Annotated in this window: 55 protein-coding genes, 3 tRNA genes and 1 riboswitch (1 of these 59 cut by a window edge); of the genes, 17 read left to right on the top strand and 41 right to left on the bottom strand. The window is 71.5% G+C overall.

Annotation, left to right across the window (positions count from 1 at the left end; translation table 11 throughout):
• The 3 genes from leuS to ASH01_RS12110 form a co-directional block, all read right to left on the bottom strand.
• On the bottom strand, positions 1–2,856 hold the 5' portion of the coding sequence (gene leuS / locus ASH01_RS12120; RefSeq protein ID WP_056776023.1) for a leucine--tRNA ligase. Its footprint begins 84 nt before the window's first position; 2,856 of the gene's 2,940 nt are visible here — the first part of the coding sequence; it begins with the start codon at positions 2,854–2,856; its stop codon lies off the left edge, out of view.
• A 285-nt stretch (positions 2,857–3,141) separates the two neighbouring features.
• On the bottom strand, positions 3,142–3,831 hold the full coding sequence (locus tag ASH01_RS12115; RefSeq protein WP_235509603.1) for a hypothetical protein: 690 nt from the start codon (positions 3,829–3,831) through the stop codon (positions 3,142–3,144).
• A gap of 383 nt (positions 3,832–4,214) precedes the next feature.
• Positions 4,215–4,862 carry a lysoplasmalogenase gene (locus tag ASH01_RS12110; protein WP_156415553.1) on the bottom strand — a complete coding sequence of 216 codons (648 nt, stop codon included), beginning with the start codon at positions 4,860–4,862 and terminating at the stop codon, positions 4,215–4,217.
• A gap of 110 nt (positions 4,863–4,972) precedes the next feature.
• Between ASH01_RS12110 and ASH01_RS12105 the strand changes: the two genes are divergently transcribed.
• Both ASH01_RS12105 and ASH01_RS12100 read left to right on the top strand, forming a co-directional pair.
• Entirely contained in the window at positions 4,973–5,347 is a 375-nt protein-coding gene (locus ASH01_RS12105) for a thioesterase family protein (protein ID WP_056776019.1), read from the top strand.
• A 40-nt stretch (positions 5,348–5,387) separates the two neighbouring features.
• Complete coding sequence (locus tag ASH01_RS12100; RefSeq protein WP_200961791.1) at positions 5,388–6,284, top strand: hypothetical protein; 897 nt, start codon at positions 5,388–5,390, stop codon at positions 6,282–6,284.
• Between the two features lie 7 nt (positions 6,285–6,291).
• Here the strand turns inward: ASH01_RS12100 and ASH01_RS12095 are convergent, their stop codons facing one another.
• The 5 genes from ASH01_RS12095 to ASH01_RS12075 all read right to left on the bottom strand — a co-directional run bounded on the left by ASH01_RS12095 (position 6,292) and on the right by ASH01_RS12075 (position 9,495).
• Positions 6,292–6,621, bottom strand: a complete 330-nt coding sequence (locus ASH01_RS12095) for a 2TM domain-containing protein (RefSeq protein WP_235509602.1) — start codon at positions 6,619–6,621, stop codon at positions 6,292–6,294.
• A gap of 140 nt (positions 6,622–6,761) precedes the next feature.
• Positions 6,762–7,373, bottom strand: a complete 612-nt coding sequence (locus ASH01_RS12090) for a YgjV family protein (RefSeq protein ID WP_056776015.1) — start codon at positions 7,371–7,373, stop codon at positions 6,762–6,764.
• Between the two features lie 90 nt (positions 7,374–7,463).
• On the bottom strand, positions 7,464–8,702 hold the full coding sequence (locus ASH01_RS12085) for a hypothetical protein (RefSeq protein ID WP_056776014.1): 1,239 nt from the start codon (positions 8,700–8,702) through the stop codon (positions 7,464–7,466).
• Positions 8,703–8,821: 119 nt separating this feature from the next.
• Positions 8,822–9,181 carry a DMT family transporter gene (locus ASH01_RS12080; protein ID WP_056776011.1) on the bottom strand — a complete coding sequence of 120 codons (360 nt, stop codon included), beginning with the start codon at positions 9,179–9,181 and terminating at the stop codon, positions 8,822–8,824.
• The gene (locus tag ASH01_RS12075) at positions 9,181–9,495 is read right to left on the bottom strand and encodes a DMT family transporter (protein WP_056776010.1); all 315 of its coding nucleotides are present in this window, start codon (positions 9,493–9,495) and stop codon (positions 9,181–9,183) included. Before ASH01_RS12075 ends, ASH01_RS12080 begins: the two co-directional genes overlap by 1 nt.
• Positions 9,496–9,504: 9 nt before the next feature.
• Positions 9,505–9,568: riboswitch (guanidine-III (ykkC-III) riboswitch) on the bottom strand.
• A 104-nt stretch (positions 9,569–9,672) separates the two neighbouring features.
• Here ASH01_RS12075 and ASH01_RS12070 point away from each other — a divergent pair.
• Both ASH01_RS12070 and ASH01_RS12065 read left to right on the top strand, forming a co-directional pair.
• Complete coding sequence (locus tag ASH01_RS12070; protein ID WP_056776009.1) at positions 9,673–12,033, top strand: CHAT domain-containing protein; 2,361 nt, start codon at positions 9,673–9,675, stop codon at positions 12,031–12,033.
• A 14-nt stretch (positions 12,034–12,047) separates the two neighbouring features.
• On the top strand, positions 12,048–13,991 hold the full coding sequence (locus ASH01_RS12065; protein ID WP_056776007.1) for a caspase family protein: 1,944 nt from the start codon (positions 12,048–12,050) through the stop codon (positions 13,989–13,991).
• Positions 13,992–14,051: 60 nt separating this feature from the next.
• Here the strand turns inward: ASH01_RS12065 and ASH01_RS12060 are convergent.
• From ASH01_RS12060 to ASH01_RS12040, 6 genes are all read right to left on the bottom strand, one after another.
• A tRNA-Ala gene (locus tag ASH01_RS12060) sits at positions 14,052–14,124 on the bottom strand.
• Positions 14,125–14,207: 83 nt separating this feature from the next.
• A complete protein-coding gene (locus ASH01_RS12055) occupies positions 14,208–14,873 on the bottom strand; it encodes a histidine phosphatase family protein (protein ID WP_056776005.1) in 666 nt (221 codons plus the stop codon).
• Entirely contained in the window at positions 14,870–15,301 is a 432-nt protein-coding gene (gene rsfS, locus ASH01_RS12050; RefSeq protein WP_056776003.1) for a ribosome silencing factor, read from the bottom strand. Before rsfS ends, ASH01_RS12055 begins: the two co-directional genes overlap by 4 nt.
• The gene (nadD, locus tag ASH01_RS12045; protein WP_056776002.1) at positions 15,298–15,939 is read right to left on the bottom strand and encodes a nicotinate-nucleotide adenylyltransferase; all 642 of its coding nucleotides are present in this window, start codon (positions 15,937–15,939) and stop codon (positions 15,298–15,300) included. The genes rsfS and nadD overlap by 4 nt, the downstream gene beginning before the upstream one ends.
• A gap of 2 nt (positions 15,940–15,941) precedes the next feature.
• Positions 15,942–16,160, bottom strand: a complete 219-nt coding sequence (locus ASH01_RS23005) for a hypothetical protein (protein ID WP_156415552.1) — start codon at positions 16,158–16,160, stop codon at positions 15,942–15,944.
• A gap of 74 nt (positions 16,161–16,234) precedes the next feature.
• Positions 16,235–16,864 (bottom strand): DUF402 domain-containing protein, encoded by a 630-nt coding sequence (locus ASH01_RS12040; protein WP_156415551.1) that lies wholly within the window; start codon positions 16,862–16,864, stop codon positions 16,235–16,237.
• Positions 16,865–16,993: 129 nt separating this feature from the next.
• Here ASH01_RS12040 and ASH01_RS12035 point away from each other — a divergent pair, with 129 nt between their 5' ends.
• Positions 16,994–18,133, top strand: a complete 1,140-nt coding sequence (locus ASH01_RS12035; RefSeq protein WP_056775998.1) for a glycosyltransferase family 2 protein — start codon at positions 16,994–16,996, stop codon at positions 18,131–18,133.
• On the opposite strand, the gene ASH01_RS12030 is transcribed toward ASH01_RS12035, so the two are convergent.
• Both ASH01_RS12030 and ASH01_RS12025 read right to left on the bottom strand, forming a co-directional pair.
• Positions 18,118–18,813, bottom strand: coding sequence for a class I SAM-dependent methyltransferase (locus ASH01_RS12030; RefSeq protein WP_056775997.1), 696 nt, complete (start codon positions 18,811–18,813; stop codon positions 18,118–18,120). The genes ASH01_RS12035 and ASH01_RS12030 overlap by 16 nt on opposite strands.
• Positions 18,814–18,859: 46 nt before the next feature.
• Positions 18,860–20,143: a glutamate-5-semialdehyde dehydrogenase gene (locus ASH01_RS12025; RefSeq protein ID WP_056775996.1), complete on the bottom strand. Its 1,284-nt coding sequence runs from the start codon at positions 20,141–20,143 to the stop codon at positions 18,860–18,862.
• A gap of 115 nt (positions 20,144–20,258) precedes the next feature.
• Between ASH01_RS12025 and proB the strand changes: the two genes are divergently transcribed.
• Positions 20,259–21,371 carry a glutamate 5-kinase gene (proB, locus tag ASH01_RS12020; protein WP_056775994.1) on the top strand — a complete coding sequence of 371 codons (1,113 nt, stop codon included), beginning with the start codon at positions 20,259–20,261 and terminating at the stop codon, positions 21,369–21,371.
• Between the two features lie 250 nt (positions 21,372–21,621).
• Here the strand turns inward: proB and ASH01_RS12015 are convergent, their stop codons facing one another.
• From ASH01_RS12015 to ASH01_RS11960, 12 genes are all read right to left on the bottom strand, one after another.
• Complete coding sequence (locus ASH01_RS12015; RefSeq protein WP_056775991.1) at positions 21,622–23,268, bottom strand: solute symporter family protein; 1,647 nt, start codon at positions 23,266–23,268, stop codon at positions 21,622–21,624.
• Positions 23,265–23,552: a DUF485 domain-containing protein gene (locus ASH01_RS12010; RefSeq protein ID WP_200959197.1), complete on the bottom strand. Its 288-nt coding sequence runs from the start codon at positions 23,550–23,552 to the stop codon at positions 23,265–23,267. Before ASH01_RS12010 ends, ASH01_RS12015 begins: the two co-directional genes overlap by 4 nt.
• A gap of 273 nt (positions 23,553–23,825) precedes the next feature.
• Complete coding sequence (locus ASH01_RS12005; RefSeq protein ID WP_056775987.1) at positions 23,826–25,457, bottom strand: sodium/solute symporter; 1,632 nt, start codon at positions 25,455–25,457, stop codon at positions 23,826–23,828.
• A gap of 16 nt (positions 25,458–25,473) precedes the next feature.
• A complete protein-coding gene (locus tag ASH01_RS12000) occupies positions 25,474–25,851 on the bottom strand; it encodes a hypothetical protein (protein ID WP_056775985.1) in 378 nt (125 codons plus the stop codon).
• The gene (locus ASH01_RS11995) at positions 25,848–26,621 is read right to left on the bottom strand and encodes a LytR/AlgR family response regulator transcription factor (RefSeq protein WP_056775983.1); all 774 of its coding nucleotides are present in this window, start codon (positions 26,619–26,621) and stop codon (positions 25,848–25,850) included. Before ASH01_RS11995 ends, ASH01_RS12000 begins: the two co-directional genes overlap by 4 nt.
• Positions 26,618–27,742, bottom strand: coding sequence for a sensor histidine kinase (locus ASH01_RS11990; protein ID WP_056777628.1), 1,125 nt, complete (start codon positions 27,740–27,742; stop codon positions 26,618–26,620). The genes ASH01_RS11995 and ASH01_RS11990 overlap by 4 nt, the downstream gene beginning before the upstream one ends.
• A gap of 108 nt (positions 27,743–27,850) precedes the next feature.
• Positions 27,851–29,383, bottom strand: a complete 1,533-nt coding sequence (gene obgE / locus ASH01_RS11985) for a GTPase ObgE (protein ID WP_056775981.1) — start codon at positions 29,381–29,383, stop codon at positions 27,851–27,853.
• 131 nt (positions 29,384–29,514) lie between these two features.
• A complete protein-coding gene (gene rpmA / locus ASH01_RS11980; protein WP_056775979.1) occupies positions 29,515–29,784 on the bottom strand; it encodes a 50S ribosomal protein L27 in 270 nt (89 codons plus the stop codon).
• A 39-nt stretch (positions 29,785–29,823) separates the two neighbouring features.
• Positions 29,824–30,132, bottom strand: coding sequence for a 50S ribosomal protein L21 (gene rplU / locus ASH01_RS11975; RefSeq protein WP_028785644.1), 309 nt, complete (start codon positions 30,130–30,132; stop codon positions 29,824–29,826).
• Positions 30,133–30,257: 125 nt separating this feature from the next.
• Positions 30,258–33,548 carry an Rne/Rng family ribonuclease gene (locus ASH01_RS11970; protein WP_056777625.1) on the bottom strand — a complete coding sequence of 1,097 codons (3,291 nt, stop codon included), beginning with the start codon at positions 33,546–33,548 and terminating at the stop codon, positions 30,258–30,260.
• 209 nt (positions 33,549–33,757) lie between these two features.
• Complete coding sequence (locus ASH01_RS11965; protein ID WP_056775975.1) at positions 33,758–34,531, bottom strand: TIGR03936 family radical SAM-associated protein; 774 nt, start codon at positions 34,529–34,531, stop codon at positions 33,758–33,760.
• A gap of 56 nt (positions 34,532–34,587) precedes the next feature.
• Positions 34,588–35,361, bottom strand: coding sequence for a lysophospholipid acyltransferase family protein (locus ASH01_RS11960; protein ID WP_056775973.1), 774 nt, complete (start codon positions 35,359–35,361; stop codon positions 34,588–34,590).
• A 251-nt stretch (positions 35,362–35,612) separates the two neighbouring features.
• Between ASH01_RS11960 and valS the strand changes: the two genes are divergently transcribed.
• From valS to ASH01_RS11920, 8 genes are all read left to right on the top strand, one after another.
• Positions 35,613–38,279: a valine--tRNA ligase gene (gene valS / locus ASH01_RS11955; RefSeq protein ID WP_056775971.1), complete on the top strand. Its 2,667-nt coding sequence runs from the start codon at positions 35,613–35,615 to the stop codon at positions 38,277–38,279.
• Positions 38,280–38,384: 105 nt separating this feature from the next.
• Positions 38,385–39,119: a DUF4129 domain-containing protein gene (locus ASH01_RS11950; RefSeq protein ID WP_056775966.1), complete on the top strand. Its 735-nt coding sequence runs from the start codon at positions 38,385–38,387 to the stop codon at positions 39,117–39,119.
• Positions 39,116–39,769 (top strand): hypothetical protein, encoded by a 654-nt coding sequence (locus ASH01_RS11945; protein ID WP_056775960.1) that lies wholly within the window; start codon positions 39,116–39,118, stop codon positions 39,767–39,769. The genes ASH01_RS11950 and ASH01_RS11945 overlap by 4 nt, the downstream gene beginning before the upstream one ends.
• 3 nt (positions 39,770–39,772) lie before the next feature.
• Complete coding sequence (locus ASH01_RS11940; RefSeq protein ID WP_056775958.1) at positions 39,773–40,789, top strand: AAA family ATPase; 1,017 nt, start codon at positions 39,773–39,775, stop codon at positions 40,787–40,789.
• 5 nt (positions 40,790–40,794) lie between these two features.
• On the top strand, positions 40,795–42,108 hold the full coding sequence (locus ASH01_RS11935; protein ID WP_056775951.1) for a DUF58 domain-containing protein: 1,314 nt from the start codon (positions 40,795–40,797) through the stop codon (positions 42,106–42,108).
• Positions 42,109–42,110: 2 nt separating this feature from the next.
• The gene (locus ASH01_RS11930) at positions 42,111–42,731 is read left to right on the top strand and encodes a hypothetical protein (protein ID WP_235509601.1); all 621 of its coding nucleotides are present in this window, start codon (positions 42,111–42,113) and stop codon (positions 42,729–42,731) included.
• A 142-nt stretch (positions 42,732–42,873) separates the two neighbouring features.
• Positions 42,874–43,512 (top strand): TetR/AcrR family transcriptional regulator, encoded by a 639-nt coding sequence (locus ASH01_RS11925; RefSeq protein WP_235508768.1) that lies wholly within the window; start codon positions 42,874–42,876, stop codon positions 43,510–43,512.
• A 58-nt stretch (positions 43,513–43,570) separates the two neighbouring features.
• Positions 43,571–45,118: a DHA2 family efflux MFS transporter permease subunit gene (locus tag ASH01_RS11920; RefSeq protein ID WP_056775947.1), complete on the top strand. Its 1,548-nt coding sequence runs from the start codon at positions 43,571–43,573 to the stop codon at positions 45,116–45,118.
• A 99-nt stretch (positions 45,119–45,217) separates the two neighbouring features.
• Here ASH01_RS11920 and ASH01_RS11915 read toward each other — a convergent pair whose 3' ends face one another.
• The 9 genes from ASH01_RS11915 to tig all read right to left on the bottom strand — a co-directional run bounded on the left by ASH01_RS11915 (position 45,218) and on the right by tig (position 52,869).
• Positions 45,218–45,856 (bottom strand): hypothetical protein, encoded by a 639-nt coding sequence (locus ASH01_RS11915; protein WP_056775942.1) that lies wholly within the window; start codon positions 45,854–45,856, stop codon positions 45,218–45,220.
• A 46-nt stretch (positions 45,857–45,902) separates the two neighbouring features.
• Positions 45,903–47,180 (bottom strand): ATP-dependent Clp protease ATP-binding subunit ClpX, encoded by a 1,278-nt coding sequence (clpX, locus tag ASH01_RS11910; protein ID WP_020144518.1) that lies wholly within the window; start codon positions 47,178–47,180, stop codon positions 45,903–45,905.
• A 148-nt stretch (positions 47,181–47,328) separates the two neighbouring features.
• Positions 47,329–47,979: a hypothetical protein gene (locus ASH01_RS11905; protein WP_156415550.1), complete on the bottom strand. Its 651-nt coding sequence runs from the start codon at positions 47,977–47,979 to the stop codon at positions 47,329–47,331.
• A 119-nt stretch (positions 47,980–48,098) separates the two neighbouring features.
• A complete protein-coding gene (locus ASH01_RS11900) occupies positions 48,099–49,007 on the bottom strand; it encodes an endonuclease domain-containing protein (protein ID WP_235509600.1) in 909 nt (302 codons plus the stop codon).
• Positions 49,008–49,142: 135 nt separating this feature from the next.
• Positions 49,143–49,397: an acyl-CoA-binding protein gene (locus tag ASH01_RS11895; RefSeq protein WP_056775935.1), complete on the bottom strand. Its 255-nt coding sequence runs from the start codon at positions 49,395–49,397 to the stop codon at positions 49,143–49,145.
• Between the two features lie 114 nt (positions 49,398–49,511).
• Complete coding sequence (locus ASH01_RS11890; RefSeq protein WP_056759361.1) at positions 49,512–50,165, bottom strand: ATP-dependent Clp protease proteolytic subunit; 654 nt, start codon at positions 50,163–50,165, stop codon at positions 49,512–49,514.
• Positions 50,166–50,195: 30 nt separating this feature from the next.
• Entirely contained in the window at positions 50,196–50,798 is a 603-nt protein-coding gene (locus ASH01_RS11885) for an ATP-dependent Clp protease proteolytic subunit (protein ID WP_056777619.1), read from the bottom strand.
• A gap of 246 nt (positions 50,799–51,044) precedes the next feature.
• Positions 51,045–51,347, bottom strand: coding sequence for a hypothetical protein (locus tag ASH01_RS11880; protein WP_056775934.1), 303 nt, complete (start codon positions 51,345–51,347; stop codon positions 51,045–51,047).
• Positions 51,348–51,525: 178 nt separating this feature from the next.
• Complete coding sequence (gene tig / locus ASH01_RS11875) at positions 51,526–52,869, bottom strand: trigger factor (RefSeq protein ID WP_056775932.1); 1,344 nt, start codon at positions 52,867–52,869, stop codon at positions 51,526–51,528.
• A gap of 141 nt (positions 52,870–53,010) precedes the next feature.
• On the opposite strand from tig, the gene ASH01_RS11870 reads away from it, so the two are divergent.
• Complete coding sequence (locus ASH01_RS11870) at positions 53,011–53,526, top strand: hypothetical protein (RefSeq protein ID WP_056775930.1); 516 nt, start codon at positions 53,011–53,013, stop codon at positions 53,524–53,526.
• Between the two features lie 48 nt (positions 53,527–53,574).
• Here the strand turns inward: ASH01_RS11870 and ASH01_RS11865 are convergent, their stop codons facing one another.
• Both ASH01_RS11865 and ASH01_RS11860 read right to left on the bottom strand, forming a co-directional pair.
• Positions 53,575–53,871: a DUF2087 domain-containing protein gene (locus ASH01_RS11865; protein WP_056775929.1), complete on the bottom strand. Its 297-nt coding sequence runs from the start codon at positions 53,869–53,871 to the stop codon at positions 53,575–53,577.
• Positions 53,872–53,916: 45 nt separating this feature from the next.
• Positions 53,917–53,990, bottom strand: a tRNA-Gly gene (locus tag ASH01_RS11860).
• A 133-nt stretch (positions 53,991–54,123) separates the two neighbouring features.
• On the opposite strand from ASH01_RS11860, the gene ASH01_RS11855 reads away from it, so the two are divergent.
• A tRNA-Pro gene (locus ASH01_RS11855) sits at positions 54,124–54,197 on the top strand.
• Positions 54,198–54,433: 236 nt separating this feature from the next.
• Here the strand turns inward: ASH01_RS11855 and trmB are convergent.
• The gene (gene trmB, locus ASH01_RS11850) at positions 54,434–55,180 is read right to left on the bottom strand and encodes a tRNA (guanosine(46)-N7)-methyltransferase TrmB (protein ID WP_082619779.1); all 747 of its coding nucleotides are present in this window, start codon (positions 55,178–55,180) and stop codon (positions 54,434–54,436) included.
• 132 nt (positions 55,181–55,312) lie between these two features.
• Between trmB and ASH01_RS11845 the strand changes: the two genes are divergently transcribed.
• Positions 55,313–55,516: an antitoxin gene (locus tag ASH01_RS11845; protein WP_056775927.1), complete on the top strand. Its 204-nt coding sequence runs from the start codon at positions 55,313–55,315 to the stop codon at positions 55,514–55,516.
• Positions 55,517–55,614: 98 nt separating this feature from the next.
• Here the strand turns inward: ASH01_RS11845 and ASH01_RS11840 are convergent, their stop codons facing one another.
• Complete coding sequence (locus ASH01_RS11840) at positions 55,615–56,676, bottom strand: PP2C family protein-serine/threonine phosphatase (RefSeq protein WP_235508766.1); 1,062 nt, start codon at positions 56,674–56,676, stop codon at positions 55,615–55,617.
• Positions 56,677–56,708 lie beyond the last annotated feature (32 nt).

Genomic DNA, 56,708 nt, shown 5'->3' with positions numbered 1-56,708 from the left:
ACGACCGAGCGCCAGCTCGCGCAGGTCGTCCTCGGAGATGTCGGGGCTCACCTCGACACGGTCGCGCACCTTGCCCTTGATCTGGATGACGCAGGTGACCTGCTCCTCGACGATCTTCGCGGGGTCGCTGACGGGGAACGCGGCATACGCCACCCCACCGTCGTGACCGAGGCGCTGCCACATCTCCTCCGCGATGTGCGGGGCCACGGGAGCGAGCATGAGCACCATCGTCTCGACCACCTCGCGCGGCGGGGCGTCGAGCTTCGTCACGGCGTTGTTGAGCTCGATGAGCTTGGCGATGGCCGTGTTGAAGCGCAGCCCCTCGAAGTCCTCGCGGACCCCGGCGATCGTCTGGTGCAGCTGCGTCGTCATGGCCTGGTCGAGCGGCGCGTCGACGACCCGGACCTCGCCCGTCGACTCGTCGACGACGTTGCGCCACAGGCGCTGCAGGAACCGCTGGCTGCCGACGACGGCGCGGATCTCCCACGGCTTGCTCAGCTCGAGCGGGCCCATCGACATCTCGTAGACGCGGAAGGTGTCGGCGCCGTACGCGTCGTACATCTCGTCGGGGCTGACGGAGTTCTTCAGCGACTTGCCGATCTTGCCGTACTCGCGGAAGACCGGCTGCCCCTGCCACGTGAACGTCGGCTCGGCGCCGTGGCTGCCCGGGTGCTCCTCGACCTCGGACGCGGTGACGTACTGGCCGCGGCTGTCGGTGTAGGCGTACGCCTGGATGTAGCCCTGCGAGAAGTACTTCCGGAAGGGCTCCTCGCTGTGCACGTGGCCGAGGTCGAAGAGGACCTTGTGCCAGAAGCGGGCGTAGAGCAGGTGCAGCACGGCGTGCTCGACGCCGCCGACGTAGAGGTCCACGCCGCCGGGGTCGCGGGTGCCGGCCGGGGCGCCCTCCACCGGGGTGGCGTGGCGGCCCATCCAGTACGCCTCGTTGGCCGGGTCGACGAACGCGTCGTGGTTGGCCGGGTCGAGGTAGCGCAGGTAGTACCAGCACGAGCCGGCCCAGTTGGGCATGGTGTTCGTCTCGCGGCGGAACGTGCGCAGACCACGGCCGTCGCCGAGGTCCTGCTCGACCTCGACCCACTCGGGCACGCGGGACAGCGGCGGCTCGGGGCTGCTCTGCGAGTCGTCGGGGTCGAACGTCTTGGGGCTGTAGTCCGGCACGTCCGGGAGGGTCAGCGGCAGCTCGTCGTCGGGGACGGCATACGCCACCCCGTCCTCGTCGAACATGATGGGGAACGGCTCACCCCAGTAGCGCTGGCGGCTGAAGAGCCAGTCGCGGATGCGGTAGCTGATCGTGCCCTCGCCGATGCCCTCGTCCTCGAGGAACGCGATGATGCGAGCCTTGGCCTCGGCGACGTGCAGGCCGTCGAGCGAGATGCGGTCGTTGGCGGAGTTGATCGCGACGCCGTCGCCGAGGAACGGCTCGTCGGCGGGGTGGCCCTCGGTGGGCTGGACGGTGCGGATGATCGGGATGTCGAACTTCTCGGCGAACTCCCAGTCGCGGGTGTCCTGCCCCGGCACGGCCATGATGGCGCCGGTGCCGTAGCCCATCAGCACGTAGTCGGCGACGAAGACCGGGATGCTCTCTCCCGTCAGGGGATTCGTGGCCCACGACCCGGTGAAGACACCGGTCTTGTCCTTGCCCTCGGTCTGACGCTCGACGTCACCCTTGCGAGACGCCGCGAGCTGGTATGCCGTCACGGCCTCCTTCGGGGTCGTGGTCGCGTCGGCGTCCACCCCCTTCCAGACGTCCTTGGTGCCCTCGGGCCACGCGCCGTCCGGGACGAGCGCGTCGACGAGCGGGTGCTCGGGCGCGATGACCATGAAGGTCGCGCCGAAGATCGTGTCGGGCCGCGTCGTGAAGACGTCGATGCCGTCCGTCTCGCCCGTGCCGGTGACGACGGGGAAGGTGACGCGGGCGCCCTTGGACCGGCCGATCCAGTTGCGCTGCATGAGCTTGACCTTCTCGGGCCAGTCGACCCCGTCGAGGTCGTCGGCCAGGCGGTCGGCGTACGCGGTGATGCGCATCTTCCACTGGCTGAGGTTGCGACGGAAGACGGGGTAGTTGCCGCGCTCGGAGCGCCCCTCGTTCGTGACCTCCTCGTTGGAGAGCACCGTGCCGAGACCGGGGCACCAGTTGACCGGCGCCTCGTCGGTGTAGGCCAGTCTGTGACCCTCGAGGACTCTGGCGCGCTCGGTCGCGGACAGGTCGGCCCAGCCGCGACCGCCGGCGTCGACGACCGCGCGACGGCCGGCCTCGAACTCCTCGACGAGCTCGCTGATGGGGCGCGCCTTGCCGCGGCCGCCGTCCTCGCGCACGGCGTCGGCGTCGTACCACGCGTCCCAGATCTGCAGGAAGATCCACTGCGTCCAGCGGTAGTAGTCGTCGTCGATCGTCGCGAAGGTGCGGCGGTTGTCGAAGCCCAGCCCGAGGCGGCGCAGCTGGCGCTTCATGTTCGTCATGTTCTCCTCGGTGGTCTTCCGAGGGTGCTGCCCGGTCTGGACGGCGTACTGCTCAGCGGGCAGGCCGAACGCGTCGTAGCCGAGGGCGTGCAGGACGTTCTTTCCGAGCATCCGGTGGAAGCGGCTGTAGACGTCGGTCGCGATGTAGCCGAGCGGGTGGCCGACGTGCAGGCCGACGCCCGAGGGGTAGGGGAACATGTCGAGGACGACGAGCTTCTCGCCGCGCGCCGCGACCTTCTCGGGCTCGGCCCAGGGACCGGCGGGGTTGGGGGCGTTGAAGGTGCCCTCCTCCTCCCAGCGGTCCTGCCAGGAGGTCTCGATCTGCTGCGCCATCGCCGCGGTGTACCGGAACGGGTTCTCGGATGTCTGCTCGCTCATGTCTTCTCTTTCGTCGCTGCTCGGTCTGGGCAAAAGAAAACCCCTCGCGCAGGAGGGGAAGCCGCGTTGATGTCGGGAGTCCCGACCTTCGTCAACGCGGCTGCGGAAGGAGCAGCAGGCCAGCCATGCGCCCAAGGTTAGCGCAGCCCCACTCCCCCATCCCGCGGGCGCTCACCCGAGTGCGCCCCCACCACGTCGAGTGGCCCCGCGCCCCCACCCATCACACCCTGGGTGATCCCACGGCAACTCGAGTGAGCGCCCAGCCACAGTCGAGTGAGCGCCCCGTCACCATCGCGGGCTCCCGCCGTTCCGCATCCCTCGCTGGATCGCCACGTCGATCGCGTGCTGTGAGAAGAAGCGCGGGCTGACCTCGCTGAGCCGGAGCTCGTCGGCAGGAACCCTCAAGCTCCAGGCCATCCGCTCCACGAGGGCTCGCCGTGCTTGATCATCACTGACGTCGGACTTCCAGATCTCCTGCACGGTCCAGCCATCCCGTTCGAACCCGCGGCGGCGATGCTTGTCGTGCTCACGTTGTTCGTCGGATGCGTGGAACTCCTCTCCTTGGTACTCACCGATGACCTTGACGGGCTTCTTGCCGGGTCGATGGATCTTCCAGACAAGGTCACCGAACCCCAGCAGACGACCGGAGCCGTCGGACGCGTGGACCGGCTCGTTCAACAGCGGCTCCGGCAGGCCGGCGCGCACAAACATGACCCGGACAACCGACTCCATCGGTGATGCCGAACCGAACCGGATGAGTCCCAGAGCCTCTTGGAGCGTGCGCTTGCCACGCGGACGTGTTCTCCGCCCGAGTGCAACGCGTAGGGGTTCGACAGCGCCGAGTCTCGTCGCGCATGCATCCCCGAGGACGATGAGGTCATCGAGTCCGACAGGTCTCCCCCGCCCGACCAGCTCACCCATGTCGACCCAGGTGTCCGCAGGACAGACGACCTGCATGCCGTCGACCGTCACCATCTCGCGGGGGTGATGGAAGCGATGTCCGACGATCCCATCGATTCGCGTCTGCGCGTGAGCGATCGGCCTCATGGCGTGCAAGCGCACGTCTTCCGCTATGGCATACGACAAGGGAAGACCGAGCAGCCGCGCCGAGTCACGTGTGAGAACGCGCTGGAAGCTGGCAGCACGGGAAAGGCCGCCCTGCACTGAGCGAGGAGCGCGTCGTCGATGACGGGTTCTGGCACCTGAAGTCTGCGCACCCGTTCACTGTCGGCACCGAGCACCGACAGCGGACGTGCGAGGACACGTCTGTGGAAGCCGAGCTCTGAAGGCAAAGAGGTGTGGACGAGCGCTCACTCGACTGGGACTGCGCGCTCACTCGAGTGGGGTGGTGGCGGGGTTCAGCGGTAGAGGGCTACGACGATGAGGGTCTGGGCCACGTGGTAGGTCACGATGACCGTGAGCGGCGCCCAGCGGCGCTCGTGGACGAAGCGGTCGTGCCCGAGCACGGTGTCGGAGACGACGAAGACCAGACACCCCAGGAGCAGCAGCCAGTCGCCCGTCCCCGCCGCGACGAGCACGAGCACGAAGAGGACGAGCTGGTAGACGAACACCGGCCCCTTCTGCGGCCCGGACTGGCGCACGATGTCCCGCCCGGCCTTCGCGTGGAGGACCGCCAGGAAGGGCACGGCCACGAGGACCGGCCACGGGAAGCCCTCCGCCCGCACCGTCTCGAGGATCGCCCAGACGTAGGCCAGGTGGGCCACGAGGAAGGCCCCCAGGCCGACGAGGAAGCGGGTCTCCGTCGCGTGGAGCAGCGCGACGTCGCCGATGAGGCAGAACGCGAGCGCCACGATGACGGTCAGCAGCGGCGGTGAGCCCGGCACCCGTCCTTCCCAGTAGAGCGACCACGCCAGCCCCATGAGGAGCAGCACGACGAGCGGCTTGGTGATGCGCTCGACGAGGTGGTCGCCGCGCAGGACGGAGCCCCAGTTGATGAGCGCCGTCACCCCGAGCGCCACGCTGGTAACCCACAGATGGGTGGTCACGGACCCACATTCCCAGCCGCGGCTCAGGTTCGCCGCGCAGACACGCTGCGGACGTCCACCACCTGTCGAGACGAATCGGCGTACGTCCAGTTCTCTGCCAGACTCGTCCAATGCCCATGCGCAAGTTCCAGCACACGGTGACCGCCGACGACACGTCCGCCCAGGTCGGCAGCGGTGACCTCGACGTCCTCGCGACCCCGCGCCTGATCACGTGGTGCGAGAACGCCGCGTTCCAGGTCTGCAAGCAGAACATCGACGCCGACCACACGACCGTTGGCACCATGGTGAAGCTCGAGCACGTGAAGGGCAGCGCGGTCGGCTCCGAGATCACCGTGCTGTGCGCCGAGCCGATCAACGACGGACGCCGCCTCGTCTGCCACGTGACCGTCAAGGACTCCGACGGCGAGGAGATCGCCAAGGGCGAGTTCCACCGTGCCGTCGTCGACCCGGACCGCTTCATGAGCAAGTGCCAGCGGGTCCACTGACCCGCAGCCACCTCCCAGCCGCGGTTGCCACGATGACCGCGTGACGTCCGGACTGCTCGGTGCGCTCCTCGCAGCGCTCGCGTACGGCGCGGCCACCGTGCTCCAGGCCGTGGGCGTACGCCGGGTCTCCGCGCTGCCTCCCGGCACCTCCCTGCGCGAGCGGGTGCGGGCCGGCCGGCCGTATGCCGTGGGCCTCGCCCTTGACGGCGTCGGCTTCCTCGCGTCCGTGGCCGCCTTGCGCACGCTGCCGCTCTTCCTCGTCGAGTCCGCGGTCGCCTCGTCGGTCGCCGTCACCGCGGTGCTCTCGGTCGTCGTGCTCGGCGTGCGTCTCGGGAGGGCCGAGGTCGTCGCGCTGCTCGTCGTCGTCGCCGGGCTCACCGGGCTCGCCCTGACCGCGGAAGCCGGACCGGCCGTGCGCCCCGGGCCCGGCGCGACCTGGTGGCTCCTCGCAGCAGCCGCGGTCGTCGCCCTGCTGTTGGTCGTCGGGACCGTCGACCACGACCGACGACGGGGGGCCGTCGTCCTCAGCGTCGGCGCGGGCCTCGGCTTCGGAGGCGTCGGCGTGGCGGCCCGACTGCTCGAGGTCCCCCCGTCGGCCTGGCAGCTCGCCACGGACGGAGTCGCCTGGGCCCTCGTCGGCCACGCCGTGCTGGCGACCGTCGCCTACGGGCTGGCCCTGGCCCGCGGCCGGGTCACGACCGTCGCGGCCCTGACGTTCGCCACCGAGACGGTCGTCCCCGCCCTCCTCGGGGTGCTCCTCCTCGGCGACCGCGTCGCGCCCGGGCAGGGTCCCGTCGCCGCGCTCGCCTTCGTCGCCACGCTCGGCGGCTGCACCGCCCTGGCCGGTCGCGCCGAGCCCCCGGGCCCCGCCCGCCGGGACCCGGGCGACGACGCGAGCGGCCCGGCCGCCGTGCCCGATGTGTCCCGGCAGCGCTGACCTGCGGTCACCGTCGCCGCAGGCGCTCCATCTCTGTCTCGATCTGTTCCTCGGTCGGCGCATCGACGACGTAGGCGTCCACGGCGTTCGCCACGACGCCGATGCCCCAGCCGGCGATCGGGAAGACCGGCCAGAAGAAGCCTGCCCCGGTCATGGCCCAGATCAGGACGAGCATCCCGTTGACGAGCACGTAGATGAGCAGATGGACGCGGAAGTCGGCCTTCTTCTTGAGCCTGCCGAGCGCTCTGCCGCGCAGATCGACCTCCGTCACAGCGCGGTCGATCGTCGGGTCGGGCTCATCGTGGTGGGGTTCGACCGGAAGCTGGTTCGCGGTCATGGTCGTCACCGCTCCTTCGCGGGCCGCCGCGCAGGAACTCTGCGCAGCTCCCTGCTTCCAGCGTAGGCCGGACCCGAGCAGCCGGCCGGCGAGCGTGCGGGACGTCACCGTCGCACACGGCCTGCGGGGCTCACGAGCGGTCAGAGCACGTAGGCGTCGCCGTCGCGGTGGAAGCCCAGGCTCTCGTAGTACGGCTCGACCATGTCAGGCGGTGTCAGCACCCGCCGGAACCCGCGCCGTCGGAACGGCCCCTCGGGACCGAAGACGAACTCCCCCGGCGTGACGTCGCGGTGGCGCGGCGTCACCCAGTCGAGCAGCAGCTGCGCCGTGTGCTGGCCGGCGTCGCGCATGAGGACGACCCCGACCGTCTCGTCGCCGCGGAGCACGAGGTAGGACGGGTCCCCCGCGAACGGGTCGTGCACGAACGCCGGGTTGTAGCGCCGGATGTCACCCTCGTGCACCCGCAGCACGTGCCGCAGGTAGGTGTCGTCTCCGGCGACCTCGAGCACCTCGTAGACGCCGGAGTCGTGCTTCTCACGCGACATGCGCGCGAGGTAGTAGACGTTGATGCCGGCGAGCACGACGTTGAGCCCGACCATCGGCCAGACGTGGTTGACCGCGTTGTAGGCGATGAGGACGACGCACCCGACGAGGTTGATGATCCTGAGCCGGCGCAGCTGCGTCTGCAGCAGCGACCAGACGAGGATCGCCGACCCGATCCAGCCGACGGCCTCGAGCCACCAGGTACCCATGGGCGCGACCCTAGCGCCCGGGGCGACCCGGCCGGCCGGGATTCAGGGTGGTCCGCGTCGTCCGGACGCGGACCACCCCGAAGCCGCGGCTCAGGCGTCGGGCGCGACGAACTGCGGCAGCAGCGCCTCGAACCGGGAGTCGAGGGTGAGCGACGGGAGGACCTGCCCCTGCTTCTGCGCGTCGGCCGCGACCGACGCGCCCCACGACGAGGCGCGCAGCCGCTGGTCGGGCGTGCCGTGGTGGCCGGCGCTCGTGAACGCGCAGTCACCCACCTGGTAGAAGGACTGCTCGGCCTCGAGGACGCGCCTGGTGTTGAGGGCGAGGCCCCGCTTGTGGGTGACGAAGTACGTCCCGAAGGCGTCGGCCATCAACTCGGTGCGACGGGTCGCCTCCGGGCCGGTCAGCGGCGAGGCGAAGAGGTTCTTGTCGTACTGCACGTGGTGGCCGTACTCGTGGCCGAGGACGGCGCGTGGCCCGACGTCGCCGACACCGATGGCGCCGAGCGCGTCGAGCATCCCGTCACCGAAGACGAGCTTGTCCGGCAGCGAGGAGATGACCGGGTCGGGGTCGCCCACCCCGCTGAACGCGAAGGCGTTGAGGGTGAAGATCGGGCTGGCCCCGCCGTCGAGGCCGGGGTCGGACGTGACGACGTCGACGACGATCGCCGCGAGCTCGGCCGCATGGGCGTCGGAGACGCCGTAGAGCACACCGATCAGACGGGCGAGCCGGGCGGGGTCACGCATGACGTCGCCGTGCATCGCCATGAGCTGGATGTCCGTGCCGTCGGTGTCCCAGAACTTCTGGGCCGCCCGGAACGAGCTCGTCAGCTCGTTGCGCGAGTCCTTCGTCAGGGCGTAGGCCGGGTCGCCCGTCGACCCGAAGAGCAGGGCGTCGTAGGTCGGGAAGTCGAAGCCGCCGAGCATTGAGAGCACGAACAGGCTCGACGGGTCGATGCGGGCCACGACCCCGTCGACGTACGCGTCGAGCCGGGTCGGCGCGCACTGGTAGTGCGTCGGGTCGATGGCGCGCCCCAGTGCGTCCTGGGCCGCGGACGGCTCCACACCGAACCTCTCGAGGGCGCTCACCTCCCGGGCCCGCCAGTCGGCGGGCAGGTGCGCCCGTGCCGCGGCGAGCAGCGCGGACGCCCTCGGGTCGGTCGTCGTGCCCGAGACGTAGTCGTAGGTCTGGCCGTCGGCGGCGACGGACGCCGAGACGCTCCGGCTCTGGGCCTGGGCAGCGGGAGCCGCCGTGGCGACCGCCGCCCCGGTGGCCCCCGAGATGGCCAGCGACGTGACGAGAGCGATCGTCCTGGTCGTGGTCCTGCGCACGTGAGAGCTCCTTCGTGTCGTGCCCCGGCCCGGTGCCGGGGCGACGCGCCCATCATCACCGCCGGGGCCGACACCGGCCACCGAAACACCGCATATCCGGGTGAACGGCGCGATGCGTCTCACCCCGCGGGAGCGTCGTCCCCGCCCGGGGTCTCGGCCGCCTCGTGCCCGACGAGCTTGAGTCCGACGACCGCGGCGACGATCCCGACGAGCAGGACCACCTTGACGGCGGAGAACGCCTCCCCGCCCGTCGTCATCGCCCACGTCACGGTGAGCGCGGCCCCGAGACCCGTCCACACGGCATACGCCGTCCCGATGGGGATGGTGCGCACGGCGTGCGCGAGCCCGACCATGCTGAGCGCGCCCGCGACGAGGAAGACGACCGCCGGGACGGGGCGCGAGAGCCCCTCGGACGCGGCGAGCGCCGAGGCCCACACCGCCTCGAGGACGGCGCTGACGAGCAGGACGACCCACGGCATCACGCCACCGCCTTGAGGCCGGCGACGCACGCGACGAGCACGACCAGGAGGGCGACCCGGGCACCACCGAGGCGCTCCTCGCCGCGGGCGACCGCGAGCAGGACGGTGCCGACGGCGCCGATCCCGACCCACACGGCATACGCCGTGCCGGTGGGCAGGGCGGTCATGGCCCACGCGAGGCCGACCATGCTGAGCACGAGGGAGACGGCGAAGAGGACGGTCGGCCGCGGACGGCGGAAACCGCCGGACGCGGCGAGCGCGGTGGCCCAGACGGCCTCCAGCGCGCCGGACAGGATGAGGACGAGCCAGTGCACGGCGTTCCGATCTGGCCGTCTTGTCGCTGTGCGGGTACGGCTCCCTCGTCCGCGAGCGCGGCTCGCGCTCACCGACGATTCTACCGAAGGGGCGCGTCCGGGTCGAAACGACGTATCAGGAGCACCCGCCCGGCGTACTGTCGAGTGCAGGCGCGCTCCTGCGAACAGAGGATCGCCATGAGCCGTGACTATCTCGACTTCGACGTCGCCGTCACCCGTGAGGGCCAGGGGTATGCCGCTCACGTCCTCGCCTCGCCCGCGGGCGAGGCGTCGGCCCCCTTCACGCTCCCGTTCGCCGCCACGGACCTCGCCCAGTTCATGATCGCGGTGGGACCGCCGCGGGTGTCCTCGAGGCGACTCGTGCCCGCCGAGGCGCGCGTCGTCGACGTCAAGGAGTACGGCCGCCGGCTCGGCGACGCACTGCTGTCGGGCGATGTCGGGCGGGCCTTCCGCGAGAGCCTGACGACCGCCACCGGCCAGGGCAGGGACCTGCGGCTGCGGCTGCGGCTCGACGCCGTGCCGGACCTCGACCCGGTGCCGTGGGAGTACCTCTACGACTCGAGGCTCGGTCGCTTCCTCACGCTCTCGCAGGAGACGCCGATCGTCCGTCTGCTCGACTCGCTCGAGCGCCCACCGGTGGTCCACGTCGATGCGCCCCTGCGCGTCCTCGTCATGATCTCGAGCCCGAGCGACATGCCCGAGCTCGCCGTGGACCGCGAGCGAGAGCTGCTCACGGCGACGACCGGCGACCTCGTCAAGAGCGGCCGCCTCAGCGTGACGGTCCTCGAGGACGCGACCCTGACCGGCCTCCAGCGCGCCCTGCTCGACGACTTCCACGTCTTCCACTTCATCGGCCACGGCGGCTTCGACCAGCAGGCCCAGGAGGGCGTCCTCGTCCTCGAGCGCGAGGACGGCACGGCGCACCGGGTCTCCGGAGCGCGGCTCGGGACGCTGCTCCACGACGCCCGGACCATGCAGCTCGCCGTCCTCAACGCGTGCGAGGGCGCACGGACGTCGGGACGCGACGCGTTCTCCGGCGTCGGCCAGGCCCTCGTGCGCCAGGGTCTGCCGGCGGTCGTCGCGATGCAGACCGAGATCTCCGACCGGGCCGCCCTCGTCTTCAGCCACGAGTTCTACTACTTCCTCACCCGAGGACTGGGCATCGACGCCGCGATCTGCGAGGTGCGCAAGGCGATGGCCGTCTCCGACGAGGCCTCGGAGTGGGGCACCGCCGTGCTGCTGCGGTCGGGCGCCGACCAGCCCTTCTCGTTCACGACGAGCGCCACCGCCGCGACCGAGCGGCCCGACAGCCGGCTCGAGTCCCTCTACGACGCCGCGAAGGGCGCGTTGCTGGCCCGCGCCCCCGCGACAGCCCTCCCGCTGCTCGAGCAGATCGCCGCCGAGCATCCCGACTACGAGGACGTCACCCAGCTGCTCGAGCGGGTCCGGCCCGAGGGAGCGCCCGCCGACGACGGCCCGACGCCGCTGCCTCGTCGCGACCCCGTGAGGCTCACCCAGCCGCTCCCGCAGCCGGACACCCAGTCGGACACCCAGCCGGACACCCAGCCGGACACCCAGCCCGACACCCAGCCCGACACCCAGCCGGACACGCGACCGGTGGCCCGTCCCGAGCCGCAGCCGGACCCTCGGCCGGACCGGCGGGGGGACGACGCGCCCCCACCACCCGACCCGCACCCCCGCCGCAGGGGCAACGGCTTCGTCCGCAGCCTCATCGGGCTCGTCGTCCTCTTCGGGCTCTTCTGGCTCGGCGCGACCCAGGTCCCGAAGTGGTTCAAGGGGGCCACGGCCGCCGTCACGAGCGCCTGCGGCCCTGCGCCCGCGGCCGCGAACGCCGCGGCGACGACGTTCGTCGCCGGGTGCGCCACGACGACACCGTCCATCGACGCTGACTTCGCCGACTGGGACGGCGTGCCCACGGCCCCGATCCCGCACGTCGTCGCCCAGGTGGGCACGCCCCAGCCCGAGTTCGGCGGCGACTGGCAGGTCGTCTGGGACAGCGGCGCGCTCTACCTGCGCGTGCACGTCGTCGACCCGGACATCCGCAGCGTCAACCTCGCCACCCCCGGTGCCTGGTTCAACGGCGACGGCTTCTCCTTCGAGTTCGGCCCGGACGCCCGGAGCCTCGACCCGAAGGCCACGACGCGACGCGGCCAGGACGTCCACGTCATGGTGGGACTGTCCCGTGACGCCCCGACGTCCGGCGTCGCCTCGATCAACCCGGCCGGCCGCGGCACCTTCACCACCGGCACACGCCACCCCGAGATCACCGTCGGGCGGGCCGACACGCTGACCGGCTACGACCTCGAGGCCCGGGTGCCGTGGTCGGCCCTCCAGCTCAGGAAGGCTCCGGTCCGCGGCTCCGTCTTCTCCATGAACGTCAACCTCAGCGACGCGACGAGCGCCCCGGCCACGTGGAGGCTGCGCACCATGAAGAGCACGAATGCCGCCCGCACCGCCGACACGCAGGGCTTCCCGCACGGCTGGCAGACGATCACCCTCGCCGACGCGGCCTCCTGAGACGGCCGCCTCAGATGGCCGGACGCCTCCTCGCCCTCCTCGTCGGGATCGACGCCTACCCGGCGCCGATCCCGCCCCTGTCGGGCTGCGTCAACGACGTCACCGGCTTCGCCGACGTCCTGCGCGACCGTGTCGGCGAGGACGCGCTCGACCTCGTCGTGCTCACCGATGCCCAGGCCACGCGGGCCGCCGTGACGAGCCATCTCACCGAGCACCTCGGTCGGGCCCGCGCCCAGGACGTCGCGCTCTTCTACTACAGCGGGCACGGTTCGCAGCAGACGACCCCCGAGGAGCTCTGGTCCATCGAGCCCGACCACCGCAACGAGACCCTCGTGTGTGTCGACAGCCGCTCTCCCGGCAGCTGGGACCTCGCCGACAAGGAGCTCGCGGCCCTGCTCGACTCGATCTCGGCGACCGGCTGCCACACGCTCGTCGTGCTCGACTGCTGCCACTCGGGTGACGGCACCCGGGACGCCGACGAGGTGGTGCGCCTCGCGCCCCCTGACCCGCGACCCCGACCCGCGTCGACGTTCGTGGGGCTCGGCGACGCGACGGCCGGCGCACCCACCCGGAGCGCTGCGCGCTGGACACCCGCAGGCCGTCACGTCCTGCTCGCGGCCTGCCGGTCGTCCGAGAAGGCGAAGGAGGTCACCGTGCTCGGCCGCCAGCGCGGCGCCCTGTCGGCGGCGCTCGAGGCCGCCCTCCTCGGCAGCGACGGGCGCCCCTCCTACCGCGACGTCCTGCGGATGGTGACCGCCGACGTGACGAACCGGGTCACCGACCAGCACCCGCAGGTCGAGACCGCCGACGCGACCGAGCTCGACCGACCCTTCCTCGGCGGCGCGATCCCGGCCACGCCGAGGCCGCTCACCCTGAGCCGGCTGCCCGACGGCTGGTCCATCGACTCTGGCGCCGTCCACGGCGTGCCCGAGCCCATCGGTGACGACACGACCGAACTGGCCGTCTACCCGCTGACCGGCGAGACGTCCGGGTCGCCGCTCGCCACCGCGCTCGTCACGAGGGTCCTGCCCGACCGCAGCCTCGTCCGCCTGACGCCCGCGCTCGACGAGGCGTACGTCTACCGCGCCGTCGTCACGTCGATCCCACTGGCGCCGCTGCGCGTCGGGGTCGTCGGCGACGCCGCGGGGACGGCGGCGCTCCGGACCGCCGCCGACGCCGCGGACGAGACGCTCGTCGACCTCGTCGAGGGTGCGGGGGACGGCGACGGCCCTGCGGACCTCCTCGTCGAAGCCACCCCCGACGGCTTCGTCATCACCCGTCCCGGCGTCACGCGCCCCCTCGTGCCCGTCGTCGCGGGCGAGGCCCGCGAGGAGCGCACCATCCTCGCCCTCGAGCGCGTGGCCCGCTGGCTGCGCCTCTCCGCACTCACGAACCCCGCCACGCGCCTGCCCGACGCCGCCGTCCACGTCGAGGTGGACGCGGGCACCGGGACCGTCAGTGCGGGCGGCACCCTGCCGATCGCGTATGCCGGCACGGACGCGCCCCGCTTCACCGTCCGTCTCGCGAACACCACGTCCACCCCCCTCTGGGCGGCGCTCCTCGACCTCACCGAGACCTACGGCATCTTCACCGACGCGTTCCCGGCCGGATCGGTGGCGCTCGGCCCCGGCGAGGCGACGAGCGTCGACCTCGTCGGCCAGGTCGACGACGCGCTGTGGGAGGCGGGCACCGTGTCGTTGCGCGACCAGCTCATGGTCGTGACGAGCACGCTCGAGTTCGACCCGAGATCGCTCGAGCAGGAGGAGCTCGACGTCAGCGCCGTGCCGGCGGCCGGGACGACGAGGAGCGCCGACGAGCCGCCGGCCCTGCGCTCCAACCTCGAGCGCGTGCTCGGCGGCACCCGGACGCGGCGCCTGGGGCCGCGCACCGCATCGGCGGCCGTGGCCGACTGGCGCACCGACTCGGTCTTCGTCGTCACGACCCGCCCACGCGCCTGAACTCGCACCCGGGACGGAAGAAGGGCCAGACGGCGTTCCGTCTGGCCCTTCTTCGTTCGGTGGAGCTGAGGGGACTCGAACCCCTGACCCCCTGCATGCCATGCAGGTGCGCTACCAGCTGCGCCACAGCCCCTTGCGGTTGTCACCTCGTCGAAGCGACTGCGTAACCATAGCGGGTCTCCGGCCGAGAGCCAAAATCGGGGGCGGCCTTTCGGGTCAGACGTTCCAAGGCCCGAGGTTCCAGCCACTGATGCGCCACCGGGTCACCTCGGAGAAGCTCTTGCCGGCCTCGACGAGCTCGATCCAGTGGCAGTTGTCGAGCCCGCGGAACACCGCGTCCGACACGTCCTGGTCGAGCCCCACGAGGGCGCTGGCCGCGACGCGTGCGGACACTCCGTGGGCCACGACGACGGCGGTCTCGCCGGGGAGCAGCTCCCGGGCGACGTCGCGCAGCGCGGCGCCGGCACGCTCGGCCACCTGCGCCCGGGTCTCCCCCGTGACCCCGCGAGGGGTGTCCTCCCCCCGGTCGAGGGCGGCGATGACGTCCGGGTAGCGCTCACGCACCTCGTCGGCGTGCATGCCCTGCCACTCGCCGACGTGCACCTCACGCAGGCGGGCGTCGAGACGCACCTCGAGGCCCGTCAACCCCGCGATGGCGTCGGCCGTCGAGGCCGCACGCCGGAGGTCGCTCGAGACGATGAGTGCCGGCGCGTAGGCGGCGAGGTGCGGAGCCGCGGCCTCCACCTGCTCGTGGCCGCGGTCGGACAGCTCGGTGTCCTTGTGGCCCTGCCAGACGCGGGCTGCGTTGTCGACCGTCTCGGCGTGCCGGACGATGACGATGCGGCGCGGCCCGACGGGGGGCACGGACCCGGCTGCGGTCACGCCTGGTCGACCTCGTCGACCTCGTCGACCTCGTCGCTCCCATCGGCGGCTCCCGGACGGGCCGGCGCCTCCACCGTGGAGAGGTCGATCTCGGGGCAGTCCTTCCAGAGGCGCTCCAGCGCGTAGTACTCGCGCTCCTCCTCGTGCTGGACGTGGACGATGATGTCGCCGAAGTCGATGAGGACCCAGCGGCCCTCGCGCTCGCCCTCGCGGCGGATCGGCTTGCTGCCCAGCTCACGCAGCCGGTCCTCGACCTCGTCGACGATGGCGCCGACCTGCCGCTCGGACGGTGCGGAGGCGATGACGAACACGTCGGTGAGCGGCATCTGCTCGCTCACGTCGATGGCCATCACCTTCTCGGCGAGCTTCTCCTCGGAGGCCAGGGCGGCCACCTTCGCGAGCTGGATCGAATGGTCTGCTGCGGTCACGAATCTCCTCGGGGCGGTGCCGACGACAGGTGCGTCGGCACGGTGCCTGCGCTCGCCAGGTCGGCGGCATACAGGCGGTACTTGTTGATGTACTGGACGACCCCGTCGGGCACGAGGTACCAGACCGGGGCGCCGTCGGCGACGCGCGCCCGGCAGTCGGTGGAGCTGATCGCCATGGCCGGCACCTCCTGCAGCGTGACCCGGTCCTCGGGCAGCCCCTTGTCGGACAGCTCGTGGCCGGGACGGGTGACGCCGATGAAGTGGGCCAGCTCGAAGAGGTGCTCGGCGTCCTTCCAGGACAGGATCTCGGCCAGGGCGTCGGCGCCGGTGATGAAGAACAGCTCGTCGTCGGGCCGCTCGGTCCTGATGTCGCGCAGGGTGTCGATCGTGAACGTCGGCCCGGGCCGGTCGATGTCGACCCTGCTGACGGTGAAGCGCGGGTTGGAGGCCGTCGCGATGACGGTCATGAGGTAGCGGTCCTCGGCGGGCGAGACGTGACGGTCCGCCTTCTGCCACGGCTGACCCGTGGGGACGAAGACGACCTCGTCGAGGTCGAAGCGCGACTGGACCTCACTGGCGGCCACGAGGTGGCCGTGGTGGATCGGGTCGAACGTCCCGCCCATGACGCCGAGGCGCATGGTCAGTGGTGGGCCCCGTCGGATCCGCTCGTGCTGCCGTGCGTGCCCTCACCCCGGCGCGGCGACTGCACCTTGTAGGCGGTGTTGCGGAAGCTCCACGTGACGGCGAGCGCCACGAGGAACAGCGAGAAGGTGATGAAGAAGTAGGCGATCACCGGCATGGGAAGCTCGCGGGCGGCTTCCTCCCCCTCGGTGACGAGTGCGAGGACACGATCAGACATGCGCCCAGCCTAGCGCCCGCCCGCCCCGGCCGACGCAGCGCGTGCCCACCGGGGTCGTATGCCGTCCGCCCGGCTCACTCGGCACGCGGCGCCGCCTCCCCGCTCGGGACGGGCGCCTGCGCCTCCGCGCGTCGCAGCCAGTCGTGCCCGACCGTCGCGAACGGCTCGTCGCCGGCCACGACGGCCGCGTGGACGAGGTCGCGCCACCGTTCGGCGAGGGCGACGACCTCCTCCGGGTAGTCGAGCTCGACCTGGTGCTGCGCGAACTCGTCCTCGTCGTCGACGTAGAGGTGACCGTCGCGGGTCAGCACGACGTCGAGGTCGAGGTCCACCATCGTCACCTCCCACTCCGGTCCGCCGTCGGCGGCCTCGCGGCGCTGCCACACCGGATCGGTGGTCATGTCGACGTAGACGCTGATCTCGCGGTGGGCCGGGTAGAAGCCCACGACGAACGCCCCCTCGTGCGGCACGAGGGAGACCCAGCCGCTCGACTCGACGAACTCGACACCGGGACGCACGCACCGCGTGCCGACCGGTGCGTACCACCAGTGACCGTGCTCGTCGGACCCGAGATAGCGACCGTCCCACTCCCAGTGGCGGCCACCGCCCCACTTCGTGAAGCGCCCGGCGACGGCCGTGCCGGGCTCGAGCCCGCCCGACGGCATACCTCGTCGGGACGGACGGTCGGCGGCGGCAGAGGTCACGCCCGGCACGCTACCGGCGCCGCGGCGGGCGTGCAGCGCACGAGCAGGGACGTGCAGGGGACGTGCAGGTACAGCACGCGCACAGCGAGGTGACAGGCACAGCCCATCCGCGGCCGTACCCTAGAACCCATGGTTCCCGAGTTGTCCGTGGTCATCCCGATGTACAACGAGGAGGAGGTGCTCCCCCTCCTCGTCGAGCGGCTCCGACCGCTCCTCGACGGCATGGGCACCACCTACGAGGTCGTCGCCGTCGACGACGGCAGCAAGGACCTGACGGCCGCGCTGCTCCAGCGCTACCACCGCGAGTGGTCCCAGCTGCGCGTCGTGCGCCTGCGCGCCAACGCCGGGCACCAGGCCGCGATCTCCGCCGGCCTCGTCAGCGCCCTCGGCGACTACGTCGTCACGATCGACGCCGACCTGCAGGACCCGCCCGAGATCATCCCGCAGATGCTCGCGGCCGCGAAGGACGACGGCGTCGACGTCGTCTACGGCGTGCGCAACGACCGCTCGACCGACACGTGGTTCAAGCGGGCCTCGGCCCAGGCGTTCTACAAGCTCATCGGCCTGATGTCGCAGACCTCGGCCCACGCCGACGCCGGCGACTACCGCCTCATGTCGCGCGCCACCGTCGACGCGGTCAACAGCCTCCCCGAGCACAACCGTGTCCTTCGCTTCATCGTGCCGGCCCTCAACTTCCCGTCCGACACGGTCGAGTACAAGCGCGAGGAGCGCGCAGCCGGGGACTCGAAGTACCCGCTGATCAAGATGATCAAGCTCTCGCTCGACTCGCTGACCGGCTTCTCGACGGCGCCGCTGCGGCTCGCGACGTTCGCCGGCTTCGGTGGTGCGGTCCTCGCCGTGCTGCTCGTCCTCTACACGCTGATCTCCCGGTCGCAGGGCCACACCGTCGCCGGTTGGACCTCGACCGTCGCCATCGTCGCGGGCGTCGGCGCCGTCCAGCTCGTCTGCGTCGGCATCCTCGGCGAGTACATCGGCCGGATGTACGGGCACATGCAGGGCCGCCCGACCTACTTCATCGCCTACGACTCGATGACGACCGACATCGGCGCGCACGGTCCGACCGACACTCCCCTGCCGGCTCAGCCGAGCGAGGAGCACATCCTCATGACGTCGGACGAGTCGGAGACCGACACCGTGACGCTGCTCGACCCGACAGCCGACCCCACGCCCCAGCCCACGCCCCAGCCCACGGCCCAGCCAACGCCCCAGCCGGCGCCGCAGCCGATGCGCACTCAGCTGCGCGGCTGAGCGCGCACGAGGAGGCTGACGCCGGGCAGGCCGCCGACGGGCAGGTAGCGCTCGGCGGTGATGATCGTGCGCAGCCCGAAGTTGACGACCGGGTGGAGGTTCTCGAGGTCCGAGCCCGAGCTCGTCCGGCGGCGCATCGCCACGACGGGACGCAGCAGCACGTTCCACGACCGCACGTCGGTGACGTCGAAGCCGCCGCGGTCGAGCAGGTCGAGCAGGCCCTCGCGGGTGTAGCGGCGTACGTGGTCGACGGCCTCGTCGTGCTCGGACCACAGCTTCGGGTCGGCCGGCACGGCCAAGAGGTAGGTGCCGGTCGGCTTGAGCACACGGCGCACCTCGGCCACCGCGGCGTCGTCGTCGTCGAGGTGCTCGAGCAGGTCGAAGGCCATGACGAGGTCGAGCGAGTCGTCCGCGAGCGGCAGCCGGGTCGCGTCGCCGCGCAGCGTCGCGAGCCCTCGACCGTGCGCCACCTCCGCGCCGTCCGAGCCGTACTCGAGGGCGACGGCGTCCCAGCCGTGCTCGCGCAGGACACGGGTGTTGCCCCCGCCCGCGGCGCCGATGTCGAGGGCACGTCCGGGCACCAGCCCCGAGATGGCCTTGGCCAGGAGGTGACGCCGCTCGCGGTACCACCAGTGGTCGTCCTCCAGCTCAGCAAGCTTGCGGACCTCGGTGCCTTCCATGGTGCGCCATCATGCCACCCGGGGCCTGGGGCTGCGCCGGCACCCGTCAGCGCGTGTGGCCGTCGCCCTCGACGATCCACTTCGTCGTCGTCAGCTCGGGCAGGGCCATCGGCCCGCGGGCGTGCAGCTTCTGCGTCGAGATGCCGATCTCGGCGCCGAAACCGAACTCCCCGCCGTCGGTGAAACGGGTGCTGGCGTTGACCATGACCGCCGCCGCGTCGACCTCCGCGGTGAAGCGCCTGGCCGCCGCCCGGTCCTCCGTGACGATCGCCTCGGTGTGTCCGGTGCCGAACCGACGGATCCGGTCCATCGCCTCGTCGACGTCGTCGACGACGGCCACGCTCATCTCGAGGCCGTGCCACTCGGTGCCGAAGTCGGCCTCGCTCGCGATGGCGTATGCCGCCCCGGCCGCCTCGGCGTACGGCGTGACCTCGGGTGCCACGTGCAGTCGCACGCCGGCCCCCGCGAGGTCGGTGAGCGCCTTGGGCAGGAAGTCGTCGGCGACGTCACGGTGGACGAGGAGCGACTCGGCCGCGTTGCAGACGCTGGGGCGGTGGGTCTTGGCGTTGAGCGTGATGGCCCGGGCCTTGTCGAGGTCGGCGGCCCGATCGACGTAGACGTGGCAGACCCCGACGCCGGTCTCGATGACGGGGACCGTCGACTCGCGGACCACCGTCTCGATGAGGTCGGCCCCGCCGCGCGGGATGACGAGGTCGACGTGGCCGCGCGCCGTCATGAGGGCCCGCGCCGCGTCGCGGCCTCCCTCCTCGAGCAGGGTCACGGCGTCGACCGGGAGGCCCTGCTCGGCGAGCGATCCGCGCATCGCATCGACGAGCGCGTGGTTGCTGCTCGCCGCGGCCGACCCGCCGCGCAGGAGGACCGCGTTGCCGGACTTGAGGGCGAGGCCGGCCGCGTCGACGGTGACGTTGGGCCGCGCCTCGTAGATCATCCCGATGACGCCCATCGGCACGCGCACCTGGCGGATCTGCAGCCCGTTGGCGAGGGTCGACCCACGGACGATCTCTCCGACGGGGTCGGGCAGGGCCGCGACGTCGCGCAGGGCCTGCGCAACGGCAGCCACGCGGGTCTCGTCGAGGCGCAGCCGGTCCTGGAGGCTCTCGCTCATCCCCGTGGCTCGACCACGCTCGATGTCCTCGGCGTTGGCCTCGATGACCGCGGGTGCGGCGGCGTCGACGGCGTCCGCGAGCAGCAGCAGGGCCGCGTCCTTCTCGGCACGGGACATGAGGGCGAGCCGTCGTGAGGCGGTGCGGGCGCGCTCCGCCAGGGCCGTCACGTGCTCGACGACGGCGGGGTCGATCGTCTGGGACATGCCTCCAGCGTAGGTCGTCGCGCACCCGGACGACCGACCGTCTCCGGGGGCTGGACCGGAGGTCCGCGACGGACAGCCCTGCGTGGTCCCACGGCCCGTCACTAGAGTTCGAGGTGTGTCGCCCCACTCCGTCATCAGCACCGCTCGACGGCTCGTCGTCAAGGTCGGCTCCAGCTCGCTGACCGGCGTCGACGGCGGCATCGACCACGGCCGGCTCGTGGCTCTGGCGAACGCCTTGGCGCACAAGCACCTCGACGGCACCCAGATCGTCCTCGTCAGCTCCGGTGCCATCGCCGCCGGCATCCACCCGCTCGGCCTGAGCGCCCGACCCCGTGACCTCGCGACCCAGCAGGCAGCCGCCTCGGTCGGCCAGGGCGCCCTGCTCGCCGGCTACACGCAGGCGTTCGCCGGACACGACATCACCGTCGGTCAGGTGCTGCTCACTGCCGACGACGTCACGCGACGTACGCACTACGCGAACGCCCGACGCACGCTCGAGCGGCTCCTCGACCTCGGCGTGCTGCCGATCGTCAACGAGAACGACACCGTCGCCACGAGCGAGATCCGCTTCGGCGACAACGACCGGCTCGCCGCCCTCGTCGCCCATCTCATCGACGCCGACGCGCTCGTGCTCCTCTCCGACGTCGACGCCCTCTACGACGGGCCCCCGAGCCGCCCCGGGGCCCAGCGCATCCCGGTCGTCCGCGGCCCGCAGGACCTCGTCGGCGTCGAGATCGGGGGCAGCGGCTCGAAGGTGGGGACGGGTGGCATGACGACGAAGATCGAGGCGGCCCGGATCGCGACCGCCGCGGGCGTGATCACCACGGTCACGGCCGCGGACCGGGTCACCCAGGTGCTCGCCGGCGAGGACGTCGGCACCTTGTTCCTGCCGATCGGAGTCCGCGGACGGTCGAGACGGCTCTGGCTCGAGCACGCGACGACCGCGCGCGGGCGGCTCATCATCGACGACGGCGCCGTCACGGCCTTGGTCCAGCGCAAGAAGTCGCTGCTCCCCGCCGGCATCACGGCCGTCGAGGGCACCTTCCACGACGGAGACCCCGTCGACGTGTGCTCTCCCGACGGCACCGCGATCGCCCGCGGTCTCGTCAACTACAGCTCGTCCGAGCTCCCGTCCTTGCTGGGACGGTCGACGAGGGAGCTCGCCCGCGAGCTCGGCCCGGAGTACGAGCGGGAGGTCATCCACCGCGACGACCTCGTCGTCATCTGACGACGAGCACCAGGGCGCTCCGTCACGGTCCGCCCGAGCGGTAGCGGCCGGCCGGTGCAGGCGCGGCCGACGGTCCGGGGACGCCCCCACCCGTCGGCTGCCCATCCGCGCGGTGGCGCAGGCGCCCGCTCGGACGCGGCATCGGACCCTCCTGTCCGTGGCCGCACCCCGGACGCGCGAGTGGCCGCGCACGCCCCTGGCGTGCGCGGCCACTCCCCGTCTCCCGCGAGCTCGCGGAGAGAGGGTCGGCTCAGTGGTGGGTCGCGGTCTCGGCGCCGTGACCGGTGAGCGAGCGCACCTCCATCTCGGCGTACTTCGCCGCGTTGTACTCACGGCTCGTGACGGTCCCGATGTAGCCGAGGACGAAGCCGAGCGGGATCGAGATGATGCCCGGGTTGTCGAGCGGGAACCAGTGGAAGTCGACCCCCTGGAGCATCGACGGGCTCTTCTTCGTCAGCGGGTCGATCGGCTTGCCGGAGACGACCGGGCTGAAGATGATCAGCGTGATGGCGCTGATGAGGCCGCCGTAGATGCTCCACAGCGCACCCCTGGTGTTGAACCTCTTCCAGAAGAGCGAGTAGAGGATCGTCGGCAGGTTCGCGCTCGCGGCGATGGCGAAGGCCAGCGCCACGAGGAAGGCGATGTTCTGGCCGAGGGCGAAGATGCCGCCGATGATGGCGATGGCGCCGAGGACGAGCGCTGCGATGCGCGCGACCTTGACCTCCTCCTCGGGGGTGGCGGTGCCCTTCTTGACGACCGTGTTGTAGATGTCGTGCGAGAGGGAGGCGCTCGCGGTGATGGTCAGGCCGGCGACGACCGCGAGGATCGTCGCGAAGGCGACCGCCGAGATGATCCCGAGCAGGATCTCGCCGCCGAGCTCGAAGGCGAGCAGCGGGGCGGCGGAGTTGACGCCACCGGGTGCGGCCTTGATGGCAGCGGCGCCGACGAGGTCGGCCGCCCCGAAGCCGAGGATGAGCGTGAAGATGTAGAAGATGCCGATGAGCCAGATCGCCCAGACGACGGAGCGACGGGCCTCACGTGAGGTCGGGACCGTGTAGAAGCGCATGAGGACGTGCGGCAGGCCGGCCGTGCCGAGGACGAGCGCCATCGACAGGGAGATGAAGTCGACGGGGTTCTTGTACTGCAGACCCGGCTGGAGCAGGTCCTTGCCGCCGGCCTCCTGCGACGTGGCCGTCGCCTCGCCGAGCAGGTTCGACAGGCTGAGGCCGAACTTGGCGAGGACCCAGAACGTCATGATCGCCGCGCCGATGATGAGCAGCACGGCCTTGATGATCTGCACCCAGGTCGTGCCCTTCATGCCGCCGAAGATGACGTAGAAGATCATGAGGATGCCGACGACGACGATGACGAGCCGCTGGCCGACCGCCCCTTCGATGCCGAGCAGGAGGGCCACGAGGCCACCGGCCCCCGCCATCTGGGCGAGCAGGTAGAAGAACGACACGACGAGCGTCGAGATGGCCGCGGCGATGCGGACCGGGCGCTGGCGCAGCCGGAAGCTGAGCACGTCGGCCATCGTGTACTTGCCGACGTTGCGGAGCAGCTCGGCCACGAGCAGCAGGGCGACGAGCCACGCCACGAGGAAGCCGATGGAGTAGAGGAACCCGTCGTAGCCGTTGATGGCGATGGCGCCGGCGATGCCGAGGAACGAGGCCGCCGACAGGTAGTCACCGGCGATGGCGATGCCGTTCTGACGGCCGGTGAAGGCACGTCCACCCGCGTAGTACTCCGCGGCGCTGCGGTTGTTGCGCGACGCCCGGATGACGATGGCGAGGGTGACGACGACGAAGAGGGCGAAGATGCCGATGTTGATCGCCGGGTTGCCGACCGTCGTCGCCGCGGGGACGAGGGACGGGGCGGAGGTGAGGAGCGCGCTCACTGCTGCACTCCCATCTTCTGGGCGAGGGCTTCGGCCTCGGGGTCGAAGACGCGGTCGGCCCAGCGGGCGTAGACCATCGTGATCGTGAAGGTCGAGACGAACTGGAGGAGGCCGAGGATCAGGCCCCACGTGATGTTGCCGAGGACCCGCGTCCCCATGAAGTCCTTCGCGAAGACGGACAGCAGGACGTAGAGGAAGTACCACGCGAGGAACAACGCGGTCAGCGGGAAGACGAACCTGCGGAACTTGCTGCGCAGCTGGTCGAACTCGGGCGAGTTCTGCATGGCGACGTTGGGATCGTCGACCACGCGCTCTGGAGCCTCTTTGCTCACTGGGCCACCTCCGGGGCGGTTGGGTCGTGCCTGGGTGCTGGGCGTTCAGCGCGGTCCTGCCGCCGCCGCTCCCCCGGACGGTCCCGTGGTGACGTCGACGCCCCTGTCGCTCCGCGCTGCCGGCACAGGGCCGGCGAGAGCCAAGGTAGGAGCCCGCGCCGTGCCCCGGCAGGCGCAGCGTGGGCGGCATCGCCCAGCGGCGCAGACGGCTCGCCGTGCGCGGGATCAGCTGCGACGAGCGGTCGTCCCGGGGCGACGAACGGTCTCCCCCGTGCTGCCGTATGCCGGGTGCTGCGTCCCGTCGGACGCCCCCTCCGCGGTCGGCGGCCGCCGGTACCAGCGCTCGGGGTGGAACGAGCCCCGGTTGAGGTCGACGTTCTCGGGGGCGTGCAGCCGGACCATCGTCTGCGCGACGTGCTCCGGGGTGCTCGATCGGGTGGCCAGCGACACGAGCACCATCGTCGCGAAGGCCAACGGCACGCTGACGGCCGCGGGCTGGGTCAGGACGACGCCGAACCAGCCACCGGTGGCGATGCCGAACGTCGTCGTGACGACCGCTCCCATCGAGAGAGCGCCCCCGACGACAAGGCCCGAGATCGCCCCACGCGAGGTGAGCCCCCGCCACCAGATCCCGAGGAGGAGCATCGGGCAGAACGTCGACGCGGCCACCGCGAAGGTCAGCTCGACCGCGTGGGCCACGGGGACGCCGGCCGAGACGACGGTGAGCACGAGCGCGCCGGCCACGACCGCGACCGTCGTCAGGCGGAAGGTGCGGATGCCCTGGCGGTGCCCGGCGCCCCAGCGCACGAGGTCCTGGCTCACGACGCCGGCGACCGACACGACGAGGCCGGTCGACGTCGACAGGAACGCGGCGAACGCCCCCGCGGCGAGGACGGCGGTGAGGCCCTCTGCGACCGGGCCGTCGAAGAGCCGGCTCGGCAGCTCGAGCACGACCGAGTCGGCGCGGCCCGCGGCGACGAGGTCGGAGGCGACGTAGCGCCCGATGACGCCGTAGACGACGGGCAGCAGGTAGAAGCCGGAGAGGAGCACGAGGACCGCGAGCGTCGTCCGCCGCGCGGCCCGGCCGTCGGGGTTGGTGTAGAAGCGGACGACGACGTGGGGAAGGCCCATCGTCCCGAAAAAGGTCGCCAGGACGAGGGAGTACGTCAGGTAGAGGGCGTGGTCACCCTGGAGCGGCTCGACCCAGTCGGTGACGAACACCGCGCCGGCGGCGGGGTCGTCGCTGCGTTCGCCGACCGCGCCGAGCAGGAGGAAGAGGGGCGTCAGCAGGGCGAGCAGCTTGAGCCAGTAGTGGAAGGCCTGCACGAGGGTGACGCTCCGCATGCCGCCGGGGAGGACGTTGAGACAGACGACGACGGCGACGGCGAGCTGCCCGACCCACGACGGCGCCCCGGTCAGGGTGCGCAGCGTCAGGCCCGCGCCCTGGAATTGAGGGATGAGGTAGAGCAGGCCGATCGCGACGACGAGCAGGCTCGACGCCCGGCGGGCGACGACGGACTCGAGGCGCAGCTGGGCGAAGTCGGGCAGCGTGTAGGCCCCCGACCGGCGCAGGGGCGCCGCGACGAACACGAGCAGCAGGAGGTAGCCCGCGGTCCAGCCGATCGGCAGCCAGAGCATGTCGACGCCACGCGCGAGGATGAGCCCGGCGACCCCGAGGAACGATGCGGCAGAGAGGTACTCACCGCTGATGGCCGAGGCGTTGAGCACCGGGCTGACGCCGCGGGAGGCGACGTAGAAGTCGCTCATGGTTCGCGAGAGCCGCAGCCCGAACGCGCCGACCGCGAGGGACGCGATCGAGACGAGGACGACGGCGACGATGCTCGCGGCGTTGTTCACCGGTGACGCACCCGGGTCACCGGCCGTCGAGCAGGTCGCTGAACGTGGCCTCGTTGCGCTCGGACCGCCGCACGTAGAACGCGCCGAGGCCGATGATCTCGGCGAACGCGACGACCGTGAGCAGGATCCACGGCAGCGGCACCCCGAGCAGGTCGATCCCGGCAAGGCCGGGGACGGCCGTGAAGAGCAGGGGCAGCAACCCGAGCGTCGAGGCGAGCACGAGCAGGACGCCGAGGGCGAGGCGGAGCTGGCTGCGCATGAGCGAGGTGATGTAGACCTCGCCGAGCCGGGTCTGCTCGTCGATCTCGGATGCGATCGAGACGTTGCGGGTGCGCGCGGCCGACGTGCGGGGACTCGTGACGCGGACCCGCGCTCGGGGGGCCTCGGGCGTCATGACCCACCGCGCCCGAGCGGCTGGGCACGTCGCACGAGCAGGTCGCGCAGCGCACGCGTGTGGCGCCGGCTCACGACGAGCTCGTGGCCACCGACGACGACGGTCGTGCGCCCGCCCTCGGTGCGCCACTCGGTGATGTGGCCGAGCGCGACGAGCGAGGACCGGTGGATGCGGACGAACCCCGCCTCGCGCCACTGGTCGGCGAGGGTGGTGAGCGGCACCCGGACGAGGTGGCTCTCGCTCGCCGTGTGCAGGCGGGCGTAGTCGCCCTGCGCCTCGACGTAGAGGACGTCGGAACGCGCCACGAGCCGGCTCACCCCGGCCAGCTCGACGACGATGGTCTCGTCGCCCGTCGCCGCGGACGTCTCACGCCCGTGGATCTGCCGGACGACGCGGCGCACCGCCTGGTCGAGCCTCTCGTCGCGCACCGGCTTGAGGACGTAGTCGACGACGTTGAGCTCGAACGCGTCGACCGCATGCTGCTCGTGGGCGGTGACGAAGACGATCGGGGGCTGGGTCGTGAAGCGCGACAGCACCCGCGCGAGGTCGAGGCCGCTGAGGCCCGGCATCTGCACGTCCATGAAGATCGCGTCGACCTGCCCCTCGTGGAGCACGCGCAGCGCCGCCTCCCCCGACCCGGCCGGCACGACTTGGCGCACGCACTCGTGGCGGCCGAGCATCCACGTGAGCTCGTCGAGGGCGGGTGCCTCGTCGTCGACGGCCAGCACCCGCAGCAGGGGCGCGAGCTCGGTGTCCGGGGTCGTGGTCACACGTGCACCCCCGGACGGAACTTCGGCAGCCGGACGACGACCTTGGTGCCGGCGCCGGGCGCCGTCTCGACGACGAGACCGTAGTCGTCGCCGAAGGCGGTGCGCAGGCGCTCGTCGACGTTGGCGAGGCCCACGGAGTCGCTGCCCGGGTCGCCCGCGAGGACCCGGCGCACCCGCTCTGGGTCCTCGCCGACGCCGTTGTCCTCGATCGTCACGACGCACTCGTGGTCGGCGTCCTGCGCGAGGATGCTGATCTCACCGCTGCCTGCCCGGCCCTCGATGCCGTGCTGCACGGCGTTCTCGACGAGTGGCTGGAGACAGAGGAACGGCACGACGACGGGGAGCACCTCGGGCGCGACGCGGACCGTCACGGTGAGCCGGTCACCGAAACGGGCCTTCTCGATGACGAGGTAGGCCTCGATGGACCGCAGCTCCTCTGCCAGGGTCGTGAACTCGCCGTGCCGCCGGAAGGAGTAGCGGGTGAACTCGGCGAGGTCGACGAGCAGCTCCCGGGCCCGCTCGGGGTCGGTGCGCGTGAACGACGCGATCGCGGTCAGCGAGTTGTAGATGAAGTGCGGGCTGATCTGCGCCCGGAGGGCGCGCACCTCGGCCTCCATGAGCCGGGTCCGCGAGGCGTCGAGCTCGGCCAGCTCGAGCTGTCCGGAGACCCAGCGCGCCACCTCGTTCGTGGCCCGGACGAGACCCGCCGAGGCACGGCCGGTGAAGACCTGCAGCGTCCCGACGACCTTCTCGTCGACGTCGAGGGGCGCGACGATCGCCTGGCGCACGATGCACGAGGGCTCGGCGCACGCGACGTCCGCACCGTCGACGACGGTCGTCCGGCCGTGGCCGAGCGTCCCCGTGGAGATGACGACGGGCTGGTGGGCGTGGTGCGAGCGACCGCCCTCCCATGCGAGCAACGCGCTCGTGTCGGTCATGGCGACCGCCGGTGCTCCGAGGAGCGACCGGAGGTGCTTGAGCGAGCGCTCGGCGGCCGCCGGCGTCAGGCCCATCCGCAGCGGGGGCGAGGCCAGCAGAGCCGTGTGCAGGGTGCGGTACGTCGCCCGGTCGGCCTCGGTGCCGAGGTGACCGCGACGCAGCAACGCGCCCCACGAGCTCATGCCGACACTGTAGGCGGTCACCCCGCGCCGGGGGCGCCGTCCTCGCGACCCGCGGGACCGACCCCGACCGCCCTGCGGAAGACACCCCGCGACGGGGCGAGAGTGGACTCAGGCGTCGTCGCCCTCGTCGGCGGCAACGTGCCAGAGGCCCGAGCGACGCTCGGCCTCGAGCTCCTCCTGCGTGGCCGCGCGGGCGGCGTAGCGGTCCTTCTGGGCCTCGCGCTTCTCGTCACGGGTGGGCCGCGAGGACTCCGCGAGCCGCAGGTCGGTGCCACGGGTGCCGAGCAGCTCGGCGCCGGCCTGCAGGGTCGGCTCCCAGTCGAAGACGACGGCGTCCTCAGCGGTACCGATGACGACGGTGTCGCCGGCCACGGCGCCGACCTTGTAGAGCTCCTCCTCGACACCGAGACGGCCGAGCCGGTCGGCGAGGTAGCCGACGGCCTCGTCGTTGGAGAAGTCGGTCTGGCGCACCCAGCGATAGGGGCGTTCGCCGGCGACCCGGAAGATCGGCCCGTCCGGACCGTTCTCCTTGACGATGCTGAAGCCCTTGTCGTCGACGGACTTGGGGCGCAGCACGACGCGCTTCGGCACGGCGGCCTCGGCCTCGATCTCGGCGCGGGCGGCATCGACGTGGCGGGCCATCGCGAAGCTCAGCTCGCGCAGGCCCTGGTGGGCCACCGCGGAGACGATGAAGACCTCGATGCCGCGCGCCTCGAGGTCCGGCTTGACCATCTCGGCCAGCTCGCGGGCCTCGGGCACGTCGGCCTTGTTGAGCACGACGATCCGGGTGCGGTCGGCGAGCGGCTTGCCGCCGAGGTCGGCGTCGGGCACGTAGAGCGACAGCTCGTTCTCGATGACGTCGAGGTCGCTCATCGGGTCACGGCCGGGCTCGAGGGTCGCGCAGTCGATGACGTGGACGAGGACCGAGCAGCGCTCGACGTGGCGCAGGAACTCGAGGCCCAGGCCCTTGCCCTCGTGCGCGCCGGGGATGAGGCCCGGGACGTCGGCGACGGTGAATCGGGCCGAGCCAGCGGTGACGACGCCGAGGTTGGGCACGAGCGTCGTGAAGGGGTAGTCGGCGATCTTCGGCTTGGCGGCCGACAGCACCGAGACGAGCGAGGACTTGCCGGCGCTCGGGAAGCCGATGAGCGCGACGTCGGCGAGGGTCTTGAGCTCGAGCACGACGTCGACCTCCTCACCGGGCTCGCCGAGGAGCGCGAAGCCGGGCGCCCTGCGGCGGGCCGACGACAGCGCCTTGTTGCCGAGACCGCCGCGGCCGCCACGGGCGATGACGTGCTCGGTGCCCATGCCGACGAGGTCCATGACGATGCGCCCCTCGCCGTCCTTGACGACCGTGCCTTCCGGAACCGACAGCACGAGGTCGTCGCCGTCGGCGCCGTTCTTCTCGTCGCCGGCACCGGGCAGGCCGTTGACCGCCTTGCGGTGCGGGTGGCGGTGGTAGTCGAGCAGGGTCGTCGCCTGGGGGTCGACGCGCAGGATCACGGAGCCGCCGTGCCCGCCGTTGCCGCCGTCAGGACCGCCCAGCGGCTTGAACTTCTCGCGCTTGACGGAGGCGACGCCGTGCCCCCCGGCGCCGGCGCTGAGGTGCAGCACGACGCGGTCGACGAAGGTCACAGCCATGGGGGTCACTCTTCCAGATCAGGGTGGGCGGACGGCATACGCAGGTTGCGTACGCGGTGTGCCCGGAAAGGCGGAAGGGCGGGCCACGCGGGCCCGCCCTTCCGGTACACACTCAGTGGGTGATCAGGTGATCACTCAGCAGCGGCCGTCTCCGGCTGCTCGATGTTGACCGTCTTGCGGCCGCGCTTGGAGCCGAACTTCACGGCGCCGGCGACGAGGGCGAAGAGCGTGTCGTCGCCACCGCGACCGACTCCCTCACCCGGGTGGAAGTGCGTGCCGCGCTGACGGACGAGGATCTCGCCCGCGTTGACCTTCTGGCCACCGAAACGCTTGACGCCGAGGAACTGTGCGTTCGAGTCGCGACCGTTGCGGGTCGAGGACGCACCCTTCTTGTGTGCCATGTCAGTCCTTCTCTCGTGAGTCTCTGGGTTCCGGGTGGATCACGCGTTGATGGCGGTGATCTTGACCTGGGTCAGCGGCTGACGGTGGCCCTGACGCTTGCGGTAGCCGGTCTTGTTCTTGTACTTCATGATGACGATCTTGGGGCCCTTGGCGGCCTTGACGACCTCGGCCTTCACCGACACCTTGGACAGCTTGTCGGCGTCGGACGTGACCGTGGTCCCGTCCACGAGGAGCAGCGGCGTGAGCTCGATGGCATCGCCGGGCTGACCCGTCACCTTGTCGACGAGCAGGACATCGCCCACCGACACCTTCTCCTGGCGACCGCCAGCGCGAACAATCGCGTACACAGTGAAACTCACTCTCTCATCAAGGGTTGGTATCGCCGCTTTCGGCACCGGCCCGTCAACACGGGCCCGGTGGGCGCACCAAGGGAAAAGATTACCGGCTGGGAGGTCCCACCTCCAAACCGAGGTCAGGCCCCGCCGGTGCTGCCCGACTCGCCGCCGGACTCGTTGCTCGCCCGCGGCGGGCCGGCCGGGGCGACCACGCGGCCCCGACGACGGCGTCCTCGGGTCGCGGGCGCCGCCGCGGCAGCCGCCTCGGGCGCCTCGGGCGCCAAGTCGTCCGTGGTGTGGTCGGAGACGGTCGTGGTGCCGGTCGTGGTGTCGGCGACGTCGGACTCGAGCTCGACGTGCGTGCCACCCTGGGTCGCCTGCTCGTCGGCGGGGTCGACGTCGTGCGCGTCGTCTCCCGACCACGGGCCGTCATCCTCGGGGAAGGCCTTCCCGCCGTGGACCTCGGCGCTCATCTCGGCGACGGCCTCGGCGGCCGCCTCCCCCGCGGGCTGGCCGGAGGCGCTCTTGAGCGCGGCCGCGTGGGCCGCTGCCGCGATCTGGGCGGCCGTGGGGCCGTTGCTCTTGGACTCCGCCTGCGGTGCCTGCTGCGACTGCTGGCTCGCCTGCTGCCCGCCGTTGCCCTGGGCGCCGCCGGGGCTCGAGGCTTGGCCGGCGCCCTGGCCGCGGCCACGACGACGGCTGGTGCCACCACCTCCGCCGTTGTCGCCCTGGCTCTGCTCGTGCGCGTGGGCGCCCTTGTCGACGGGGTCGGTGTGGATGATGAAGCCGCGGCCGTTGCAGTGGTCGCACGTCTCGGAGAAGACCTCGATGAGGCCCGACCCGACGCGCTTGCGGGTCATCTGGACGAGGCCGAGCGAGGTGACCTCGGCGACCTGGTGCTTGGTGCGGTCCCGACCGAGGCACTCGAGCAGGCGACGCACGACGAGGTCGCGGTTGCTCTCGAGGACCATGTCGATGAAGTCGATGACGATGATGCCGCCGATGTCGCGCAGCCGGAGCTGGCGCACGATCTCCTCGGCCGCCTCGATGTTGTTCTTGGTGACCGTCTCCTCGAGGTTGCCGCCCGAGCCGACGAACTTGCCGGTGTTGACGTCGACGACCGTCATCGCCTCGGTGCGGTCGATGACGAGGGAGCCGCCGCTCGGCAGCCAGACCTTGCGGTCCATCGCCTTGGAGAGCTGCTCGTCGACCCGGTGGTGCGTGAAGAGATCCTCCTCGGCGGTCCACTTCGTGACGCGGTCGGCGAGGTCGGGCGCGACGGAGGAGATGTACGGGTGGATCTCGTTCCACGCCTGGTCGCCGGCCACGACCAGCTGCTTGAAGTCCTCGTTGAAGACGTCGCGGATGACCCGGACCGTGAGGTCGGGCTCACCGTGCAGGAGCATCGGGGCCTGTCCGCCGGTGACCGACCCGGCCGCACCGTTCTTCTTCTTGCCCTTGCTCTTGCCGGCGCGGGGGGTGGACGCAGCCTCGGCCTTGGCCTGGATGTCCTCCCACGTGCGCGTCAGTCGCTCGACGTCGGCACGCAGCTCCTCCTCGCTGGCCCCCTCGGCCGCGGTGCGCACGATGACGCCGGCCGAGTCCGGCACGACGTCGCGCAGGATCTTCTTGAGGCGCGCGCGTTCGGTGTCCGGCAGCTTGCGGCTGATCCCGGTCATCGAGCTGTTGGGGACGTAGACGAGGTAGCGACCCGGCAGCGAGATCTGCGAGGTGAGGCGGGCGCCCTTGTGGCCGATCGGGTCCTTGGTGACCTGGACGAGCACCGTCTGGCCCGAGCCGAGGGCGTTCTCGATGCGCTTGGGCTGGTTGGCCTCGAGGCCGGCGGCGTCCCAGTTGACCTCACCGGCGTAGAGCACGGCGTTGCGGCCCTTGCCGATATCGACGAAGGCGGCCTCCATCGAGGGCAGGACGTTCTGCACGCGGCCGAGGTAGATGTTGCCGGCCATCGAGACGTTCGTGGCCTGGTCGATGTAGTGCTCGACGAGGACGCCGTCCTCGAGCACGCCCATCTGGGTGCGCCCCTCCTTGTTGCGCACGACCATGACCCGGTCGACGGCCTCACGGCGGGCGAGGAACTCGGCCTCGGTGATGATCGTGCGGCGACGCCCGGCCTCGCGCCCTTCGCGACGGCGCTGCTTCTTGGCCTCGAGACGGGTCGAGCCCTTGACGGCGACCGGCTCGTCGCTCTGGCTGCGCGGCTGGCGCACGCGGGTCGAGACGTTGGGGGTGTCGTCACCGGACTCCGGGGCGGAGCCGGCACGGCGGCGGCGACGGCGACGACGGCTCGAGCCGCCCTCGTCGTCGGAGTCGCCCTCGGAGTCGGCGTCGGCGTCGGACTCGGCGTCGTCCGCGCCCTCGGCGGACTCGCCGCGAGCGTCGGCCGAGCGCCGGGAGTCGCGGGAGTCGCGCTCGTCGGTCTCGGACTGCTGGTCCTGCGCGTCGTCGTCGTCGGCGGCGCGGCCCCGGCGCCCCTTGCCGCCGCGGCGGCGGCGCGAGCGACGCGGGCTGCTCTCCTCGTCGGTCTGCTCGTCGGTCTGCTCGTCGACGTCGGTCTGGTCCTCGTCGGCGACGGTGGGCTCGTCGTCCTCGACGTCGGGGGTCGGCTCCTCCGCCTCGGGCGGGGGCGTGCCACGGCGTCGACGCGTCGGCACGGCCTGGCTCGCGTCCGGGGCCTGGAAGAGCACGCTGAAGCTGGGGACGACGGCTCCCTGGCGGTCGTCGTCGGCGTCAACGCCGGAGGCAGCGTCGTCGAGGTCCTCGGACTCGTCGAGGGCGTCGACGTCGATGAGGGCGGAAAGGTCGATCGCCCCGGGGTCGGCGGCCGTGTAGGTCGCCGTGCTCGCGTCTGCGGGGCTCTCCGTGGTCGCGTCGTCACCCGAGAGCGCGCCGGCGACGAGCTCCTCGACGGCAGCGTTGGCCCGGTCGGCCTTGGTGCGCGATCCACGCTTCGTGGCCCGGGCGGCTCGCGGTGCCCTCTCGGCCCTGGGGGCCTTCTCGGCCGGCGCGGCCTCGGCGGACTCCTCGGAGACCTCGGAGACCTCGGCGACCGGGCTCGGCCCGTCGGTGTCGGGGGCCGGCTCGATCGGCGCGGCGACCGTCGCCTTCTTGCGCGTCGCGCGCTTGCGGGCCGGACGCTTGGTCTCAGGGACGGCCTCAGCCGGGGCGTCGCCGACGGAGACTCCCTCGGGTGCTGCGGCGACCGCGGGCTCGTCGGTGGAGGCCTCAGCGGTCGGGTCGGCCGGAGCTTCGGCCGGAGCCTCGGCGGAGGGCACGATCGTCGTGGCCTTCTTCGTGGTGCGACGCGTGGCGCGGCGACGCGGCGCCGGCGCGTCCGTGCTCTGCTCGTTGCCCTGCTCGGAGGGGAACAGCGTGGCTTCGTCGCCGGTGGTGGTGTCGTTGGGTGCCATCAGGCAGCCTCCCGTCAGGTGCGGTGTGACCCACACGCGGCCGGGGCCGTCGACACCGCACGAGTGCGGTTGCAGTCGTCGCGCCGCGTCTGCGACGGGACGGAAGTCGTCTCGCTACACCCGAAAACGGTTCGCGCTGGGCGCGGCCCCGTGATCGAATGCCGTCGGCGTCCTGGTCGGCAACCATTTCGTCGTCATGACCTGGCAGGTCATTCCAGCGGGTCGGTCACCCGCACGTTTGCGGTGTCGAGCGGTCCCTGCGCCAGTCGCGTCACCAGTGGGGGGCGCGGAGGCTGCAGGTCGGCGATCTCACGCAGCGCGGTCAGAATGTCGTCGGGGCGTACAGCCGGTGTGGTGTGCCGTACGACCATGCGCAGTATCGCACAGTCGGTCCCGACTTCGTGAGTCGTGACCGTGTCGCCGAGCGCGTCGCCCGGGCTCAGGACGCGTGCGGCCACGATCGCGCCGCGCACGTCGAAGGTGCGCGGACCGGACTTCGTCAGCCGGGTCACCTCGGCCGTGTCGCGCTCCATGAGAGCCTCGACGGCAGCCTCGAGGACCTCGAGCGGCACCCCGGCGAACTCGAGCAGCCAGTCGCTCGCCTCGAGACGGTCGGCGAGCGCCCCGGGGGTGGCCTCGACGACCTGGAGGATGTCGATCCCCTCGGGCAGGGCCTCGTCGAGCGCGGCGCGGACCGACTCGGGCTCGACGCGCTGGGTCACCGAGATCTCGAAGTACTCCGCCTCGCTGCCGGTGCCGGTGGCCGCGGCGTTGGCGTAGCTGATCTTCGGGTGCGGGTGGAAGCCGGCCGAGAACGCCATCGGCACGTCCGCCCGGCGCAGCGCGCGCTCGAGCGCGCGCTGGAAGTCGCGGCTCGAGGTGAACCGCAGCCGGCCCCGCTTCGTGTAGCGGATCCGGAGCTTCTGGACCGCGGGGTCCGGAGCCGGACCCTCGGGGACGCGCTGACGTGCCTGACGAGCCATGCCGGAAGGCTACCGGCGTCGGGTCGTCGCCCCGAACGTCCTCACCCCGGACCGGCTCACTCGGTCGGGAACCCCCGCTGCTCGTCGGCGCGTCGCTGCCGCTCCAGCGTGTCGGCCTCGTCGAGGCGGGTCGCCTCGGCGAGCGTCGGCGCGGTGCCGCCCATGCTCGCGGGGAGGAACTTGAGGTCGGGGCCCGTCAGGGGCTCGTAGGCCGCCCGGGCGACCGCGAGCAGGTCGGCCATGACGGCCTTGTACTGCTCGGTCACGGCCACGGGGTCGGCATCGGGCGCGACGGCGATCGGCTCCCCGACGTTGATGAGGATCGGGACGTTGGTGCGGCCGAGCCGCTTCGGGTGGCCCTTGGTCCAGACCCGCTGCGAGCCCCAGATCACGACGGGCAGGATCGGGACACCGGCCTCGACCGCCATCCGGGCCGCACCGGTCTTGAACTCCTTGAGCTCGAACGAGCGCGAGATCGTCGCCTCCGGGAAGACGCCGACGATCTCTCCGGCGCGGAGCGCGTCGACGGCGGTGGCGTACGACGCCGCTCCCGCGGTCCGGTCCACCGGGATGTGCTTCATGCCGCGCATCAGCGGACCGCTGACGGCGTGCGAGAAGACACCGTCCTTGGCCATGAACCGCACGAGGCGGTCGGACTTCTGGGCGGCGAGCCCGGCGTAGGCGAAATCCATGTAGCCGGTGTGGTTGATCGTCATCACCGCTCCCCCGGTGCGCGGGACGTTGTCGTCGCCGAGGACGGTGAACTTCAGCCCCTGCATCGCGAACACCCCGCGGGCGAAACCGATGACGGACGAGTAGACGGGCTCCATGGGGACACTCTGCCCTGCGCCGCTCCGCTTCGGCACGCCGATGGGCCGATCGCCCCTGCCGACGAACACGGGATGACCGTGATCGCGAGCGCGGCCGTGACGCACGCCACGCCGGTCGCGACTCTTGACGTGCCGACCCGCTGCGGTGGCGCGCGGACCGACGGACGGCATACGCGCGTGGTCCGACCGTGCCGGTCGGCCGGGGGAAAGCCGGTCGAGGGCACCCCGGCGCGCATGGAAGGATTGGGCGCATGACTGACACACCTGCACCCACGACCTCGCGGATCCCCGAGCGACCCACGCTCGACGGGCTCGAGGAGAAGTGGATGCAGGTATGGGCCGACGAGGGCACCTACGCCTTCGACCGCGAGAAGGCCCTCGCGCTCCCCCGCGACCAGGTCTTCGCCATCGACACCCCGCCGCCCACGGCGAGCGGCAGCCTGCACGTCGGCCACGTCTTCAGCTACACCCACACCGACTGCATGGCCCGCTACAAGCGGATGCAGGGCCTCGAGGTCTTCTACCCCATCGGCTGGGACGACAACGGCCTGCCGACCGAGCGCCGGGTCCAGAACTACTACGGCGTGCGCGGCGACGCGAGCCTGCCCTACGAGGAGGGCTTCATGCCGCCCTTCGAGGAGGGCGTCGACGCCAAGGGCAAGGCCATCAAGCCCGCCGACCAGCGCCCGATCAGCCGCAAGAACTTCATCGAGCTGTGTGACGTCCTCACCGTCAAGGACGAGGTGACCTTCGAGTCGCTCTTCCGTCGCCTCGGCTTCAGCCTCGACTGGGACATCTCCTACCGCACCATCGACGAGCGCTCGCGCGCCGTGGCGCAGCAGGCCTTCCTGCACAACCTCGAGCGCGGCGAGGCCTACCAGAGCGAGGCCCCGGGCCTCTGGGACGTGACGTTCCAGACCGCCGTGGCGCAGGCCGAGCTCGAGGCGCGCGACTACCCCGGCGCGTACCACCGGGTCGCCTTCCACCGGGACGGCGGCGAGCCGGTCTTCATCGAGACGACCCGACCCGAGCTCATCCCGTCGGTCGTGGCCCTCATCGCGCACCCCGACGACGAGCGCTACCAGTCGCTCTTCGGCACGACGGTCACCTCGCCGCTCTTCGGCGTCGAGGTGCCGGTGGTCGCGCACCGCGCCGCCGAGATGGACAAGGGCGCCGGCATCGCCATGTGCTGCACCTTCGGCGACCTCACCGACGTCATGTGGTGGCGCGAGCTGCAGCTGCCGATCCGGTCGCTCATCACCCGCAACGGCCGCCTCCAGGCCGAGACGCCCGAGTGGCTCGCCGGCGGCCCGGGCGAGGCCCTCTACGCCGAGTCGCTCGCGACGAAGACGACGTTCAGCGCCCGCGAGGCCGTCGTGGCCGCGCTGCGCGAGTCCGGCGACCTCGACGGCGAGCCGCAGAAGACCCAGCGCAAGGCGAACTTCTACGAGAAGGGCGACAAGCCGCTCGAGATCGTCACCTCGCGCCAGTGGTACATCCGCAACGGCGGCCGCGAGGAGGCGCTGCGCTCCAAGCTCGTCGGCATGGGTGACGAGGTCGACTTCCACCCCGCCTTCATGCGCTCGCGCTACAAGAACTGGGTCGAGGGCCTCAACGGCGACTGGCTCATCTCGCGCCAGCGCTTCTTCGGCGTGCCGTTCCCGGTCTGGTACCCCGTCGACGTCGCGGGTGAGGTCGACCACGACCACCCGCTGACACCGCCCGCCTCGGCGCTTCCCGTCGACCCGCAGATCGACGTGCCCGAGGGCTACGAGGAGTCCCAGCGCGGCCAGGCGGGTGGCTTCGTCGCCGACCCCGACATCATGGACACGTGGGCCACGTCGTCGCTGACGCCGCAGATCGCCGCCGGCTGGCCGGTCCGCGAGGGCGCCGCCGACGGCGACCGGCTCGGGTCGGACGAGGCGCTCTTCGCGAGCATCTTCCCCTACGACCTGCGTCCCCAGGGGCACGACATCATCCGCACCTGGCTCTTCGCCACGGTGACGCGCTCGTACTTCGAGCACGGCGTGGCGCCGTGGAGGCACGCCGCGATCAGCGGCTGGATCCTCGACCCCGACCGCAAGAAGATGAGCAAGTCCAAGGGCAACGCCGAGACGCCCGAGGACGTCGTCAAGGCCAACGGCGCCGACGCGGTGCGCTACTGGGCGGCCTCGGGTCGCCTCGGCACCGACGCCGCCTACGACACCGGCCAGATGAAGGTCGGGCGCCGGCTCGCCATCAAGGTGCTCAACGCGAGCAAGTTCGCCCTCGGCTTCGGTGACGTCGACGGCGACCTTCGTGCCGCCGTGACCCACCCCCTCGACCTCTCGATGCTCGCGGCCCTCGCCGACGTCGTCGACAAGGCGACCCAGGGTTTCGAGGGCTGGGACTACACCCGCTCGCTCGAGGCCACGGAGACCTTCTTCTGGACGTTCTGCGACGACTACCTCGAGCTCGTCAAGGACCGCGCCTACGGCGGTCAGGGCGACGAGGCCGCCGCGAGCGCCCGTGCCGCGCTGCGCCTCGCCCTCGAGACGCTGCTGCGCCTGCTCGCACCGTTCCTCCCCTACGCCACGGCCGAGGTCTGGTCGTGGTTCGGCGAGGGCTCCGTGCACCGCCAGTCCTGGCCGACCCGTGACGAGCTGCCCTCCGGTGGCGAGCCCGCGCTCCTCGCATCGGTGGGGTCGGCGCTGGCGGGCGTGCGCAAGGTCAAGTCGGAGGCCAAGGTCGGCATGCGCGCCGAGGTGCGCACCATGACCCTCGTCGCCCCCGCCGCCTCGGTCGCCCACGTGCGGGCGGCCGAGTCCGACCTGCGGGCCAGCGGCCGCATCAGCGAGCTGGCGTATGCCGAGGGCGAGGTCGTCGAGGTGCGTGACGCCGAGCTCGTCCCTGTCGAGAAGAAGCCCGCCCAGGGCTGACCCACCGAGCGACCCGTCGGTCGTCTGCCGCCCGGACCTATCGGGACGGCAACGATCGGCCGGCTCGGCGACCGTCGACGAGCCCGCTGGCATAGGGTCACTCGCATGTCGAGGCGGGGGGCTCAGGTCACCATCGTGGGTGGCGCCGTCGTCATGGCCGCTCTGGTCGTGGCCGCGCTGGGCCAACCCGTGCCGTTGCTGTCCCGCCCGCTCGACGCGCAGACGTTCACGCCGCTGCCGACCCTGACGTCCCTGCCTCCCTCCGCGACGCCGCCCCGGCCGACGTCGACGTCGACGTCGACGCCCTTCGACCCGTCTCCCGTGCTCGTCGCCCTCGTCCAGATCGTGCTCGTGCTGGCAGCCCTCGTGGTGCTCGTCGTCCTCGCGCAGCTGGTCCGGTCGCTGCTGCGCCGGCGCCCGCACCTCGAGCTGCACGAGGAGCCCGACTTCGCGATCCCGCTCGTGCCCACCGAGCTCCTCGAGGAGGCGCGGGACCGGCTGCGGGACCTGGAGAGCGGCGAGCCCCGCAACGCCATCGTCGCGGCCTGGCTCGGACTCGAGACCTCCACCGCCGCGACCGGACTGCCGCGACTGACCGCCGAGACGTCGACGGAGTACACCGAGCGCGTCATCGGCGTGTGGCCGGTCGACTCCGCCCGGCTGGGCGACCTCGCCGCCCTCTACCGCGAGGCGCGCTTCTCGGTCCACGACCTCGGCGAGAGCCACCGTGACCGGGCGATCGCCGACCTCCGGGTCCTCATCGCCGACCTCGAGCAGGTGGCTTCGCGGCAGGCTGCCGAGCGTGGCGCGTCGGCGGCCGCGCGGGAGGAGTCGTCGTGAGCAGCCAGCCGGACGGCATACCTCCTCGGACCCGGCGCGAGGCGCGCGAGGCGCGCGAGGCGCGCGAGCGGGCAGCGGCGTCGGCCGGACGGCCACTCCCCCGCGGCGCGGTCCGCCGGGCGCCCTCGCGGACCCGGGAGATCGCCCTGGCGCTGCGCCCGTGGCGTCGTCGACTCGTCGGCCTGTTCCTGACGTGGGTGGTCCTGGCGGCACTCACGGCGGGGCTCGGTCTCGCACCGGACGTGCCCGTGCTCCTCGTGATCCTGCTCGCCGCCGCGCTGCTCGTCTGGCACCTCATCGACCACACCGCGCCGCAGCACCTGACGGTCTGGCCCCTCGTCGACGGCGACCTCGGCGGGCACTCGCGCGGCAACGACTTCCGCGTCACCAACCTGGCGGGACGGCTCGAGGCGGCCAACACCCGCCGCGAGGGGCGCGAGAGCGTCGTGCACGACCTGCACCTGCAGCTGCAGGTGCTCATCCGCGAACGGCTCTACGCCCGGCACGGCATCGTCGCCGAGGAGGAGCCGAAGTGGGCCCAGGGTGTGACGCCACCCGAGCTGTGGGACCTGCTCGTCGGCCTGCCCCCAGCCGACCTGTACCGTCCCCAGCGCCTCGACCCCATCCTCCGACGAATCGAGCAGTGGTAGCGCATGACCGAGATGAACCTGACCCGGGTCAGTGAGCTGAGCGGTGCCGTCCTCGACGAGGTCGACCGGGCGGTCGTCGGCAAGCGCGAGTCGCTGCGGCTCGTCCTGTCCGGCATCCTCGCCGGCGGGCACGTCCTCATGGAGGACTTCCCCGGCCTCGGCAAGACGCTGGCGGCACGCAGCTTCGCCCAGACCCTGGGGCTCGACTTCAAGCGGGCCCAGTTCACGCCCGACCTGCTGCCCGGAGACATCACCGGCTCGTTCATCTACGACCAGCGGTCGGGCGAGTTCGAGTTCCGCGCGGGGCCCCTCTTCGCCGGACTGCTCCTCGCCGACGAGATCAACCGGACGCCGCCGAAGACCCAGGCGGCGCTCCTCGAGGCGATGCAGGAGAAGCAGGTGACGGTCGAGGGCCGCACCTTCCAGCTGCCCCGCCCCTTCCACGTCCTCGCGACCGCGAATCCCGTTGAGTACGAAGGGACCTACCCGCTCCCGGAGGCGCAGCTCGACCGCTTCCTCATGCGCATCTCGTTCGGCTACCCGACCCTCGACGAGGAGTGGGAGATCCTCTCGAACCGGATGGCCCGCCAGCGCGAGGAGCAGGAGCTGCGCCGCATCGTCGACGCGGAGCAGCTGCTCGCCATGCAGGCGGCCATCGAGGCGACGGCCGTCGACGAGTCGGTCGGGCGCTACTGCGTCGCACTGACCGCAGCCAGCCGCACCCACGCCGACGTCCTCATGGGCGCCTCTCCCCGTGGCGCGCTCGGCCTGCTCCTGTGCGCCCGGGCGTATGCCGTCGTCGACGGTCGCGACTACGTGACCCCCGAGGACGTCAAGGCCGTGGCCGTGCCGGTCCTCGCGCACCGCATCACCGTCAAGCCCGAGCTGTGGATGAGCAACGCGTCGGGGCGCAGCATCGTCGAGAGCCTCCTTCGGACGGTCGCGACCCCGTCGGCCCGGGAGCACCTGGCACCGGGACCGGTCGCCGACTCGTCAGCGGGCCCGGCGGCTGGCGGCTGAGAGCCGTGCAGCCCTGGCGCCCCCACCGGACAGCCACGCGCCGACTCGGCGGGTGGGAGCCGACCGCTGCCCACCAGCGGGCGATCCTCCTCGCCGCCGGCGGCGCGATCGTCGCCGTCGTCGGTCGCCGGGCCGACCTGCTCGTCATCGTGGCGCCGCTCGTCGTCGCTGCGCTGTGGGGCCACCTCGCGCGGCCACGCACCGAGGTGACCGCGACGGCGCGACTCGGCGACTCGACGCTGCGCGAGGGGTCGGCGACCGGGGTCTACGTGACCACCGAGCCGGCCCTGCACGACGTCCACGGCGTCGTCACCCTGGCCCAGGCCCCGTGGGTCGAGCGCAAGCCGTCGAGCGGGATCGCCGAGCTCGAGGACGGGGCCGCGACGCTCGGGCTGCGGTCCACGCGCTGGGGACGACGTCGCGTCGGCACCGTCAGCGTCGCGCTCGTCAGCACGTGGGGAGCCTTCCGCGCCGGCCCCGTCGACCTGCCCGACCTCGACTCCGCCACCCTCCCCGTGCCGGCTTCCTTCGACGCGAGCGCCCCGACACCGCACCCCCGCGGCATCGTCGGGCTGAACCGGTCGAACCGGCCCGGGTCCGGCTCGGAGTTCAACACCATCCGCCGCTTCCACCCGGGTGACCGGCTGCGGCGGATCCACTGGCCCGTCTCGATGCGGACGGGGGCCCTGCACGTCACGTCGACGTTCACCGACGAGGACGCCCACGTCTTCCTGCTCGTCGACTGCTTCAGCGACGTCGGCCCTCGCGAGGGCATCGACGGACGCCCGACGAGCCTCGACGTCACGGTGCGGGCCGCCGGCGCGATCAGCGAGCACTTCCTCCGGAGCAACGACCGGCTGACCCTGCGCACCGTCGGCGCGGCCGAGGTCCCGACCCTCGGCGTCGGCTCCGGCACGAACCACCTCCGGCGCGTGCTCGACACGCTCGCCGCGATCTCGCCGGCCACCGAGCGACGCGACACCGGCGAGCACGCGATCCGCGGCGTCGACCCCAACGCCCTGTGCCTCGTCCTCTCACCGCTCATCGACCCGACGATGGTGACGCTGGCCCACACGCTGGCGGCGCGCGGCATGACCGTCGTCGTCGTCGACACGTTCCCCGACCACCTCGTCGCCGACCCGTCGAGCGTCTACCAGGCGTTGGCCTGGCGGATCCGGCTGCTGTCGCGCGACGCCGAGGTGCACAACCTCCGGCTGCGCGGTGTCCCGGTCGTGCCCTGGCGGGGCGCCGGCTCCCTCGACCAGGTCCTCCGCGACATCGCGCGCCGGGCGTCGGCACCACGGATGGCGAGGCGGTGACCGTGCGCGCGCCTGCTGAGGACCCGCTGCCCGAGGACCGGCTGCGGTCGACGCGTCCGCCGTCGGTGGCCCGCCGCGTCCGGCTGCGCCGGACCGTGCGGTTCGGCGCCGGACCCGAGTGGTCGCTGAGCCAGCTCGGCGCGACCGGCGCGGCGATGGGCGGTGTCGCCGTCTACCTCGCGAGCCTCTCCCTCGCGGTCGGCGGGTTCGACTCCCTCTGGTGGGCGCTCGTGCTGCTGCCGCTGGTCACGATGGCCTGGGCCGGCTCGGCGGCTCCTGCCGTCTACTGGACCCTGCTGCTCTACGGGTGGTTCACGCTGACCCCGGCGGGGAGCTTCTCGTGGTGGTCGCTGCCGGCCGCCGCCGGCTGCGTCGTCGGCCATGCGGCGACCGCGCTCTCCGCGTCGTCACCACCGGCCGGGTCGTTCACGGCCGCCACCAGCCGTCGCTGGGTACGCCACACGGCCCTCGCCTTCGCGGCGGCCGTGCCCGTCGCCATCCTCGCGGGGCTGCTCGCCGGACGTTCGCCGGGACTCGTCCCGGCGGCATACGTCATCGGGCTCGGCGGGGTGGCCGCCGGCCTGTGGTTCGTGCGCACGAGCCCGCCAGTCGAGCGGGTCTGAGCCGTTCCGTCCGTCGGGGCGGGACGGCCGGCCAGGTCGACGCACCGAAGGCTCGACACGTGGTTTGCCAACAGGCCCGTCCCGATCTACTCTTTGATGAAACGAAACAGTTTCGTTTCATCGGGGTGGGACCGGGGTGAGCATGAGCACGACCAGCGCGAGCACGACGGACGCCGCACACGCGAGCCGTCCGCGTGTCGCCGGCGACCGCGAGGTCGAGATCCTCGAGGCCGCGATCGACGTCCTGCGCGAGAGCGGCTACGACCGGCTCACGTTCGACGCCGTAGCCACGGCCGCACGAGCGTCCAAGGCGACGCTCTACCGACGCTGGCCGCACAAGCGCGACCTCGTCATCGACGCCGTCGGGCTCTTCATCGACTGCCCCGCCGAGCAGGACCCCCACACCGGGAGCCTGCGCGGCGACCTGCTCGCCCAGGCCTGCGCCGACGGAGGCCTCGACGACGAGGTCGTCATCGGCACGTGGGGGGCGCTGCTCCCCGTCATCCACCGCGAGCCAGAGCTGGCGCGCGGCATCCACGAGCGGTTCCTGGCCCCGAAGATCGAGGCCACCCGCACCATCTTCGAGCACGCCCGAGAGCGCGGTGAGGTCGGCGCCGACGCCGACCTCGACACCCTGCTGATGATCCTCCCGTCCCTGTCGATCCATGAGGCACTGCTCTCCGGACGTCGACCCGGGCCGGACCGCATCGCCGAGTTCGTGGACAGCGTCGTCCTCCCGGCCTGCGCCGCCACCCTCGCGCCCGCGCCCAGCACTCGCTGAGCCGGCCTGCGTCGGGGCGACCCACCACCACACCTGCATGCCTTCGAGAGGAACACCCATGTCTTCGACCACGGTCGATCAGGTGGACGAGCCCCAGAGCGACTTCACCTCCCACGACACCCCGCCGAAGCGCCTCGGCCTGGCGCTCTTCGTCATCTGCGCCGCCCAGCTCATGATCGTGCTCGACGGCACCATCGTGAACATCGCGCTGCCCCACATCGAGACCGACCTCGGCTTCAGCCAGGCGAACCTCCAGTGGGTCATCACCATCTACACGCTCGCCTTCGGTGGCGTGCTGCTGCTCGGCGGTCGCCTCGGTGACCTCTACGGCCGGCGTCGGCTCTTCTTCTGGGGCATCGTGCTGTTCACGCTGGCCTCGCTCGTCGCCGGCGTGGCCCAGAACGAGGCGATGATGCTCGCCGCCCGCGCCGTCCAGGGCCTCGGTGGCGCCCTCGCCGCCCCCAACGCGCTGGCGCTCATCACGACGACCTTCCCGGCCGGCAAGGAGCGCAACCGCGCCATGGGCGTCTTCGCCGCCATGTCCGGTGCCGGCGCCGCCATCGGCCTCATCCTCGGCGGTGCGCTGACCGAGATCGACTGGCGCTGGAACTTCTTCATCAACCTGCCGATCGGCATCGTCGTCGCGATCCTCGCCCTCCGCATCCTCACCGAGTCCGAGGACGGCGGCGGCACGCTCGACATCCCCGGCGCCATCACCTCGATCGCCGGCCTCTCCTCGCTCGTCTACGGCCTGACCCACGCCGCGAGCACCTCGTGGAGTGACGCCACGACGATCACCTACCTCGCCATCGGTGTCGTCCTGCTCGTCGCCTTCGTCGTCATCGAGACGCGGGTCAAGCACCCGCTCCTGCCGATGCGCATCCCCGGCGACCGGACCCGCGGCACGTCCTACTTCGTCATGCTCATCGTCGGCGCCGGCATGTTCGCGATGTTCTACTTCCTCGGCATCTACATCCAGACGATCCTCGGCTACTCGCCGCTCAAGACGGGCCTCGCGTTCCTGCCCTTCTCGGTCGGCATCGTCGTGGCCGCGCAGCTCGCGTCGTTCCTCATCGCCAAGGTCGACCCGCGCTGGATCTCCGGCGCGGGCGCGGGCTTCGCTGCGCTCGGCATGTGGGGCTTCACCCACCTGACGCCGCAGAGCACGTATGCCGCCGACCTGCTGCCGTGGATAGTCGTCCTCGCCTTCGGCCTGGGCCTGATCTTCGTGCCGCTCACCCTGACGGCCGTCCACGGCGTCGCGCACGAGGACTCCTCGGTGGCCTCGGCCGTGCTCAACACGATGCAGCAGGTCGGCGGCACGCTCGGCCTCGCGACGCTGAGCACGATCTTCGTCAACAACATGGGCGACAAGGTCGCCGAGCTGACCGCGAAGCTGCCGCAGGGTGGCCCGGCTCCCTCCAAGGAGCAGCTGGCCGCGGCCCAGAAGATGATCGCCGACGAGGCGTTCACCTACGGCGCCAGCCGCGCCTACCTCGTCGCGGCGATCATGATCGCCGTCGCGGGCGTCGTCACCCTCGTCGCGCTCCACGTGCGACACGAGGAGCTCGCGACCGACGGCGCGGCCCCGGCCCACATGGGCTGACCTGCTCGACCCATCGAGAGGCCATCGAGAGGCCATCGAGAGGCCATCGACAGGCCACCGAGAGGCCACCGTTCATGCGAACGGTGGCCTCTCGCCGTGTCAGGGGTGGGGATCGGCCCAGACGGCGGCCCAGGGCACGTCCCAGCCGGCGATGGCGAGACGGCGCTCGACGAAGGCGTGCTCCGGGAGGTCGACGACGCGCCCGACCGACGGCTCGTAGACGTCGAGCTCCTGCTCCCCCGTCGGCGGCAGGACGAGCACGACGTGCCGCGGCGCCCAGGCGTTGCCGACGTAGAGGAGCGCTGGACGGCCGGGACGCACCCGGGCGCGGAGGGCGGCATACGTGTGCCGGAGCCCGACGCGTCCGCGCTGGCGGAACCACGCGAGGTCGTAGTCGGCCTCGGGATCGGCGGCGCCGTACTCGAGCTCGTTCAGCGCGCCCCACGGGGGCGTGCCGAGCGCCCGCGGCCACGGCAGCTGCAGCCGGCGCCCCGCGCCGACCACGGCATTGGTGCGGGACGCGACGACCTGCTCGTAGGCGGCGAAGCGCTGGGCCTCGGTGCCACCGTCCGGCACGTCCCCGTCACGCGCATCCTTGCGTATGCCGTCCCGGATCCACTGCGCGAACATCGGGTTGGCGAGCATGCGGGCGACGGTCAACGAGGCCGACCCGCACGTCGTGCTCGTCTGCTGCACGGGCGCGTGGTCCCCGGCCACGAGCCGGAAGGGAGCGACCACGGGTCAGCCTCCGTTCACGCGGACGCGGCGCGGGCGGTCATGAGGGTCAGGCAGATTCCTTGCGCGGACGCTTGGCCCGCGGCTCGGCCTCGCGACGCACGATCGTCGGGTTGACGTTGTCGAGCACGACCTCGCGGGTCACGACGACCTTGGCGATCTCGTCGTCGCTCGGCACGTCGAACATCACGGGGAGGAGGACCTCCTCCATGATGGCGCGCAGTCCGCGAGCACCCGTGCCGCGCAGCAGCGCCTGGTCGGCGACCGAGGCGATGGCGTCGTCAGTGAACTCGAGGTCGACGCCGTCGATCTCGAACATCTTCTGGTACTGCTTGACGAGCGCGTTGCGCGGCACCGTGAGGATGTTGACGAGGGCCTGCTGGTCGAGCGGCGCCAGCGTCGTCAGGACGGGCAGGCGGCCGATGAACTCGGGGATGAGACCGAACTTCAGCAGGTCCTCGGGCATGACGTCCTGGAAGCTGTCGCCGAGGTCCTTGGGGTTGTGCAGCGGCTGGCCGAAGCCGAGGCCCTTGCGACCCGAGCGCGACTCGATGATCTTCTCGAGGCCGGCGAAGGCGCCGCCGACGATGAAGAGCACGTTGGTCGTGTCGATCTGGATGAACTCCTGGTGCGGGTGCTTGCGCCCGCCCTGCGGGGGCACGGACGCGGTCGTGCCCTCGAGGATCTTGAGCAGGGCCTGCTGGACACCTTCGCCGGACACGTCGCGCGTGATCGACGGGTTCTCGCTCTTGCGGGCGATCTTGTCGACCTCGTCGATGTAGATGATGCCCGTCTCGGCCTTCTTGACGTCGTAGTCGGCGGCCTGGATGAGCTTGAGGAGGATGTTCTCGACGTCCTCGCCGACGTAGCCGGCCTCGGTCAGCGCCGTCGCGTCGGCGATGGCGAACGGGACGTTGAGCATCTTGGCCAGCGTCTGCGCGAGGTACGTCTTGCCCGAGCCCGTGGGGCCGATGAGCAGGATGTTCGACTTCGCGATGTCGATGTGGTCGTCGTCGCGCTTGACGCCCTCACCGGCCTGGATGCGCTTGTAGTGGTTGTAGACGGCGACGGCGAGCGACTTCTTGGCGACGTCCTGGCCGATGACGTAGTTCTCGAGGAAGTCGAAGATCTCGCGCGGCTTCGGCAGGTGGTCGAGTCCCAGCTCGCTGCTCTCGGCGAGCTCCTCCTCGATGATCTCGTTGCAGAGGTCGATGCACTCGTCGCAGATGTACACACCGGGACCGGCGATGAGCTTCTTGACCTGCTTCTGGCTCTTCCCGCAGAAAGAGCACTTGAGGAGGTCTCCGCCTTCTCCGATGCGTGCCACCGATTCGCTCCTGGTTCGTCGGCGCCGAACGCTGGGGTGCACCCGGCAGGCCCCAACCTAGGGGCCGACTCCTATTAGACGACGAGGTGGCCCCCTCCCGCTCGCGCAACGCCGCTTGTCCGCTGATGGCGGACAAACGACGAGGCTGTCACTTGAACGGCGTTCCATTCGAATCGCGCTGTGGCGCATCGTCGCTGCCATCGGTCCGGCCACGCCGCCGACGGGTGAGGAGCCCGAGACCGATCGCCAGCGCGAGACCCCCGAACGTCACGACGAGCAGCCCCACGAGCGCGATGACGAGCATCGTCGTCAGCGACATCCCTCCGCCTCCCACGTCGACAGCCGCAGCACCGGGGAGCACGGCGCCGTCCGCAGCCGGCGCCCGGGCCGGACCGGCGGCAGCCATGAGGGCTCCGGCAGCATCGGTGCCGGTGGCGACGACGTCCTGGCAGCCGGTGGCCGTGAGCTCGCCGCCGGACTCGACGAGGGCGAGGACGTAGCTCCCGCCCGAGCTCACGAGGTCGGGACTCTCGGTCAAGGCCCGGACGTGCGTGGTCTGCGGCGCACTGCCCCGGTGCACCGCGCTGACCGCAATGGTCCAGGCGACCGGACGCGGGTTGTGGTCACCACCCGGGTCGTCCACCGCGGTGACGCGCCCGGTGAGCACGACGTCCGAGTCGGCGACCACCTGGGCGGGCTCGCGGCCCGCGCACGAGGCGAGCGCGGACGAGGGGGTCGCCACCAGCCCGACGACCACGAGACCGACGAGCGCGACCAGGCGCACGGCATACGTCCTCATGACGCGCAGCGTAGGGCGCGAGCTCCCGACGTGCCGCCTCGCCGGTCGCGCCGTGGCTGGATCGTTGCGGTCAAGCGGACGCTCCGACCGCAAACATCCCGCCACGGCGGGACCCACGCTCATGCCGGCTCCCGCAGGTCCTCCGACGTGCTCGGGAAGTGCCGCCGCCACTCGTCGTCGACCGGCGGGACCGGCATGCCACGGCCCCGCATCGCCGCGCGAATCCTGGACAGGGTCGCTGCCGGTGTGCGGTGGAGGTCCTTGGCGATGACGACGACGATGCGCCAGTCGTTGCCGTCGAGCCACTCGCGCCGGTCGCGGTCGGAGCCCCACTGCGTCTGCGAGTCCACGTGCTGCCACCCGTCGTACTCGATGACGAGGCCGTCGTCCGGATAGCTGAGGTCGAGACGGAACCGCACCTCACCGTGGGGCCAGTGGATCTTGTGGTTGACCACGGGTTCGGGCAGGCCCGACAGCACCATGAGCATGCGAAGGCGCGACTCCATGGCCGAGTCGACATCGGCGCGCACCAACCGTGCAGCCTTGCGAGCCAGCCGCCCACCCGTCCCTCGATGGGCGGTCGCTGCCTCGACGAGCAGGTCGACCGTCACTCGCTTCCGCCGCACGAGCGAGTCGCCGAGCACGACCAGGTCGACGAGGCTGAGCACAGCGGCGAGGTCGAGGAACGTCTGGACCGGGGTCGTGACGGGTAGGCCACGCCACCTCGTCGCCCGCTTCGGGCGGCCGCACCGATGGGTGCGGATGCCCTCGACCTGCGGACGGCGAGTAGGACAGGTCAGGTGCACGAAGCCGTCGTCCGGAACGACCGCTCCCCACAGGCGCGCTGCGCTGTGGTGCGCGTCCGGCGCGACGAGGAGGGCTCCCCTCGCCAGCAGGAGCGGCGTGAGCTCGGCCTCTCGGTCGACGTAGACGTCGTGGAAGAGCCGTCGAAACCGTGACGTGCGCAAGTGCCAGTCGGTGACGCCAGGAGGCCGCTGACCTCGGCGGAAGGGCTGTGCAGTCGGCATGCCCGATCGTTGCGCGGTCCGGACGGCGTTCGCAGAAGTCGTCCACAGGCCTCCAGACCCCAGCCGTGGTGGGATGATCGCGGCCGCAGCGCCCGGTCCGCCGCAGAGATCCAGCCACGGCGGGACGAGGGCGGGTCAGGCGGACGTGAGGTCGCGGACGATCGCGACGTACTGCTCCTGCGCCGCCTCCGGGGCCGTGCCCGAGAGCTTGGCCCACGCGTCGTACTTCGCGCGCCCGACCGGGTTGGTGAAGCCGGGACGCGACCCGCTCACGTCGCCGGCCGTCGCCTGCTTGAAGAGGCCGTAGAGCCGCAGCTTGACCTCGTTGCCGGGGTCGGTCGTCAGGCCCTTGACCGACTCGACAGCCTGCTCGAACTCCGCACTCGCCATGACCGGACCTCCACGCTCGACACCAGGTTCACCGCCCATCCAAGCAGGTACGCCGAGGGCCGGGTCCCAGCGGAACCCGGCCCAGCGGCACACGTGCTCGTGACGAGCGGGAGGTCAGTCCTCGAGCGAGGCCTTGCGCGAGGCGAGGACCTCGTCGATGAGGCCGTAGGTCTTGGCGTCCTCGGACGACAGGATCTTGTCGCGCTCGATGTCGCTGCGGACCTGCTCGGACGTGCGCCCCGTGTGGTGCGCGAGGGTGTCCTCGAGCCACGTCCGCATGCGCAGCACCTCGTTGGCCTGGATCTCGATGTCCGAGGCCTGGCCGTAGTCGCCGCCCGAGAGCGCCGGCTGGTGGATGAGGATGCGGGCGTTCGGCAGGGCGAAGCGCTTGCCCGGTGCACCGGCGCCGAGGAGCACGGCGGCGGCCGAGGCGGCCTGTCCGATGACGAACGTCTGGATGTCGGGCCGGACGAACTGCATCGTGTCGTAGATGGCCGTCATGGCCGTGAACGAGCCACCCGGGCTGTTGATGTACATGAGGATGTCGCGGTCGGGATCGAGCGACTCCAGCACGAGCAGCTGGGCGATGATGTCGTCGGCCGACGCGTCGTCGACCTGCACGCCGAGGAAGATGATGCGGTCCTCGAAGAGCTTGTTGTAGGGGTCGGACCGCTTCATGCCGTAGGAGGTGCGCTCCTCGAACTGCGGCAGGATGTAGCGGCTCGAGGGCTGGGCCACCGCGAGGCGGTTGGTGGGTTCGATGTTCATGCGTGTCTCCAAGTCCTGGTCAGGCCGCGGTCAGTTCTCGGCCTTGGCGTCGGCCTGGCCGACACCCTTGCCCTCGACCGCCTGGTCGGAGCGGCTGAACACGTGGTCGACGAAGCCGTACTCCTTGGCCTCCTCCGCGCTGAACCAGCGGTCGCGGTCGGAGTCCTTCTCGATCTGCTCGACGGTCTGCCCGGTGTGCTCGGCGATGAGCTGCGCCATCTGCTTCTTGACGTAGAGCATCTGCTCGGCCTGGATCTTGATGTCGGTGGCGGTGCCGCCGATGCCGCCCGAGGGCTGGTGCATCATGACGCGGGCGTGGGGCGTGGCATAGCGCTTGCCCTGCGTGCCGGCCGACAGCAGGAACTGGCCCATCGAGGCGGCCATGCCCATCGCGACGGTGGCGACGTCGTTGGGGATCCAGTTCATCGTGTCGAAGATGGCCATGCCGGCGGAGATCGAGCCGCCGGGGCTGTTGATGTAGAGCCAGATGTCCTTCTCAGGGTCCTCGGCCGAGAGCAGCAGCAGCTGCGCGGCGATGGCGTTCGCGTTGTCGTCGCGCACGTCGGACCCGAGGAAGATGATCCGCTCCTTGAGCAGGCGGTTGTAGATGTGGTCGTCCAGACCACCCGGCATGCCGTTGCCGTTGGCGGAGGTCTCCGAAATCACCGTGTCTCCATCGTCGAAGTGGTCCAGCCTCTCGCCACGGGATGTGGCGCCTGGCTGGCTCGTCACTGACCCTAACGCCCGACCCCTCGGCCAGATTTCCCGAATCGCGCCGTGTTCGCCGTGAGCGCACAAACCTGAGCGGGAGGGGCGCAACCACACGCACGGACCCCACCGGTCGTATGCCGTCCGGCGGGGTCGGTGGGTCGAGCGCGGTCAGTCGGTCAGGCCGTTGTCCTGGCCCGAGTCGCCGAGGTCGGAGGCGTCGCTCTCGGTGCCGGTCTGCTCGGACGCGTCGTCGAAGGAGCCGTTGCCGCCGGCCTGGTCGAGCGAGCGGTCCCGCGGCTCGTCGACGGCGTTGCTGCCGTCGAGGTTGCCGCGGTCGGCGTCGTCGCCCTGGCCCTGCGGCGCGGGCCCGTCGCTGCCGTCGTCGTGCCCGGGGACGTTGGTGCCGTCGGCGTCGGTGCTGTTGATGTCGGTGTCCGCCATGCCTGCGGCCGACTCGTCGGTGCTGCTCATCTCTGGCTCCCTCGTCGAGGTGCGTGCCGCCGGACGGCGACCGTAGGCCACGTACCCGGGCCACCGGGTGGACAACCGCGGGGACACCAGCGGGGCCACCCCGTAGGTGGGACCCGGACACGGCGTGAGGCCGGCTCCCGAGCGGGAGCCGGCCTCACGGCGTTCGTGGTGGTGACGGTCAGGCGTCGGCCTTCTCGGCCTTCGCCTCGTCGGTGCCCTCGGCGGCGTCGACAGCCTCGTCCTCGTCGCCCTCGGTGCCGGGAACGGCCTCGTTGAGGTCGATGACGTTGCCGGCGGTGTCCTTGACGGAGACCTTCTCGAGGACCGTGGCGAGCGCCTTGCGGCGGGCGACCTCGGCGACCATGGCGGGGATCTGACCCTCCTGGTCGAGCGACTGGGCGAACTGGTTGGGGTCCATGCCGTACTGCTGCGAGCTCATGACGAGGAACTCGATGAGCTCCTGCTGCTCGACCTTGACCTCTTCCTTCTCGGCGATGGCGTCGAGGACGAGCTGGGTCTTGAGGCCCTTGCGGGTGCTCTCGCCGACCTCGGCACGGTGCTCGTCGTCCTCGAGGCGACCCTCGCCCTCGAGGTGGCTGTGCACCTCGGCCTCGACGATGCTCTCGGGGATCGGGACCTCGATCTTCTCGAGGATGGCCTCGAGGAGCTGGTCGCGGGCCGCGACGCCCTGGGCGAACTTGGCGTCGACCTCGGCCTTGGCCGTGAGGTCGGCCTTGAGCTCGTCGAGCGTGTCGAACTCCGAGGCCAGCTGGGCGAACTCGTCGTCGAGCTCGGGCAGCTCGCGCTCCTTGACCGCGGTGACGGTCACGGTGCAGCTGGCGTCCTGGCCCTCCTGGTCGCCACCGGCGAGGGGGGCGGTGAACTGCTTGGTCTCGTCGGCCGTCATGCCGACGAGCGCCTCGTCGAGGCCCTCGAGCATGTTCTTGCTGCCGACCTCGTAGGAGACACCGGTGACCTCGTCGATCTGCTCGCCGTCGATCTCGGCGGACAGGTCGATGGAGACGAAGTCGCCGTCCTGGACGGCACGGTCGACGCCCTTGAGCGTGCCGAAGCGGGCACGGAGGTCGGTGAGGCGCTGCTCGACGGCCTCGTCCTCGACCTTGGCCTCGTCGACGGTCAGCTCGATGTCGCTGAAGTCGGGCAGGTCGATCTCGGGACGCTTGTCGACCTCGGCCGTGAAGACGAAGTCCTCGCCGTCGGTCGCGGGCACCTGGAGGTCGGTGATCTCGGGCTGGCCGAGCGGACGGACCTCGTTCTCCTCGAGGGCCTGGCCGTAGAACGTCGGAAGGGCGTTGTTGACGGCCTCCTCGAGGACGGCCGCACGGCCGACGCGCTGCTCGATGATGCGGGCCGGCACCTTGCCCTTGCGGAAGCCGGGCACCTGGATGTGCTCACCGATGTGCTTGATGGCCGCGTCGAGGCTCGGCTTGAGCTCCTCGAACGGGACCTCGACGGTCATCTTGACCCGGGTCGGGCTGAGGGTCTCGAGCGCACTCTTCACTGCGGGGTACTCCATAGGGGCTGGTGCCGACGTGGTCGTCGACGGTGAACGGACGGGCCAGCGCACCATGCTATAGGCCGCGCGGCGGATGGCTAAATGCGCGGATCGTCCGCCGGGCCCCCGCGCCTATGCTCGGGAGCCATGAGCACCCCTCCCGGCCCCTTCGCCTCCCCCGAGAGCGCCGCCCTGCGCCCGATCCAGATGGTGTCGGTCGCGGTCGGCATGGGAGCCCTGATGCTCAGTGCCGTGCGGATCCTCGTCGACCCGTCGGCGCCCCTGCCGTCACCGTGGGCCGTCGGCATCGTGCTTGCCACGCTCGTCGGGTCGGCCACCCTGATCCGCTACGTCGGGTATGCCGTTCCGGCGCTCCCGCACGGCCTGCCGCGCGAGAACGCGGAGACGACGAGCCTGCGCTACTTCACGTCGACGACGACCCTGCGCACCGCGCTGGCCGAGGCCCCCGTGCTCGTGGCGTTCGCGTGCTCGTTCGTCTTCACCCCGCACTCGTGGCTGACCCTGCTCATCGCGCTGCCGGGCGGGCTCGCGCTCTTCTGGGTGCACGGGTGGCCGTCGCCGCGCACGGCTGCCGCCGTCGAGGCCGGTCTCGAGGCCGACGGCGCCGAGAGCTGGCTCAGCGAGGCGCTCGGCTTCCGCTGAGCCCGAACTGACGTATGCCGTGTGGCGCGGGCTGAGGGACCGGCGCAGTCAGTCGACGGTCCCGCCGCTGCGCCAGTAGAACCCGTCGGCCCGGTCGAGGAAGCCCTCCTCGACGAGGTAGCGGCGCAGGGCCGCGACGTCGGGGTGGAAGGCGCGCAGGCGGTTGTTGACCTGGCTCTCGTCGTAGCGCTCGCCCGGCTCGAACTCCTGCGACAGCAGGTCGAGGACGACGAGGCGCTTGCGGATCTTCGTGGGGATGCTCGTCAGGGTGCCGTCGGCGGCGAGGAACGAGCGGAGGACGGCGTCGCGGTCGCGGAGGGCGTCCTGCAGGTCTGGGCGGAACACGCGACCCACGCTAGGAAGCGGGGCGTGCCGACGCCAAGGGAGTTTTGGAGCGGGCGACGAGAATCGAACTCGCGTGATCAGTTTGGAAGACTGAGGCTCTACCATTGAGCTACGCCCGCGGGGCACCGGTCTTGCCGGCGATCCGAGGCGTCAGCCTACTGGTTCGCGCCCGATCCACAGAAATCGACCCGCCCGCGCCGCGTGGGAAGAGGTCGGTTCGCCCGCCGGTTGTCGGCTACGATTCCGACGCCACGGGGTGTGGCGCAGCTTGGTAGCGCATTGCGTTTGGGACGCAAGGGCCGCAGGTTCAAATCCTGTCACCCCGACTTCGCGAAGCGGGGAAGGAAGCCGACGCAGTCGGCCCTCCTTCCCCGCTTCGCTGCGTCGGGGAGACAGGATGCCGGGAGGCCGAGCAGGCGCGGCGAGGAACGAGCCGCGGCAGCGAGGCCGGCGTCCTGTCACCCCGAGAGGCGGCGACGCGGCTCGGTCCGAAGGTCGTGGAGATCATCCGGCACCAGGCGCCGAAGGAACTCCTCGACCTGCCCGGCTGACGGTCGCGCGGCTAGGGCAAGAGGTCCAGGCGCAGCTCGTTGATCGTCCGCCCGGCCGCGATCCCCTTGGCCTCGAAGCCGTCCCGTGGCCGCCACTGCGGCCGGTCGATGCTATGGGCCTCGAAGCGCGGGTGTGCCGCGACCTCGGCGAGCGCGTGCTCGGCGTAGAAGTCCTGGTCGGTGGCGATGAGCACGTGGCCGCGCGGCTTGAGCACGCGCGCGAGCAGGTCGAGGTTGGCGGGGCTGACGAAGCGCCGCTTCGTGTGCTTCTGCTTGCGCCACGGGTCGGGGAAGAAGAGGTGGACGGCGTCGAACGTGGCATCGGTGACCCGCTCCTCGAGGAAGAGCACGGCGTCGCCGATCTCGACACGCAGGTTGGGCACCCCCGCCTCGTCGGCATCGGCGAGCAGCCGGGCGAGTCCCGGGGTGTGGACGTCCATGGCGAGGATGTCGCGCTCGGGGAACGCGGCGGCATACGCGATCGCGGCGTGGCCGTGGCCGCAGCCGATCTCGAGCACGACGGGGGCGGTGCGCCCGAACGCGGCAGCGGGCTCGAAGGGCCCGTCTGGCACGGAGCGCGCGGGCGCGAGCCGCTCGACGCGGTCCTTGGTCAGGGACGACAGCCGGCCCCGGCGCACGAAGGTGCGGACGCGCGCGGGCGCGACGCCGGGCGGCAGGTCGGGCACGACGTGCTCCTTGCGCCGGTCGGGGCCGGCCTCGCGGGTCGGCGTCGTCGCTTCGGTGGGGTGCTCGCTCACGCAGGCATCGTAGTGACGGGCCGCGTCCACCCGAAGTTCGCGGCGGCACGCCTGCTCCGAGGAGGCCCGCGGGGCTACGGTGACAGGTGCACGGGGGCCACGAGACGGTCCTCGACGACGGAAAGGCTAGTCATGGGCGTCTTCGACAACATGAAGGACAAGGTCAGCGGGCTCGTCGACCAGCACGGCGACCAGGTGGGCGACGGCGTCGACAAGGCCGGCGACCTCGTCGACGAGAAGACGGGCGGCCAGTACGCCGACAAGGTCGACCAGGGTCAGGACGGCCTGAAGAACGCGCTCGACGGCCTCGACGGCCAGGACGACGACATCAACTGATCGTCACGGCGCCGCGCGCCGGGACGCGAGAGGCGGTGACCCGGCCGGGTCACCGCCTTCGTCGTGCACCGACCGGGCCCCCGGAGGGTCGCGACCCGTCAGGTGCGCCAGATCGTCACGACGGCGCGGTCGTCGCCGAGACCGGCCGCGGCCTGGTCGCAGAGCCGCTGGGCGAGCCCCTCGAAGCCGGTGCGGATGAACGACTCGGCGCGGCCGAGCATGCGGTCGATGCCGTCGACGAGGGCCTTGTCGCGGGCCTCGATGACCCCGTCGCTGTAGAGCACGAGGGCGTCGCCGCGACGGATCGTGCCGGTCTCGCGGGGGTACTCGGCGTGGTCGATGACGCCGAGCAGCGGCCCGCGACCACCGGAGAGCATCCGCCAGCGGCCCGACCCGGCCGCGAACTGCGCGGCGGCGGGGTGGCCGGCGTAGCCGATGGTGAAGTTGCCGGTCTCGAGGTTGACGGCGACGTGCACGGCCGTCGCGAAGCCCTCGGGCCAGCGCAGTCGCAGCAGGTGGTTGTTGGCGGACTGGAGGAAGCCCCGCTCGCTCATCTCGCCGAGCAGGCCCCCCAGCGCGCCGGAGAGGAGCAGCGACCGGGCCCCGACCTCGCGACCCTTGCCGGAGACGTCGACGAGGGCGATCTCGAGGGTGCAGCCGTCGGTGGAGCGACTCGCGACGACGAAGTCGCCGGCGAAGCTGTCGCCGTACGCCGACTCGAGCGCGACCTCGGCCCCCCACTGCGCGGGCAGCGGCGGCAGCTCGCCCTGGGCGCGGAGCCGGTCGCGCATGTCGACGAGCATCGACTCACCCGTGACCCCGACGACGCCGACCTGGGCCCTGGCGTGCGAGAGCCAGATCATGAGCAGCATCGTGACGACGGTGACGATCTGCGCCCCCGTGGTGGTCGGCTTCACCGGACCGAGGTAGGCCCCGAGGATCGCCATGGCTAGGAAGAGGCCGATGTAGACGACGAGCAGGTAGCGCGGCTCGAGGAACAGGCCGGCGGCCACGACGATGAGGCCGTAGACGCCCCAAGGGACCACCGTCGGCCACACGAAGACGGCCGCCGTTGCGAGGATGCTGAGGAGCAGGAACGCCGTGACGACGACCCAGGGGGCACGGCTGAGCCACGGGCCCAGGAGTCGGAGTCGTCGCATCGGTCCGGCAGAGTAGCGCGGGCGTCGAGAGA

This window comes from Terrabacter sp. Soil811 (assembly GCF_001429655.1).
Classification (GTDB): domain Bacteria; phylum Actinomycetota; class Actinomycetes; order Actinomycetales; family Dermatophilaceae; genus Terrabacter.
This window is presented reverse-complemented; position numbering and strand designations above follow the sequence as displayed.

Coding starts and splice junctions, on each gene's coding strand:
- ASH01_RS12070 (WP_056776009.1), top strand. CDS start 9,673: ATGAGCCGTGACTATCTCGACTTCGACGTCGCCGTCACCCGTGAGGGC.
- ASH01_RS11885 (WP_056777619.1), bottom strand. CDS start 50,798: ATGCCGGGTGGTCTGGACGACCACATCTACAACCGCCTGCTCAAGGAG.
- ASH01_RS11905 (WP_156415550.1), bottom strand. CDS start 47,979: ATGAGGACGTATGCCGTGCGCCTGGTCGCGCTCGTCGGTCTCGTGGTC.
- valS (WP_056775971.1), top strand. CDS start 35,613: ATGACTGACACACCTGCACCCACGACCTCGCGGATCCCCGAGCGACCC.
- ASH01_RS12010 (WP_200959197.1), bottom strand. CDS start 23,552: ATGCAGAACTCGCCCGAGTTCGACCAGCTGCGCAGCAAGTTCCGCAGG.
- rpmA (WP_056775979.1), bottom strand. CDS start 29,784: ATGGCACACAAGAAGGGTGCGTCCTCGACCCGCAACGGTCGCGACTCG.
- ASH01_RS11870 (WP_056775930.1), top strand. CDS start 53,011: ATGAGCACCCCTCCCGGCCCCTTCGCCTCCCCCGAGAGCGCCGCCCTG.
- ASH01_RS11990 (WP_056777628.1), bottom strand. CDS start 27,742: ATGAGCTCGTGGGGCGCGTTGCTGCGTCGCGGTCACCTCGGCACCGAG.
- ASH01_RS23005 (WP_156415552.1), bottom strand. CDS start 16,160: ATGTCTGATCGTGTCCTCGCACTCGTCACCGAGGGGGAGGAAGCCGCC.
- nadD (WP_056776002.1), bottom strand. CDS start 15,939: ATGCGCCTCGGCGTCATGGGCGGGACGTTCGACCCGATCCACCACGGC.
- ASH01_RS11940 (WP_056775958.1), top strand. CDS start 39,773: ATGACCGAGATGAACCTGACCCGGGTCAGTGAGCTGAGCGGTGCCGTC.
- ASH01_RS11840 (WP_235508766.1), bottom strand. CDS start 56,676: ATGCGACGACTCCGACTCCTGGGCCCGTGGCTCAGCCGTGCCCCCTGG.
- ASH01_RS12115 (WP_235509603.1), bottom strand. CDS start 3,831: ATGGTGACGGTCGACGGCATGCAGGTCGTCTGTCCTGCGGACACCTGG.
- ASH01_RS12095 (WP_235509602.1), bottom strand. CDS start 6,621: ATGACCGCGAACCAGCTTCCGGTCGAACCCCACCACGATGAGCCCGAC.
- ASH01_RS11925 (WP_235508768.1), top strand. CDS start 42,874: ATGAGCACGACCAGCGCGAGCACGACGGACGCCGCACACGCGAGCCGT.
- obgE (WP_056775981.1), bottom strand. CDS start 29,383: ATGGCTGTGACCTTCGTCGACCGCGTCGTGCTGCACCTCAGCGCCGGC.
- ASH01_RS12105 (WP_056776019.1), top strand. CDS start 4,973: ATGCCCATGCGCAAGTTCCAGCACACGGTGACCGCCGACGACACGTCC.
- ASH01_RS11965 (WP_056775975.1), bottom strand. CDS start 34,531: ATGGCTCGTCAGGCACGTCAGCGCGTCCCCGAGGGTCCGGCTCCGGAC.
- ASH01_RS12035 (WP_056775998.1), top strand. CDS start 16,994: ATGGTTCCCGAGTTGTCCGTGGTCATCCCGATGTACAACGAGGAGGAG.
- ASH01_RS12080 (WP_056776011.1), bottom strand. CDS start 9,181: ATGCCGTGGGTCGTCCTGCTCGTCAGCGCCGTCCTCGAGGCGGTGTGG.
- ASH01_RS12065 (WP_056776007.1), top strand. CDS start 12,048: ATGGCCGGACGCCTCCTCGCCCTCCTCGTCGGGATCGACGCCTACCCG.
- ASH01_RS11890 (WP_056759361.1), bottom strand. CDS start 50,165: ATGAACATCGAACCCACCAACCGCCTCGCGGTGGCCCAGCCCTCGAGC.
- ASH01_RS11920 (WP_056775947.1), top strand. CDS start 43,571: ATGTCTTCGACCACGGTCGATCAGGTGGACGAGCCCCAGAGCGACTTC.
- ASH01_RS12000 (WP_056775985.1), bottom strand. CDS start 25,851: ATGACGCCCGAGGCCCCCCGAGCGCGGGTCCGCGTCACGAGTCCCCGC.
- ASH01_RS12025 (WP_056775996.1), bottom strand. CDS start 20,143: ATGTCCCAGACGATCGACCCCGCCGTCGTCGAGCACGTGACGGCCCTG.
- ASH01_RS12030 (WP_056775997.1), bottom strand. CDS start 18,813: ATGGAAGGCACCGAGGTCCGCAAGCTTGCTGAGCTGGAGGACGACCAC.
- ASH01_RS12090 (WP_056776015.1), bottom strand. CDS start 7,373: ATGGGTACCTGGTGGCTCGAGGCCGTCGGCTGGATCGGGTCGGCGATC.
- ASH01_RS11960 (WP_056775973.1), bottom strand. CDS start 35,361: ATGGAGCCCGTCTACTCGTCCGTCATCGGTTTCGCCCGCGGGGTGTTC.
- ASH01_RS11845 (WP_056775927.1), top strand. CDS start 55,313: ATGGGCGTCTTCGACAACATGAAGGACAAGGTCAGCGGGCTCGTCGAC.
- ASH01_RS11895 (WP_056775935.1), bottom strand. CDS start 49,397: ATGGCGAGTGCGGAGTTCGAGCAGGCTGTCGAGTCGGTCAAGGGCCTG.
- ASH01_RS11900 (WP_235509600.1), bottom strand. CDS start 49,007: ATGCCGACTGCACAGCCCTTCCGCCGAGGTCAGCGGCCTCCTGGCGTC.
- ASH01_RS11950 (WP_056775966.1), top strand. CDS start 38,385: ATGTCGAGGCGGGGGGCTCAGGTCACCATCGTGGGTGGCGCCGTCGTC.
- ASH01_RS11970 (WP_056777625.1), bottom strand. CDS start 33,548: ATGGCACCCAACGACACCACCACCGGCGACGAAGCCACGCTGTTCCCC.
- ASH01_RS11880 (WP_056775934.1), bottom strand. CDS start 51,347: ATGAGCAGCACCGACGAGTCGGCCGCAGGCATGGCGGACACCGACATC.